Origin of the sequence: Marisediminitalea alba (assembly GCF_002993365.1) — a bacterium.
Classification (GTDB): Bacteria; Pseudomonadota; Gammaproteobacteria; order Enterobacterales; family Alteromonadaceae; genus Alteromonas; species Alteromonas alba.
On sequence record NZ_PVNP01000182.1, the window covers coordinates 1 to 57671 of the forward strand.

The 57671-nt window shown below is 47.8% G+C and carries 56 protein-coding genes (1 of these 56 running past the window's edge); 13 read left to right on the plus strand and 43 right to left on the minus strand.

What is annotated here, in order from left to right; all coding sequences use genetic code 11:
* Positions 1-380: GNAT family N-acetyltransferase (locus tag C6Y40_RS15870; protein ID WP_105934098.1), on the minus strand; the 380-nt coding region annotated here is incomplete at its 3' end.
* Positions 381-830: 450 nt separating this feature from the next.
* On the opposite strand from C6Y40_RS15870, the gene C6Y40_RS15875 reads away from it, so the two are divergent.
* Positions 831-3500, plus strand: a complete 2670-nt coding sequence (locus tag C6Y40_RS15875; protein WP_105935409.1) for a TonB-dependent receptor — start codon at positions 831-833, stop codon at positions 3498-3500.
* 214 nt (positions 3501-3714) lie between these two features.
* Positions 3715-5382: a methyl-accepting chemotaxis protein gene (locus C6Y40_RS15880; protein ID WP_105935410.1), complete on the plus strand. Its 1668-nt coding sequence runs from the start codon at positions 3715-3717 to the stop codon at positions 5380-5382.
* Here C6Y40_RS15880 and C6Y40_RS15885 read toward each other — a convergent pair.
* From C6Y40_RS15885 to C6Y40_RS15900, 4 genes are all read right to left on the minus strand, one after another.
* Entirely contained in the window at positions 5375-5953 is a 579-nt protein-coding gene (locus tag C6Y40_RS15885) for a YceB family lipoprotein (RefSeq protein WP_105935411.1), read from the minus strand. The two genes, C6Y40_RS15880 and C6Y40_RS15885, sit on opposite strands and share 8 nt — an antisense overlap.
* Before the next feature lie 123 nt (positions 5954-6076).
* Positions 6077-6487, minus strand: coding sequence for a phosphate ABC transporter substrate-binding protein (locus tag C6Y40_RS15890; protein WP_240621983.1), 411 nt, complete (start codon positions 6485-6487; stop codon positions 6077-6079).
* A gap of 12 nt (positions 6488-6499) precedes the next feature.
* On the minus strand, positions 6500-7621 hold the full coding sequence (locus tag C6Y40_RS15895) for a porin family protein (RefSeq protein WP_105935412.1): 1122 nt from the start codon (positions 7619-7621) through the stop codon (positions 6500-6502).
* A gap of 105 nt (positions 7622-7726) precedes the next feature.
* Positions 7727-9346, minus strand: a complete 1620-nt coding sequence (locus C6Y40_RS15900; protein WP_105935467.1) for a methyl-accepting chemotaxis protein — start codon at positions 9344-9346, stop codon at positions 7727-7729.
* Between the two features lie 181 nt (positions 9347-9527).
* Between C6Y40_RS15900 and C6Y40_RS15905 the strand changes: the two genes are divergently transcribed.
* On the plus strand, positions 9528-9995 hold the full coding sequence (locus C6Y40_RS15905; protein ID WP_105935413.1) for a nuclear transport factor 2 family protein: 468 nt from the start codon (positions 9528-9530) through the stop codon (positions 9993-9995).
* 38 nt (positions 9996-10033) lie between these two features.
* Here C6Y40_RS15905 and C6Y40_RS15910 read toward each other — a convergent pair whose 3' ends face one another.
* The 3 genes from C6Y40_RS15910 to C6Y40_RS15920 all read right to left on the minus strand — a co-directional run bounded on the left by C6Y40_RS15910 (position 10034) and on the right by C6Y40_RS15920 (position 12475).
* A complete protein-coding gene (locus tag C6Y40_RS15910; RefSeq protein ID WP_105935468.1) occupies positions 10034-10663 on the minus strand; it encodes a YiaD family glycine zipper/OmpA-like lipoprotein in 630 nt (209 codons plus the stop codon).
* Between the two features lie 233 nt (positions 10664-10896).
* Positions 10897-12075, minus strand: a complete 1179-nt coding sequence (locus tag C6Y40_RS15915; RefSeq protein ID WP_105935414.1) for a cyclic di-GMP phosphodiesterase — start codon at positions 12073-12075, stop codon at positions 10897-10899.
* A 25-nt stretch (positions 12076-12100) separates the two neighbouring features.
* Positions 12101-12475: an MGMT family protein gene (locus tag C6Y40_RS15920; RefSeq protein ID WP_105935415.1), complete on the minus strand. Its 375-nt coding sequence runs from the start codon at positions 12473-12475 to the stop codon at positions 12101-12103.
* Here C6Y40_RS15920 and C6Y40_RS15925 point away from each other — a divergent pair.
* The gene (locus C6Y40_RS15925) at positions 12474-13055 is read left to right on the plus strand and encodes a tRNA-uridine aminocarboxypropyltransferase (protein WP_105935416.1); all 582 of its coding nucleotides are present in this window, start codon (positions 12474-12476) and stop codon (positions 13053-13055) included. The genes C6Y40_RS15920 and C6Y40_RS15925 overlap by 2 nt on opposite strands.
* Before the next feature lie 10 nt (positions 13056-13065).
* Here C6Y40_RS15925 and C6Y40_RS15930 read toward each other — a convergent pair whose 3' ends face one another.
* The 26 genes from C6Y40_RS15930 to rpmH form a co-directional block, all read right to left on the minus strand.
* On the minus strand, positions 13066-13671 hold the full coding sequence (locus C6Y40_RS15930; RefSeq protein ID WP_105935417.1) for a glutathione S-transferase family protein: 606 nt from the start codon (positions 13669-13671) through the stop codon (positions 13066-13068).
* A gap of 13 nt (positions 13672-13684) precedes the next feature.
* The gene (locus tag C6Y40_RS15935) at positions 13685-14629 is read right to left on the minus strand and encodes a hypothetical protein (RefSeq protein ID WP_105935418.1); all 945 of its coding nucleotides are present in this window, start codon (positions 14627-14629) and stop codon (positions 13685-13687) included.
* Between the two features lie 96 nt (positions 14630-14725).
* Entirely contained in the window at positions 14726-15079 is a 354-nt protein-coding gene (locus tag C6Y40_RS15940) for a VOC family protein (RefSeq protein ID WP_105935419.1), read from the minus strand.
* Positions 15076-15498, minus strand: coding sequence for a GFA family protein (locus C6Y40_RS15945; protein ID WP_105935420.1), 423 nt, complete (start codon positions 15496-15498; stop codon positions 15076-15078). The genes C6Y40_RS15940 and C6Y40_RS15945 overlap by 4 nt, the downstream gene beginning before the upstream one ends.
* 216 nt (positions 15499-15714) lie before the next feature.
* The gene (locus C6Y40_RS15950) at positions 15715-16128 is read right to left on the minus strand and encodes a F0F1 ATP synthase subunit epsilon (protein ID WP_105935421.1); all 414 of its coding nucleotides are present in this window, start codon (positions 16126-16128) and stop codon (positions 15715-15717) included.
* Between the two features lie 79 nt (positions 16129-16207).
* Positions 16208-17590: a F0F1 ATP synthase subunit beta gene (atpD, locus tag C6Y40_RS15955; protein ID WP_105935422.1), complete on the minus strand. Its 1383-nt coding sequence runs from the start codon at positions 17588-17590 to the stop codon at positions 16208-16210.
* Between the two features lie 33 nt (positions 17591-17623).
* Complete coding sequence (gene atpG, locus C6Y40_RS15960) at positions 17624-18484, minus strand: F0F1 ATP synthase subunit gamma (RefSeq protein ID WP_105935423.1); 861 nt, start codon at positions 18482-18484, stop codon at positions 17624-17626.
* A 56-nt stretch (positions 18485-18540) separates the two neighbouring features.
* Positions 18541-20082, minus strand: coding sequence for a F0F1 ATP synthase subunit alpha (gene atpA / locus C6Y40_RS15965; protein ID WP_105935424.1), 1542 nt, complete (start codon positions 20080-20082; stop codon positions 18541-18543).
* A 13-nt stretch (positions 20083-20095) separates the two neighbouring features.
* Positions 20096-20629, minus strand: a complete 534-nt coding sequence (gene atpH, locus C6Y40_RS15970; RefSeq protein ID WP_105935425.1) for a F0F1 ATP synthase subunit delta — start codon at positions 20627-20629, stop codon at positions 20096-20098.
* A gap of 15 nt (positions 20630-20644) precedes the next feature.
* Positions 20645-21115, minus strand: coding sequence for a F0F1 ATP synthase subunit B (atpF, locus tag C6Y40_RS15975; RefSeq protein WP_105935426.1), 471 nt, complete (start codon positions 21113-21115; stop codon positions 20645-20647).
* 49 nt (positions 21116-21164) lie between these two features.
* On the minus strand, positions 21165-21386 hold the full coding sequence (gene atpE / locus C6Y40_RS15980) for a F0F1 ATP synthase subunit C (protein WP_070177268.1): 222 nt from the start codon (positions 21384-21386) through the stop codon (positions 21165-21167).
* Between the two features lie 109 nt (positions 21387-21495).
* Positions 21496-22329 (minus strand): F0F1 ATP synthase subunit A, encoded by an 834-nt coding sequence (gene atpB / locus C6Y40_RS15985; protein WP_105935427.1) that lies wholly within the window; start codon positions 22327-22329, stop codon positions 21496-21498.
* A 112-nt stretch (positions 22330-22441) separates the two neighbouring features.
* Complete coding sequence (locus C6Y40_RS15990; RefSeq protein WP_105935428.1) at positions 22442-22819, minus strand: ATP synthase subunit I; 378 nt, start codon at positions 22817-22819, stop codon at positions 22442-22444.
* Positions 22820-22979: 160 nt separating this feature from the next.
* Entirely contained in the window at positions 22980-23855 is an 876-nt protein-coding gene (locus C6Y40_RS15995; protein WP_105935429.1) for a ParB/RepB/Spo0J family partition protein, read from the minus strand.
* A 30-nt stretch (positions 23856-23885) separates the two neighbouring features.
* On the minus strand, positions 23886-24680 hold the full coding sequence (locus tag C6Y40_RS16000) for a ParA family protein (RefSeq protein WP_105935469.1): 795 nt from the start codon (positions 24678-24680) through the stop codon (positions 23886-23888).
* 12 nt (positions 24681-24692) lie between these two features.
* Positions 24693-25331: a 16S rRNA (guanine(527)-N(7))-methyltransferase RsmG gene (gene rsmG / locus C6Y40_RS16005; protein ID WP_105935430.1), complete on the minus strand. Its 639-nt coding sequence runs from the start codon at positions 25329-25331 to the stop codon at positions 24693-24695.
* On the minus strand, positions 25332-27233 hold the full coding sequence (gene mnmG, locus C6Y40_RS16010; RefSeq protein ID WP_105935431.1) for a tRNA uridine-5-carboxymethylaminomethyl(34) synthesis enzyme MnmG: 1902 nt from the start codon (positions 27231-27233) through the stop codon (positions 25332-25334).
* Between the two features lie 727 nt (positions 27234-27960).
* Entirely contained in the window at positions 27961-28782 is an 822-nt protein-coding gene (locus C6Y40_RS16015) for an ATP-binding protein (protein ID WP_105935432.1), read from the minus strand.
* Between the two features lie 2 nt (positions 28783-28784).
* Positions 28785-29444 carry a DnaT-like ssDNA-binding domain-containing protein gene (locus C6Y40_RS16020; RefSeq protein ID WP_240621984.1) on the minus strand — a complete coding sequence of 220 codons (660 nt, stop codon included), beginning with the start codon at positions 29442-29444 and terminating at the stop codon, positions 28785-28787.
* Complete coding sequence (gene mioC / locus C6Y40_RS16025) at positions 29445-29885, minus strand: FMN-binding protein MioC (protein WP_240621985.1); 441 nt, start codon at positions 29883-29885, stop codon at positions 29445-29447. It lies immediately after the preceding gene.
* 105 nt (positions 29886-29990) lie between these two features.
* Positions 29991-31373: a tRNA uridine-5-carboxymethylaminomethyl(34) synthesis GTPase MnmE gene (mnmE, locus tag C6Y40_RS16030; RefSeq protein WP_205664788.1), complete on the minus strand. Its 1383-nt coding sequence runs from the start codon at positions 31371-31373 to the stop codon at positions 29991-29993.
* 9 nt (positions 31374-31382) lie between these two features.
* Positions 31383-31865, minus strand: a complete 483-nt coding sequence (locus C6Y40_RS16035) for a YajQ family cyclic di-GMP-binding protein (RefSeq protein WP_105935433.1) — start codon at positions 31863-31865, stop codon at positions 31383-31385.
* A gap of 70 nt (positions 31866-31935) precedes the next feature.
* Positions 31936-33600 (minus strand): membrane protein insertase YidC, encoded by a 1665-nt coding sequence (yidC, locus tag C6Y40_RS16040; protein ID WP_105935434.1) that lies wholly within the window; start codon positions 33598-33600, stop codon positions 31936-31938.
* A gap of 11 nt (positions 33601-33611) precedes the next feature.
* Entirely contained in the window at positions 33612-33884 is a 273-nt protein-coding gene (gene yidD, locus C6Y40_RS16045) for a membrane protein insertion efficiency factor YidD (protein WP_170308518.1), read from the minus strand.
* The gene (rnpA, locus tag C6Y40_RS16050; RefSeq protein WP_105935435.1) at positions 33848-34207 is read right to left on the minus strand and encodes a ribonuclease P protein component; all 360 of its coding nucleotides are present in this window, start codon (positions 34205-34207) and stop codon (positions 33848-33850) included. Before rnpA ends, yidD begins: the two co-directional genes overlap by 37 nt.
* Positions 34208-34222: 15 nt before the next feature.
* Positions 34223-34357: a 50S ribosomal protein L34 gene (gene rpmH / locus C6Y40_RS16055; RefSeq protein ID WP_014290886.1), complete on the minus strand. Its 135-nt coding sequence runs from the start codon at positions 34355-34357 to the stop codon at positions 34223-34225.
* A gap of 570 nt (positions 34358-34927) precedes the next feature.
* Here rpmH and dnaA point away from each other — a divergent pair.
* From dnaA to C6Y40_RS16080, 5 genes are all read left to right on the plus strand, one after another.
* Positions 34928-36454 carry a chromosomal replication initiator protein DnaA gene (dnaA, locus tag C6Y40_RS16060; RefSeq protein ID WP_105935436.1) on the plus strand — a complete coding sequence of 509 codons (1527 nt, stop codon included), beginning with the start codon at positions 34928-34930 and terminating at the stop codon, positions 36452-36454.
* Between the two features lie 31 nt (positions 36455-36485).
* A complete protein-coding gene (gene dnaN, locus C6Y40_RS16065) occupies positions 36486-37589 on the plus strand; it encodes a DNA polymerase III subunit beta (RefSeq protein WP_105935437.1) in 1104 nt (367 codons plus the stop codon).
* Positions 37590-37703: 114 nt separating this feature from the next.
* Positions 37704-38795 (plus strand): DNA replication/repair protein RecF, encoded by a 1092-nt coding sequence (recF, locus tag C6Y40_RS16070; protein WP_105935438.1) that lies wholly within the window; start codon positions 37704-37706, stop codon positions 38793-38795.
* 6 nt (positions 38796-38801) lie between these two features.
* Positions 38802-41222 (plus strand): DNA topoisomerase (ATP-hydrolyzing) subunit B, encoded by a 2421-nt coding sequence (gyrB, locus tag C6Y40_RS16075; protein ID WP_105935439.1) that lies wholly within the window; start codon positions 38802-38804, stop codon positions 41220-41222.
* A gap of 166 nt (positions 41223-41388) precedes the next feature.
* Complete coding sequence (locus tag C6Y40_RS16080) at positions 41389-44067, plus strand: M14 family metallopeptidase (protein WP_105935440.1); 2679 nt, start codon at positions 41389-41391, stop codon at positions 44065-44067.
* Positions 44068-44145: 78 nt separating this feature from the next.
* On the opposite strand, the gene C6Y40_RS16085 is transcribed toward C6Y40_RS16080, so the two are convergent.
* The 3 genes from C6Y40_RS16085 to glyQ form a co-directional block, all read right to left on the minus strand.
* Entirely contained in the window at positions 44146-44583 is a 438-nt protein-coding gene (locus tag C6Y40_RS16085) for an early set domain-containing protein (RefSeq protein WP_105935441.1), read from the minus strand.
* Positions 44584-44647: 64 nt separating this feature from the next.
* On the minus strand, positions 44648-46717 hold the full coding sequence (gene glyS, locus C6Y40_RS16090; RefSeq protein ID WP_105935442.1) for a glycine--tRNA ligase subunit beta: 2070 nt from the start codon (positions 46715-46717) through the stop codon (positions 44648-44650).
* Between the two features lie 3 nt (positions 46718-46720).
* The gene (glyQ, locus tag C6Y40_RS16095) at positions 46721-47626 is read right to left on the minus strand and encodes a glycine--tRNA ligase subunit alpha (RefSeq protein ID WP_105935443.1); all 906 of its coding nucleotides are present in this window, start codon (positions 47624-47626) and stop codon (positions 46721-46723) included.
* Positions 47627-47810: 184 nt separating this feature from the next.
* Between glyQ and C6Y40_RS16100 the strand changes: the two genes are divergently transcribed.
* Entirely contained in the window at positions 47811-48398 is a 588-nt protein-coding gene (locus C6Y40_RS16100; RefSeq protein ID WP_105935444.1) for a DNA-3-methyladenine glycosylase I, read from the plus strand.
* On the opposite strand, the gene C6Y40_RS16105 is transcribed toward C6Y40_RS16100, so the two are convergent.
* From C6Y40_RS16105 to C6Y40_RS16120, 4 genes are all read right to left on the minus strand, one after another.
* Complete coding sequence (locus C6Y40_RS16105; protein WP_105935445.1) at positions 48362-48841, minus strand: DUF2489 domain-containing protein; 480 nt, start codon at positions 48839-48841, stop codon at positions 48362-48364. The genes C6Y40_RS16100 and C6Y40_RS16105 overlap by 37 nt on opposite strands.
* A gap of 2 nt (positions 48842-48843) precedes the next feature.
* On the minus strand, positions 48844-49332 hold the full coding sequence (gene yihI, locus C6Y40_RS16110) for a Der GTPase-activating protein YihI (RefSeq protein WP_105935446.1): 489 nt from the start codon (positions 49330-49332) through the stop codon (positions 48844-48846).
* Positions 49333-49394: 62 nt separating this feature from the next.
* Complete coding sequence (locus C6Y40_RS16115; protein WP_205664789.1) at positions 49395-50030, minus strand: class I SAM-dependent methyltransferase; 636 nt, start codon at positions 50028-50030, stop codon at positions 49395-49397.
* Between the two features lie 336 nt (positions 50031-50366).
* Positions 50367-50990 carry a c-type cytochrome gene (locus C6Y40_RS16120; RefSeq protein WP_105935448.1) on the minus strand — a complete coding sequence of 208 codons (624 nt, stop codon included), beginning with the start codon at positions 50988-50990 and terminating at the stop codon, positions 50367-50369.
* Between the two features lie 171 nt (positions 50991-51161).
* Between C6Y40_RS16120 and yihA the strand changes: the two genes are divergently transcribed.
* Entirely contained in the window at positions 51162-51794 is a 633-nt protein-coding gene (gene yihA / locus C6Y40_RS16125) for a ribosome biogenesis GTP-binding protein YihA/YsxC (RefSeq protein WP_105935449.1), read from the plus strand.
* A gap of 450 nt (positions 51795-52244) precedes the next feature.
* Here yihA and polA read toward each other — a convergent pair whose 3' ends face one another.
* Positions 52245-55016 (minus strand): DNA polymerase I, encoded by a 2772-nt coding sequence (polA, locus tag C6Y40_RS16130; protein WP_105935450.1) that lies wholly within the window; start codon positions 55014-55016, stop codon positions 52245-52247.
* 394 nt (positions 55017-55410) lie between these two features.
* Between polA and elbB the strand changes: the two genes are divergently transcribed.
* Positions 55411-56067, plus strand: a complete 657-nt coding sequence (gene elbB / locus C6Y40_RS16135; protein WP_105935451.1) for an isoprenoid biosynthesis glyoxalase ElbB — start codon at positions 55411-55413, stop codon at positions 56065-56067.
* A 90-nt stretch (positions 56068-56157) separates the two neighbouring features.
* The gene (locus C6Y40_RS16140) at positions 56158-57609 is read left to right on the plus strand and encodes a TrkH family potassium uptake protein (RefSeq protein WP_105935452.1); all 1452 of its coding nucleotides are present in this window, start codon (positions 56158-56160) and stop codon (positions 57607-57609) included.
* On the opposite strand, the gene C6Y40_RS16145 is transcribed toward C6Y40_RS16140, so the two are convergent.
* Positions 57606-57671: the 3' portion of a CsgG/HfaB family protein gene (locus C6Y40_RS16145; protein WP_205664790.1), read on the minus strand. It continues 1290 nt past the right edge of the window; 66 of the gene's 1356 nt are visible here — the last part of the coding sequence; its start codon lies off the right edge, out of view; the stop codon is at positions 57606-57608. The two genes, C6Y40_RS16140 and C6Y40_RS16145, sit on opposite strands and share 4 nt — an antisense overlap.

Genomic DNA, 57671 nt, shown 5'->3' on the forward strand with positions numbered 1-57671 from the left:
AACTGCTGATAAACCTTTTCAAGATAGACCTGTGCACCGATCTGAATGTCCGTATCCGGCCATAGCCGCTGACATTCTTCTAACGCTTTACCGATGAGTTGGTGCCCGTACTTTTTACCTCTGGTGTGCCCCGCGACAGCGACCCGGCCAATACTCACCTGCGGAAAGCTGACGCCGGGCGGTAATAGTCTGGCGTAAGCCACCAGCTCGCTATTACTGGTACCCAACAGGTGATAAACCCCATTGATACGGTCTTTGTCGTCGAGTTCCGGGTAGGGGCAGTTTTGTTCCACAACAAATACGTCGGTGCGTAATTTGAGTAATTCGTAGAGCTGGTCGGTAGTGAGCCCAGAGAAGGGTAACAAGCACCAGTTAAGCATAAAGACCTCCGCGATAATGCTGGCAGAGATGATTGCCGATCCCCCGGGTCATTGCAATGCGTTACGATGAATAAAGCGATTAATCCGCACTGTTTCAACAGGAAAAACCACACAATTATTTAACATTTAAACGGTAGGAAAACTAAACTTATTAATAATTCGTAATTTATTAATTAAGATCAATAAACAACCACCTAATCACAAGGTGCTGTTTTATATAAATTTATACTCTTTTTCGCCATTTAAAGCCAACCATACCCCGGGAATAATTCGTTAATGGTATGTTGACTGTAGTATTATCATACAATAGTATCAACACCCCAAGAATAACAATGATAAAGAATTTAGATTTCGACCTGATTGAAGTCGATACCTTACAACGCGCCAGGATTTTCACAATTGGACGACATACCTGTGAACTGCGCATTCACATATATTTGGAGATAATACATGTTTAAACGTGCTCAACTTGCCAGCGCCGTTTTATTCGCACTTTCCGCACAGCCTCTGTATGCCCAGGACACCGACAGCATGCCCAGCGAGGACGAGGTTGAAGTTATTGATGTACGTGGGGTAAAGGCCAGCCTTAATTCCGCGCAAAACATGAAAATGAACGCTTCGAACATTTCTGACCTTATTGTTGCTCAGGATATCGGTAAGTTACCGGATAACAGCGTAGCCGCAGCACTGCAACGGGTAACCGGTATTCAGGTAGCACGTACAAACGGCGAAGTTGCCCAGGTATTGATTCGTGGATTACCCGATGTCGTTACTACCATGAGCGGCCGTAATATCTTCACAACCACAGGTCGCTCTATTTCACTGGCCGATATTCCGGCTGACCTGGTTTACTCCGTTGATGTGAAAAAATCCATCAGCGCGGCAGATATCGAAGGCGGTATCGCCGGTAGTATCGACATTCAGTTACGTCGTCCGTTTGATTTCGACGATGGCTTTTCAGCCGCGGGTAACCTGCGCTATGAATACAGCGATGAAGCTGAATCATGGAACCCGGTAGGTAGTATTACCATTAATAATAACTGGGAAAACAGCAACGGCCGCTTTGGTGCTATGCTCAGCGTTTCTCACCAGGACCGCGACTTCCAGGACCAGGTAAACTTTGTTACTGCGCCGTTTATCCTGCCAGACAGCGTGGTGAACAACCCGAATTCTGCGCCGCTTAATGTAGCCGGCGCGCCGGCAATGGCGCCAAACGTGATTGGTGGCTACTTCCGCTACGGCGACCGTACGCGTGATTCATTCAATGCCAGCTTCCAGTGGGAGCCAAATAGCAACAGTTCATATTACCTGGACGTGTTCGGTGTTAATTACGAGCAAAACAGCCAGTTGAACTTCTGGGTACCGCTGCCAAGCTGGGGTGGCTGGGGCCAGGGCTACGTAGAGTCATATAAAGAAGGCTCTAACGTTGCGCAGTCCGTAGTTCGTCCGGATGCACCAGGCACTATCACCAGTAACCAGTCGTTCTTCAACGAATCTGACACCTACCAGTTTGCCCTGGGCGGTAAATGGTACTTCGATAATGTTACCGTTGAATCAGACCTGGCTTACACCGATACCGAAGCGAATAACCGTGGCTTTATTCTGGATTTAGCGTTCTTTGCTGACACTATTATCTATGACTTCGACAAGAACGGCGCAGGTATCTCCGACGTTCAGATCCTTAACAGCGACGGTCAGCCTTATGACATGACCGACCTTAGCCAATATTACCTGTGGACCAACTTCGATTCACGTGGTCACCAGGAAGGTGATGCTATCGACTGGACGCTCGATGCCAACATTGCGCTGGACTCCTGGATCCACTCTGTAGACGTAGGCGTGCGGGTTAATAACCGCTCTGCTTTCAACCAGGAAGCCGATACCGCGGGCCGTGGTAATATCTCTGGCCGCGATATTCCATTAACCGAATTCCCGGGCCTGGAGGACTACTCACCCAGCGGTTACATGAGTGACGTAACTAACCTCAACAATACCCAGTGGTTAACGCCAAATGCAGGCTACCTGTTGAGCAACCGTGCCGACATCCGTGAAGCCATGGGTTACTCGCGTGCCGAGCCAGACTTCCTGCCAGCACGTTATTACGATAACACCGAGAAAAACTACGCCATCTACGCGCAGGCTAACTTCAGCAATGAGTTTGGCGATATGCTGCTTGATGGCCAGGCGGGTTTCCGTGTAGTGCGTCTTGAATCTGAGCTGAACGGTAATAGCATTACCGACGGTGTAGTAGAGCCGATTACGGTTGATACGAGCGCTACCGAAGTACTGCCAGCGGTGAACCTGCGTTTACAGGTTACCGATGAAGTCTTCCTGCGTGCGGCTTATGGTAAAACCATTAAGCGCCCTAACTTTGCCGACCTGAATCCAAGCGCGTCTTACTTCCTGCCTACCGAAACCGGTTCAATTGGTTACGGTAACGGCGGTAACCCCGAGCTGAGCGCGGTTGAGTCACAAAACTACGATTTAGCAGCAGAATGGTACTTTGGAGAAGCCAGCTCGTTAACCGGTACCTTGTTCTACCGTGATATCGACGGTTATGTGAAGTACGTAGCCAACGAAGAAATCGTTGATGGCCGTGACTTCTCTATTACCCGCCCGGTTAACTCCGGCGCCGGTTCACTGGAAGGGGTTGAACTTGCCTATACTCAGTTCTTTGAAAACCTGCCAGCAGTACTGGACGGTTTGGGTGTTCAGTTAAATGCTACCTTCATGGACCACGAGGCAGAGAATGCGGAAGGTGTGATGGAACCATTACCAAACGTGTCTGATGAGTCTTACAACGCCATTTTGATGTATGAGCGTGAAGGTCTGAACGTTCGCTTAGCCTACAACTGGCGTAGTGAATGGTATGGTAGCTTTAACGAAGTAGGCGACCAGCCAGGTAGTTCAGTGGTTCACGATCCAATCAGCTCTCTGGACTTCTCAATTAACTACGACGTAAACGAGAACCTGACAGTCAGCTTCGACGGTACCAACCTTACTGACGATGTGGCAAACGACTATTTTGGTGGTGACTCATCTGAAGATGCCCGTTTGTACCCGCGTGATACCTATATCCGCGACCGTACATTTGCATTGGGTATTCGCTACAGAATGTAGTCAGTTCGCTTTGCAATCCCCCCTTTAAAACCCCGCTGACGCGGGGTTTTCTTTTTTAATAGCACGGAAAATTCCGCCTCTTCAATTCAAAAAACAGCGGCTTGGGCTGTCATAGTACGAAAGTATTGTGGCTCAGCGCTTAAAAATCCGGTTGACTGACACAAAATGGCGCACGTCCACAAGACCATTTAAAAAATAACAAGAAGTAGTTGCTATGCAGTTAACCATAAAAAATAAACTCCGCGCGTTAGCAATTCTACCGGTCCTGTTTCTTAGTATTTTTCTACTCTTTTTAAATAACTATGAAGCGGAATCACTGGTTGAATCGCAACTGCAAGAAACCCGCGAGCAACTACTGGAAGTTAAACACCAGGAACTCAGGCACTACATCGACCTGGCCCTCTCATCGGTAAGCGACCTAACGACAGATCCCGCCAACCGTGCAGAGGGGCTGGCTCGTTTGCGCCAACAGCAATTTGGCGACAACGGCTACTTTTTTGGCTACGACAGTCAGGGCATACGACACCTGCTGGGTAGCAGTGACAACGGCCTGGGAGAGAACTTCTGGGATCTTCAGGATAAAAAATCTCAGTACATTGTGCGCGACCTGGTCGCCACCGGTAAACAAACCAATGGTGGCTATTACGTTTATTATTTCCCGCGTCTGGGCGAGAGTACACCGCTGCCCAAACTGTCCTATGTTCGCTACATTCCGGCCTGGGATCTGGTCATTGGTGCCGGTTTTTACATTGATGATATCGATAATTACATCAGTACCTTAAGGGAAGAAGCCAGCGAAGCTCGTCAGGACACTTTCATTCTGACTCTGGTGATTACGGTAGTGATTTTACTGATTGCGGTTGGCACGTCGTTTTTAATTTCCCGAGGGATCCTGCAGCGTCTGCTATCGTTGAGTAATTCATTTCACGAACTCACGCAGGGCGATGGCGATCTGACTCAGCGTGTTAACGACGGTGGTAACGACGAAGTCAGCGGGCTGGCGCGTAACTTTAACGGCTTTGCTTCACGCATCCATCAGTTAATCAGCCAGGTAGCGTCACAGAGCGAATCCGCGTATCAGTCGACCACTGCCATCAGCAGCGATACCAAACACGCCGGTGCACAACTGCGTAAAGGCCAGCAAAGCAGCCACACGGTATCGGGCTTTGTTGGCGATTTGGTGGTCTCAGCCAGAGAAATTGCAACCAATGCTACGCAAACCGCTAATGCGGCGAGCCAGGTGAAAAGCCACTGTGATGAAGCCAATCGCTCTATCGATGAAACCGTACAGGTGATGAGTGGCCTTGAGTCTGAAATTTCCATATCTGCCGAGCAAATCGCCACGCTACAAAAAGACGTAGTGGAAATAGGTAAAGTACTGGCGGTGATTAATGGGATTGCCGACCAAACCAACCTGCTGGCCTTAAATGCGGCGATTGAAGCGGCCCGCGCCGGCGAACAGGGCAGGGGCTTTGCGGTGGTAGCCGACGAAGTACGCGAACTGGCACAACGCACCCAGGGCAGCACCGAAGTAATAAGTCACACCATCACTCGCCTTGAGCAATCGGCAGCTAATGCGGTAGAAACCATGACTGTAAGCAGCGCCAAAAGTGTTCAGGCCAGTCAGGTAACCCAACAATCACAACAAGCACTTAGCCAGGTGAATACCGCACTGGCAACCATTAACGCGATGAGTGATTCAACTGCAGCTGAAACAGAGAGTCAGGTAGCTTTGGGCGATCAGTTGCAACATCACGTTCGAGATCTGGTTACTACGCTTCAAGACATTGTAGAACGTTCTGAGGTGAGTCAGCAGACGGCTGATAAGCTGGCCGGCCAGATGCAGTCATTGCGCCACCTCATGGCACAGTTTGTTATTTAGTTGCTTGGTTAAATTGCGGCAAAAAGGTGATTTTGCCAGGCACGATCTCCATGTTTAACGGCACATTACCAAGCCATGCCAGACCACCTTTTGTCGTATCAATCTGATAAACCGGATGCGTAGCCAGGTAACTGTTAAATAACCCCATATAACGGTCTGCCAGCGGAGTCAGGTTACCCTTAAAACCCGCCGCATCTATCTCACTGCGGGTCAGTGTCAGCGAGCGCACATACAGGGCTTTTTCCTGCTGGTTGTAATACGGCTCACCTTCCAGCCCCAGTTTGACCTTAGCCGGGTAACGCAACCCAAACACTGACACACTGGCAATGGCGTCTGCCCGCAGCGCAACCACTGAACGATTATCCTGCCCTACTATCACCTCCAGCGATGACACACTAAGCATAACTGGTATGCCCGCTACTGAGGTTTTCTGGCTTAGCTGGTCGAGGTGCTCTAACAAACCTTGCTCAATGTCATGCTCAGTGACTGTATAGGAGGCAATGGAAGAAAGAGTGCTACAGGCGCAGATAAGGCCAAGCAGCATAGCAAGAATAAAGCTTCTTAATAACATGCAGGGTACCGGATGAGTTTCAACCCGGTTAATCCTACACCAAAACAACTAAACAAAGCGCTTTTTATGGTTTAAGGCCCACACGCTGGTGGGCCTTTTCCTTCTATATGTCAATTCACCGGACTACAGGGTAAATAACACCTTTACCGAATCATTAACCGCTGCCGCATCGACAAAACCAATGGCATCGGCTGAGCCACTCACCGTACTGAGTACCTCAGCATCGCTGCCCAGCTCTTTTGGCGGCCGGCCACCACCAGTAAATGCAAGTTTGGCCCAGTAAGCTTTATATTGCGACGCGTTTCGCGATAGCACTTTGTCTATAAACTCTTCCGCCACAGCCCCTTTTTGCATAAAAGGGGTGAGCGATTTGTCTTTACCCAGGAAAATCTGCGCCACTTTACTTTGGTCTGGCATCTCAGCGCTTGAGGAATTAACCACCACAGCAACATCAGCAACCACGCTGGTCGATATTGTCATCATGGCGGTTACCAGTACCAGTGTTAATTTATTAAGCATTAATCGTTGTTTCATCACCACGACTCCTTAAAAGACTGTGACTAAAGCAGTCTGGATTACACCCTGATTACCCGCACCTTCAAAATCCACATTGGTGTATTCAACTTTGAGAGCAACAGATGGATGAAAATCCCACCTTACGCCAACGGAATAAAAAGGCCGGGTGTAAGTATTGTTGTCGATTACAGTCTGAGTTGCACCTATCAGGGCATCGAGCTCGGCACTCGCGCCGAGAGGTACCTGCTTAAAGCTTTCGTCATAAGCTTCCACCTTATCCTCGCCAACGGTTGCGTGAATCTGTGCAGAACCAAACCGTTTACCCACTGAGACCATCCATGGCGTGTAATCGCCGATCAAACCGTTATCCAGTGATGACGGAATATACTCAGCCACAAAAAGCCAGTCCTGATTATCAAAAATCACGCCGACCTCAAGACCACTGTAATCATCCTCATTGACATCAAGATCACTACCTACCTGCGGGAAAGGGGTGGCGGACCAGGCATCAACCAGCGGTCCAAGGCCAAGTTCACCGGTGATCTCAAATTGGGTATAGCTGCTGCGAAATGTCCACCAGCCATAATTTACGCTCGCCACTGCACTGATAATGTTATTGATCTCATAGGAGTTAGCGCCGGCTTCAAAGTCCTCCTGACCGTAATACAACCGCAAGTCCAGATTCGCATCACCAACAGTGAAATTATGGATTGAGGCGATACCATCGATAGAGTCAAAAGGGGCTTTGTAGACTTCAGAAGGCGGTGAAATCCAGTGATAAGCATAAGACACATCCAGATAATCGGAGTACAGGTAGAGCGGAATACGCTGCCTTCCGGCCTGAATACGCCAATTCGAGTCAAGCTCATAAGACAGGTAAGCCCAGGTGAATTCAGGCTCCCAGTCATCACTTCCTCGCGCTCTGACCTGAACCGTTGCAGTTAATCCGTCAGTGAGATCCGAATAAGCCTGAAGGGCAAAAAATGAGCCTTGCTTAAATTCAATGTCGTCGGTGTAGCCACGAACTGTTACCTCATCGTCAGTCGCTATTCCGCCGACAACACTACCAAATCCACTGAAATTAATTTCGGCATTCGCGCTGTGCGTTACACCAAGAAGTGAAACGGCTACAGCTATCAGTTGTTTTTTCATAGTATTTTCCAGGTAAATGAATAACCAGCCATCTCACGATGGCAGACCAATTTATCAAGTCCCGTTATCCCCGGGCTTTTAAATCAAACTGTTACGTGATGAATGTCAGACCCTGAACTGGCGGGCGATATTTTCCAGATTCTTGGCCAGACCAGCCAGTTCGGTGCTTGCAGAAGCAAGTCGATCGGAATTCTGCGAGGTTTCATCCGTGCGGGCATATATCTCGTCCACAAACCCAACGATTTGCCGTGCAACCGCCTGCTGATCATCCGTCGAACTGGCAATCTGGCCATTCATGGCGCTGATTCGGTTGATCGTTTCGGCAATAACAACCAGGCTGTCACCGGCTTTATTAGCTTCCGCAACACTCCCCTCAGCCTGAGACGTACCGCTGGACATCACGGAAACAGCCTGATGGGCAGCGGTTTGTAAACGTTCGATAGTTTGTTGAATTTGTTCTGTTGATTGTTGAGTTCTTGAGGCCAGAGTGCGCACTTCATCGGCCACCACAGCAAAGCCGCGGCCCTGCTCACCGGCCCGGGCGGCTTCGATGGCTGCATTGAGTGCCAGTAAGTTGGTTTGCTCGGCAATGCCTTTGATAACATCGAGCACCACACCCACCTGATTAGAGTCATTTTCGAGCTTTCTGATTACTTCAGCTGTTTCTTCCACATTCTGAGCTAAAGCCTGAATATTGGTGACCGTACTGTTGACCACTTGTTGACCGTTGCTAGAGGCAGATGAAGCCTCATCTGCGGCCCTGGCAGCTTCTGCGGCACTCTCGGCCACCGCAATCACCGAGTGATTCATGTTATCAACAGCCTGCTTAGCATGGACGGCAGCGCCCTGTTGCTGACTAATATTCTGATTAGTTGTATCGGTTAGCTGATTCAGGTTTTGAGCAAGATCAGACAGGGGCAGGGTGGTATCAACAATGTCTTTTACCACGCGCTGGAGTTTTTCCATAAAGCGGTTGAAGTATTTCACCAAATCGCCCACTTCATCCTGCGCGTTAGTCTGAATACGAATGGTCAGATCGCCGTCTTCCTCAGCGATGTCACGCAAAGATTTAACCACCCGGGTTAAATTACCGGTAATGGTTTTGGTAACCGGGATGGCCGTACCAAATAATACCAGGGTGGTTAACACCCCCATCAGAAGCCCCAGCCAAAACAGGAAATCCTGAGCACTGTTGTATTGCTCAAAAGCCTTTTCAAAAGTTTGCTGCCGGCTACTTTTAAATCCATTGAGCTGATTTATCGCCTCGTCGTAGCGGCTATTCATGGTTTCGAGCTGGTCACCGAGGGTGGCAAAGTCCGCAGTGTTGTCCAGAATGGAACTGGTCAGCGATAAAGCCATGTCGCTGTAGGCATTAAAGGTATTAAGAATCGTATTAATGTCGCCGGATAATTCCGGTGCAATCCGGCTTATGGAGGTCAGATCGGCTCTCACCACGTCCGCTTTCTGCCTGGCTGTATCCACACCCTCTGTGTCACCAGTGGTCACCGATGAAGCAAGTATGTCGCGGACCTTTTCCATGTTAGTTAACGCTGAGGTACTTAATTGCAGCGCAGGAAAGTCAATGTTTTGGGCGGTCTCAAGCTCGCTGGCATTTTGTGCAGAAACAACACTGTTGATAATCACAAAAATTGCAAAACTGAGGGTACCAATGATCGGGATAAGGAGAATTTTTTGCCCGACAGTCAGCCTCAAAAGTAAGTTCATCAACGCCATAGCTCCAGAGAATTGAATACAACAAGACGGCCAAAATCGCCGCGCCTATATCATGAAAGTAGTCGACGCCCCCTTATTTGCAAGTAAACAGCACGACGTTTATATTGAAAACAGCGTCTTATGTGCTCAAAGAGGTCATCATCGGGAGCAAAACCACAACAAGGGAGACATTATGCGTTGGTTAATTTGTTTAATAGGGCTTCTATGCCATTCAGCTTTAGCCACAGAGAAAGAAGTTGTTGATAATGTAATCAGTAACTTACATAAGTTTGCTGCGCAAGCAAACTATGCCAGTTATTTTGCGCAGTATGATGAGGAAGCCATATTTATTGGTACCGATGCGTCTGAAACCTGGACGCTGGAAGAATTTAAGAACTATGCGAAACCGGTTTTTGATCGGGGGTCTGGCTGGACGTATAAATCCAGGGAGCGTCATATTTACTTTTCGCCCAACAAAGATGTCGCCTGGTTTGATGAACTGCTGGATAATGCTTCACTGGGATTGACCCGGGGGACTGGCGTACTGGTTAAAACCGAGGCAGGCTGGAAAGTTACTCAGTATCACTTAACCATCCCAATTCCCAATGACATTGCCGACAGCGTGGCCGATCAGATCAAAGCTTATAACGGGATGCACTAAGCAAGACCCGCTGGTAAGGCGGGTCAGATTATGCGTGTCTAGTTGGTAATAGGCTGGATAGACAGTTCAACACGGCGGTTCTGCTGACGATTCTCGGCAGAGGTATTTGGCACTTTAGGCTGATACTCGCCCATGCCCACGGTGGTGATCCGCTGGGCGTTTACACTGTATGACATCAGCAGATTTTTCACCGCGTTAGCACGGCGCTCAGAAAGCACCTGGTTATACTCTTCGGCACCGGTATCATCGGTATGCCCCTTGATCATCAGCACGGTTTTTTCGTATTCGTTCAGTACCAGGGCCACGTCTTCCAGCACCGGGTTGAAGTTTGGACTGATAGCCGATGAATTGGTCGCAAAAGTAATATCGCCGGGCATAATCAGATGTAAGGTATCACCTTCACGCACTACGTCCACACCGGTGTCTGCGAGTTCTTCGCGCAGCGCTTCTTCCTGTTTATCCATGTAGTTACCAATAGCACCGCCCGCAATGGCACCTACTACCGCGCCCCAGGCGTAACGGCTTTTATCGTTATCGCCGGTGGCTTTACCTAATAGTGCACCAGCCACCGCACCAATAGCGGCTCCTCGTTGGGTGTTGTTGCTGTTAGCACAACCGGTTAAAGAAATAGCAGCAGAAACGGCACACACTAAAAATAGCTTTTTCATAATTTCCTCAGATAACTTACGCATACAATGTGACGGGAGCAAATCCTGTTCCAACAATAGCTTTGGATTAATGAACGTCAGATGAATCCGCCGCTCAGGTATTGATATCAGGGAGTTGCAGAGGTTTAAAAACGAATGGAGAAGAGGTAATACGGCAGTCATTTCAGCGCCTGCTCAATGCAATAATTGCAATGTTTACACATTCGGCTGTTTCTAAATTGCAACACCGGTTTTTACACCATGATTGACTCTTTAAAGAAGCGATTAATATCAATATTGTATTGCGCCGGGGTGACAGCCTTTACAATATTGATTTGTAAATCTTTACTGAGATCGATGTCTTTGGGCGTTATGTAGTGCCCGCCGCTAATGGAATAGAAAGTTTTAACTACCGGTCGCAGAGGCTGCTGCTCATTTTGATGCATAACCATCGCCACCCGTTGATTGGATAACTCAACCAGTGACCCCAGTGGATAGATGCCCATGCATTTAATAAATTGCTGCAATAAGGTGGCATCCAACTTGGTTTCACTGTCTTTCATCAGGATCTGCAGGGCTTTCTGACTCGGCATTCCGGCTTTGTAACAGCGATCGGCCGTTAGTGCATCGTACATGTCTGTGATGGCCAGTATACGACCGTTGTAAGAAATATCCTCGCCACTCAGACGATTGGGGTATCCCTGGCCGTCGAGTCGCTCGTGGTGCTCACTGACCACTTTTATCAGGCCGGTATCTATTTTCATGGCAGACAAGAACTCAACCCCATACTCAACGTGTTTTTTCATCACGTCCATTTCATCTTCTGTTAACCGACCGGGTTTATGCAGAATTTCATCAGGGATTTTGATTTTGCCCAGATCGTGAAGCAGCCCGCTGTAGGCTGCCGCTTCGATCTCCGGCTGAGACATTCCCAGGGAACGGGCAAAATGAGCCGATAAAATGCCAACGTTCAGGGAGTGTTCGAGTAAGTAGGTGTCTTTCTCGCGGATCCGGGAAAGTAATAACAACGCATCCGGGTTTCTATCCAGCGAGCCCACCAGCGCCCGGGCAAATTCTGCCGGCACAAAGTCGTCAAAGGGGGTGCCTTCCTGGACGGCATCATACAGGCTCTTCTGCAGGACAATTCCCTGCTGATACAAGCTTTCCGCCTTAACCAGTTCCGCGGCAAGCGGCACTCGGGTATCCAGCTCAGGTTGCTTTTGTTCGCTTGCTTTTGGTTTTGCGGTGTGGGAGGACAGGTCGGTATCAATAATTAACCGCTTGATGCCTTTGCGTTTTAACTGGTCAATAATAGCCTGACTGGTTACCCGGCCGCGGGTTTTAATCTGCACCGTACCGGCTTTTTGTTCAGCAATCTGCAGCACGTACATGCCGACTTCCAGCTGTTCAATTCCAATTGTTAACGATGCCATAAAAACCTTGCTCAGAGAGAAGACATTAAAATGCTAATTGATGCAGTAGCACATCCAGCCCCGGCTCCCAGCCATACAGCTTGAGATTTACCCGATTATTCTGCACCAGAACCTGCTCCTCTGCCAATAGCTCACATTGAGTATCAGCTTGTGACGTACCTGCCCGAAAAGCAATCTGGCCATTACTGCGTAATACGCGGTGCCAGGGTAGTGTAAGTGAGGCGGGTACATTGCGCAAACAATACCCCACATAGCGGGCACGCCCTGGTAGTCCTGCCAAATCAGCTATTTTACCGTACGACGCCACACACCCCTCAGGAATAAGACCTACCGTGTGCCAAATTCGCTCCGCTGGGGTAAGCTTACCGTAATCTCTACCAGTCGACGCTTTTATAGTCATGCGCAAAAGATGCCCTAAATGTAGTTACCCGGTTCAAACCTGCCTTTGCCATGCAGTGCACCCAATTACCAATTATACCGAAGTAATCATCATGCAACATCCTAAAGAGTCAGTACACGCTAAGAATACGGTCAGACTGCTTAGCCTGGCACTGTCAAACATCACCGTTGTGACAGGCAAACTGGCGGGCGATTTTACTGAGCTTGAGCAGTACCTGGCGGCTAATCCGGCACCAACTGCGGTGTTTTATCCTGCTGAACATAGTACCGAGTTACTAACCGGAGCTGAAAATGCTTCTGCTCGTATCAAACGGGCGATCTTTATTGATGCCAGTTGGAAGCAGGCCTTCGGTATCTGGCAGAGCAATGCCTGGTTAAACCGCTATCCGTTTTATAAATTACCACTGCACCAGAGAGGTCAGTATTCAATTCGAAATTCAGACCTGGACTATAGCTTTTCGACGTTAGAGGCCGTGGCCTATACCCTGGAGTCTGTCGAACAGCTCGACCCGGCACCACTGCTAAGTTTGCTCAATACCTTTACCAGCCAATGGCAGCGTTTTCTCCCGCGGCGGTATTAATGCCGATCAATCAATCTTTCTTCTGCATTGGCATATAGCCGCGGTGTTCTTCCACCATCGACAACCAACGGCGGATAGCCGGATACTCGTTAAGCATGATACCGGCCTCATGAGACACATGGGTATAGGCGTACAGCGATATATCAGCCAGGGTCATTTCATCGCCAATCAGGAAAACCGTTTGCATTAGCTGCTGCTCCATTACCGCTAAGGCTCTATGGCCGGCCTGTTGCTTTAGCTCATATTCTTGCTGGCGCTCAGCAGGAAGACCAAGGTATATGTTTATAAAGCGCGCTACCGCAATGGCAGGCTCATGCGTATATTGTTCAAAGAACTGCCACTGTAGCATTTTAGCCAGTTCAAATTCGGTGGAGGGGATAAATGCGCTACCGGCGGCCAGATAATTCAGAATAGCATTTGACTCGCTCAGGCATCGGCCATCACTGAGTTCGAGTAATGGGATCTTGCCGACCGGATTAAGCTGTTTAAACGCATCGGTTTGCGTTTCACCGTTTAAGATATCTACTTCTTTCCATTCGCACTGCTTACCTAATAACCCTAACAGCAACTGGATTTTGTAACAGTTGCCCGAGCGGCTGTCACCGTACACTTTCATTTTACTAACTTCCCTAAATTAACCACCACATAAGCACCAAAAAACAGCAAGGTAGACCGGTCGACATAATAAATACTTTGGTATTTACGGGCCCATCTTTTGGCCAGCAACGATGTTGTCTTAAGGCTTCAAGTTGCTGATTAAGTTTATACAGCTTTTCTCCCGAAAACGCTCCGGGATTATCTTTGCCGTTCATAATCAGACTGGCAAGCTGCCCTTCTATTTGCTGAATACTCTGGTTGCGATGCCTACGCATCAGAAAAACTGTTTTGAATACTGGTAGAAACAGCAGAACGATCATAAATGCCGTCGTCGCTGACAGAATTAAACCATCTATGAGCGGCACCGATTTACCAATCCAGAATACAGGTATCAACAGCAACATAAACAGCGAAAATATCACATTGCTGACACCCAGGTCACAAATGGGCTTGCAGTAGCAAAAGTGCTGGTGGATATTCGTCAGCACCAAGCGCTTATAAAGATAATGCGTGAATGACGCTGATTGGATAAGGAACAAAAACAGGAAAAACCAGAAAGGCACGGCGATAACATTAAGCAGCAGTACTGAGAATGGCTGATTAAAGGCCAGAAGATCTTCGCTGATCAGATACACCAGGGTAATTGCGATAGACAGCGTTGCAGCTAGAATAACATGGCGTATCAGCTTTTTTTCCAACGTTTTCATGTGCTGGCGGTATTGCGACAGTTGATTGGTCTGAACCAGAAAATCGGCAATCCGTTTACCGGACCGTCGGTGCAATATCCGTAATGCCAGCCATAAATAACCGATGATCAGCGGCATACCCAGCGCCGCGTTGAAATCACGCTGGGAGCGTTCGTCTGTTATGCTGCGGTAATCCAACGACCCGGTCAGGTAACATAAAGTAAAACAGGCTAAGACAAACAGAAGCGGCAACATCCAGACATGCAGCACTGCGTTTTTGTTATTTTTCATCTGCCTTCTAACTAAATAATGTATTGCGTTGCAAAGTCAATGCGACGCAATACATTACCTTATGCAGCACTGTGATGGTAGCTTTTATGAAAGCGTTTACTTATCGCTCCACACTGCAAACTCGTTACCGCTCGGCTCGGTAAAATGAAAGCGTCTGCCACCGGGAAAATCGAATATCGGTTTTATAATAGTGCCGCCATTAGCCTCTATACGCTGCTGAGTTGTGGCTAAGTCCGGGCTGTAAAATACCAGTAATGCCGCACCATTAGCAGTGACGGAAGCAAGTTCCGACTGATACAACCCGCCTACGATGCCTTTGTCATGAAACTCCACATAAGCCGGGCCGTAATCAGTGAAGGTCCAGTTAAATACCGCCGCAAAGAATGCTTTAGTAGCGGGCAAATCCCGGCAGGGCAGTTCCACGTAATTAATCAGGGTGTCTTTGCTCATGGTTTCTCTCCGGTAGCCGCTGCAAAGACTTCTGCGCCAGTCATATTGGTGGTTTGCTCGGCAAAGTGATAATAGTGCGGTTTACTGTCGATAAAAATCTGATGAGACAGCACCATGTCCTGCTGCTGGGCAAACAACCCAACGGGCACATAGTGGGCGTGACCGTCTTTTAGTTTATAAAAGAGGTGAGTGCCGCATTGCTGGCAGAAAACCCGCTCAGCCCACTCTGAGGAATCGTAATGGCCAACATTGTTGCCAGTTAGGCTAACCTGCTCAGACTCGATGGCTAAAAAAGGGCCTCCCGACCACTTTCGGCAGGTATTACAATGACAAGCGCCTATTTCCATAGACTTAGGTACAACGGTTAAGCTGGTGTCGCCGCACAGGCAACGGGTGGTTAATGGCTCGGGGTTACTCATTTAATCATCTCCTTGTTGAATGAGTTTTACTCTCGGTACGTTATTCAACACCACTCAACACCTGGCTTTTGCCATGATGACAACCTTTGAATAATCTTAAAATACACTGCCAACTGTATACTTATACAGTTATTATTTCAATTCAGGTTTTACATTTATTCCAGGTATAAAAAAACCCGGACAATGCCCGGGCTTTTAGATAATGCTTATAACGATTTACTTGCGCAGTTTTTGAATCAATCGTAACTGGGCAATTGCTTCGGCTAGCTCTAATGCAGCTTCGGCGTAATCAAAATCAGCACCTGGATTGGCGATGTGCTCTTCGGCACGTCGTTTAGCTTCTTCAGCAGCTTGTTCATCCAAGTCTTCTGCTCTTACTGCCGTATCGGCCAGAACAGTTACACTGCCAGGTTGTACTTCAAGTACACCACCAGCAACATAAATAACTTCTTCTTCACCGTGCTGTTTAACCAAACGCACCATGCCAGGCTTAATTGCAGTGATCAGAGGCGCGTGGCCAGGGTAGATACCCAGTTCACCTTCGCTTCCTGTCACCTGCATTGTTTCAACGAGACCAGAAAAGATAGACTTCTCTGCGCTTACTACATCCAGATGAACTGTCATTGCCATAATAACCTCCTGATAGGTACGTAAAGCCTTGCCTGAATAAGACCGGCTGCTTAGCAGAGCCGGTCGGTTTCAAACAGGCTTATTTTTTGGCTTTTTCCAGCGCTTCGTCGATAGAACCAACCATGTAGAAGGCTTGCTCTGGCAGATCATCATAATCACCGGCCAGGATGCCTTTAAATCCACTGATGGTATCTTTCAGAGAAACGTATTTACCTGGAGAACCAGTGAATACTTCTGCTACGAAGAATGGCTGAGACAGGAAACGCTGAATTTTACGAGCGCGTGTTACAACCAGTTTGTCTTCGTCAGACAGTTCGTCCATACCCAGAATCGCAATGATGTCTTTCAGCTCTTTATAACGCTGCAGAACGGTTTGAACGCCACGAGCTACTTCGTAGTGTTCCTGACCGATTACCAGTGGATCCAGCTGACGTGAAGTTGAATCCAGTGGGTCTACCGCAGGGTAGATACCTAAAGACGCGATATCACGCGACAGTACTACCGTTGCATCCAAGTGAGCAAAGGTGGTAGCTGGTGACGGGTCAGTCAAGTCATCGGCTGGTACGTATACCGCCTGGATAGACGTGATTGAACCAGTCTTGGTAGAGGCGATACGCTCCTGCAGAACACCCATCTCTTCAGCCAGTGTAGGCTGATAACCTACCGCTGAAGGCATACGGCCTAACAGTGCTGATACCTCGGTACCGGCCAGTGTATAACGGTAGATGTTATCTACGAAGAACAGTACGTCGCGACCTTCGTCACGGAACTTCTCTGCCATCGTCAGACCCGTCAGAGCAACACGTAAACGGTTACCTGGTGGTTCATTCATCTGACCGTATACCAGTGATACTTTGTCCAGAACGTTTGAATCGTTCATTTCGTGATAGAAGTCGTTACCCTCACGAGTACGCTCACCAACACCGGCGAATACTGAGTAGCCGCTGTGCTCGATAGCGATGTTACGGATAAGTTCCATCATGTTTACGGTTTTACCTACACCCGCACCACCGAACAGACCAACTTTACCACCCTTAGCGAATGGGCAAACCAGGTCGATTACCTTGATACCGGTTTCAAGCAGTTCAACCGCGCTTGATTGTTCTTCGTAGCTAGGCGCTGCACGGTGAATAGACATACGCTCTTCTTCACCAATTGGGCCTGCTTCGTCGATTGGGTTACCCAGTACGTCCATGATACGACCCAGCGTTTTAACACCTACTGGTACGTTAATTGGCGCACCAGAGTTTTCAACTACCAGACCACGACGCAGACCGTCAGTAGAACCCAGAGCGATACCACGAACGACACCGCCACCTAATTGTTGTTGCACTTCCAGGGTTAACCCAGACAAGTCACCTTCGGTAACTTTAAGCGCGTCATATACCTTTGGAACCGCATCCTGTGGAAACTCAATGTCCACAACGGCGCCAATGACTTGGACGACCTTACCTTGACTCATAATTTGTCCTCATTAACTTTTATAAACCTTTGCCTACACCGCTGCGGCACCGCCAACAATCTCACTGATTTCTTGTGTGATTGCGGCCTGACGCGCTTTGTTGTATACCAATTGAAGATCATCGATCAGGTTGCCTGCGTTATCGGTTGCGGCTTTCATTGCAACCATTCTGGCAGCTTGCTCCGACGCGGCATTTTCAACTACGCCCTGATATACCTGAGATTCAATGTAACGAACCATTAATGCTTCCAAAATAGGTTTTGGATCCGGCTCGTAAATGTAATCCCAGCGATGTTTTAACGTTTCGTCTTCTGACTTTGGCAAAGGCAGTAACTGATTGCTCACAGGCTGCTGTGTCATTGTGTTCACGAAGTCATTGTAAACCAGGAATACTTTATCCAGCTTACCTTCGTCGAATGCTTTAAGCATTACGCGAACAACACCCACAATATCGCTTACCGTAGGCGCATCCCCTAAACCAGACTCTGCAGCAAGTACGTTGCCGCCGGACCGGTTGAAGAATGCACAGGCTTTTGAACCCAGCGCAGCAAAATCGACCTCTACGTCCTTAGCACGCCACTCTTTAACCTGTTGCGATACTAATTTGAACTCGTTGGTGTTCAAGCCACCACACAAGCCACGATCCGTAGAAATAACGATATAACCAACGCGCTTGACTTCACGCTCTTCCAGATAAGGATGACGATATTCAAGGTTACCGTTAGCAATGTGACCAATCACTTTAAGCATGCTTTGTGCGTATGGACGTCCATGAGACATACGTTCCTGCGCCTTTTTCATTTTAGACGCAGCCACCATTTCCATCGCACTGGTAATCTTCTGAGTATTCTTGATACTCCCAATCTTACCTTTTATCTCTTTACCGCTGGCCATGACTATCTCTCCGATTACTCAACGTTGTGCTGGTGGTTTGCACCACCAGCCATTGATTACCAAGTTTGTGTCGCTTTAAATTTAGTTAAAGCGTCATTCAACTGAGACTCAATGTCATCGTTGTAGTTACCTGTTTCATTGATAGTCTTCATCAGATCAGCGTATTCGCTGTTCATGAATGAATGTAAGGCCGCTTCGAAATCGAGGATCTTGTTCAGTTCCACGTCTTTCAGATAACCTTTTTCTACCGCAAACAGGGAAACACCAGTATCCGCCACTGACAGTGGAGTGTACTGTTTCTGTTTCATTAGTTCGGTAACGCGCTCACCGTGCTCAAGCTGGGCACGAGTCGCTTCGTCAAGGTCAGATGCAAACTGCGAGAATGCCGCCAGTTCGCGATACTGAGCCAGGGCTAAACGGATACCACCGCCCAGCTTCTTAACGATTTTAGTCTGCGCAGCACCACCAACACGAGATACCGAGATACCAGCGTTAACCGCCGGACGGATACCTGCGTTGAACAGGTCAGTTTCTAAGAAGATCTGACCGTCAGTAATCGAGATTACGTTAGTTGGTACGAATGCAGATACGTCACCCGCTTGCGTTTCGATAATTGGCAGTGCCGTTAATGAACCAGTCTGGCCTTTAACTTCGCCGTTAGTGAAACGCTCAACATACTGCTCGTTAACACGTGCAGCACGCTCAAGTAAGCGTGAGTGAAGATAGAATACGTCACCTGGGTATGCTTCACGACCAGGAGGACGTTTCAGCAGCAGTGAAATTTGACGGTAAGCAACAGCTTGCTTAGACAAATCATCATATACGATAAGGGCGTCTTCACCGCGGTCACGGAAGTATTCACCCATAGTACAACCAGAGTATGGCGCCAGGTATTGCAGGGCAGCAGACTCAGAAGCAGACGCGGCAACAACGATGGTGTGAGCCAGTGCGCCGTGTTCTTCCAGTTTACGTACCACGTTAGCGATAGTAGAGGCTTTCTGACCAACCGCTACGTATACACATTTAACGCCAGTACCTTTCTGGTTGATGATGGCATCGATTGCCATCGCTGTTTTACCAGTCTGACGGTCACCGATGATTAACTCACGCTGACCACGACCGATTGGAATCATAGAGTCAACAGACTTGTAACCAGTTTGTACTGGTTGATCAACTGACTGACGCTCGATTACGCCCGGTGCGATTTTTTCAACTGGCTCGAAAGTATCAGTTTCGATAGCACCTTTACCGTCGATTGCTTCACCCAGGGTGTTTACAACACGACCTAACAGTGAACGACCAACCGGTACTTCAAGGATACGACCAGTAGACTGGACTTTTTGTCCTTCTTGCAGGTCCGAGTAAGGACCCATAACAACTGCACCAACTGAATCTCGTTCAAGGTTTAGTGCAATCGCGTAACGACCACCAGGAAGCTCAATCATTTCACCCTGCATAACATCGGCCAGGCCGTGAATGCGGATGATACCGTCGGTTACTGCGACGATAGTACCTTCATTGCGTGCTTCACTGGTTACATCAAACTGTTCAATTCTTTTCTTGATCAGTTCGGCAATTTCAGTGGAATTAAGTTGCATGCTCTTATCCCCGTTATGCTTGCAACGCGTCTGCGAGACGGTTCAATTTAGATTTCACGGAACCATCGATGACTGTATCACCAGCTTTAACAACTAAGCCGGCTAGCAGGGCAGGATCCACGTTACAAATAAGCTTCACTTTACGTGCCAAACGTTTTTCTAACGATGTGCTGAGTTCAGATTGCTGTGCTTCGGTAAGCTCAGCTGCAGAGGTAACAGATACTTCTACTTCTTTTTCATAATCTGCTTTAAGTAAATCAAACAAAGCAGAAATCTCAGGCAACGCAGTTAAACGTTTATTCTCAGCCAGTACTTTTACTAAGTTCTGACCATGTTCATCGAGCGAGTCACCACAGACATTAATGTACAGGTCTGCCAGTTTGTCTGCCGCCATCGCACCAGTCGATAACTGATGAATCGTTTCGTTTTTCGAAACCTCAGCGGCAAAACTCAGCATTTCCTGCCATTTGGCAATGGCACTTTGCTCAACAGCAAAATCGAAAGCGGCTTTCGCATAGGGACGAGCTACGGTTGTCAATTCAGACATGGCTCATCTCCTATCTCAAAGCTCGGCGACAAGTTTTTCAACAATGTCGCTTTGCGCGCTGGCGTCGATTTCACGTTCAAGGATCTGCTGTGCGCCGGCAATAGCTAATGCTGCTACCTGCTTACGCAGTTCCTCTTTGGCACGATTGCGTTCAGCTTCAATTTCGGCATAACCTTGCGAGATAATTTTTTCACGCTCAGCATGGCCGCGCTGCGTTTCTTCATCAACAAGTTGATTTCCACGCTTCTTAGCCTGCTCGATAATTTCAGCTGCTTGTGCTTTCGCTTCTTTAAGTTGCTCAGAGACTTTCGCCTGAGCAAGCTCCAGGTCTTTCTCAGCGCGATCAGAAGCCGCTAAGCCATCGGCTATCTTCTTCTGACGCTCTTCAATCGCAGCCATTAATGGTGGCCATACGTAGCTTTTGCAGAACCACACAAAAACGACGAATGCGATTAATTGACCAATTAGAGTGGCGTTAATATTCACAACCGCTCCTCCTCATAAATGTTCGCTAATAGACTTGAGTTAATAAAAATTAAGCACCAACAGCGAACAAGAGGTATAAAGCGATACCAACACCGATCATTGCGATCGCATCGATAAGGCCCGCTACAACAAACATCTTAACTTGCAGTTGAGGTGCCAGCTCTGGTTGGCGTGCAGCAGATTCAAGGAATTTACCACCCAGCAGACCAAAACCAATAGCAGTCCCAAGGGCACCCATACCGATCAGTAGTGCAACAGCGATGTATAACATGTACGTCTCCGATTATATTTAAAGTTAAAGTTAAAAGTTAAAGTTAAAACACGTTTCAATGTGGTTGCCGCGAACTTCCAGGTTACTCGCGACAACCGCTTGTTAGTTTCTAGTGATCTTCGCTCGCCAGACTCAGGTAAACGATGGTCAGCATCATGAAAATGAAGGCTTGCAGAGGCAGAACCAGGATGTGGAACACGGCCCAGGCAAAGTGCAACGGCAGCTGGAAGTAGCCGATAGTTGCGATCAGGATGAAGATAAGCTCACTGGCGTACAGGTTACCGAACAAACGTAGCGCAAGTGACAGCGGACGTGCCAGCAGGGTAACGGTTTCCAGAATAAAGTTAACTGGAATAGACGCCGGGTGATTAAATGGCTGCATGGTCAGTTCCTTGATGAAACCGCCTACACCTTTAATTTTAATCGAGTAGAAGATAATCAGTACAAACACACCCAGGGCTAACGCGAAGGTCAGGTTAAGGTCTGTGGTAGGTACTGCTTTGTTGTATACGTGATGGGCATCCACACCAAAGAAGGTTTCGCCAATCAGGCCGGAAATCATTGGAATGACGTCTACCGGTACTAAATCCATCAGGTTCATCAGCAACACCCATACGAAGATGGTCAGTGCTAACGGCGCAATCAGATCACTCTTACCGTGGAAAGTACTCTTTACGTTGTCATCGACGAACTCGATAACTAATTCCACGAATGCCTGCCATTTGGTAGGAACGCCTGTGGTTGCTTTTTTGGCCGCCGAGCGGAATAAAAACAAAAACAGTAAACCTAAACCAATAGACCATGCCAGCGTATCGATATGCCAGGTCCAAAATCCAGCATCGGCACATTGCGCGTTAAACGCGATGCCGTTTTCGGTGCTGCACATGGAGGCATTGGTCAAGTGGTGCTTGATATATTCTGAGGTAGTGTATTCAGATGCCATTGTTCAACCTAAAAAAATTAAAGTTTAAAATGCTTTACTGGTTTCGTCTCTACGACCTTCGCCTTAGTTTATTTACGACTAAGGGCGATACGTTTATTTTTTATTGTTAGTACTATCGTTGACGAAACAACGCCAGCCAGTAGCTGACCGTTGCTATTGCAAATCCGGCAAATACCGGCAGCGGTTCTAACTTTAAACCTGCAAACGCAATAGCAAACAAAATTACTGTTGCAGCCAGTTTTAACTTTGAGCCCTGGCTGAAACTTTTCGTGACCAGTCTTAACTGACTCGCCCCGGCATATCTGAACGCAAACAATGCGAAAATCTGATTGGGTAAGATACTGATGATAGTCCCCGCTGCAAAAGCTAAGGCTTTATCAACGGTACTCAACAACCCTGTTATGAGAATGAAAATCAGCGCACATATAGTCTGAAAAAGCGCCGCTTTTTTGGCCACTGATTTTCCTTTGTCGGCCAAGTTTTTTGTCACATGTATTCTCTGGTTGTGAAACCCAACAAAAAGCGACAGAAGTATACTGTTTTAGCGGTAGAATTCAACCGTTATGGATTTTTTGTATGTTATTGTGAAAATTTTCTGAGTCTATAACAGAAGGTCAGACGAGTTAGCCGCAAAAATCGCCTTAAAAAGGCTATTTTATCCGCGACAAAATACCGTCGAGCTGGTCTAAATCATTAAAGTTTATCACCAGCTTACCTTTCCCTTTCGCGTTATGGTCAATCGACACTTTAGCACCCAGGTTATCCGACAACTTATTCACCAGACTTTTCACATCCGGGTCGATTTCTTTGGGGGGTTTGGGTTCTGCAGGTTCAAGAATTTTACGCACCAGTTTTTCGGTATCACGAACGGTGAGCGCCTTGCCAGAAACAATTTGCGCGGCATCAGACTGAGATTCACCTTCCAGCGCCAGTAAAGCACGGGCGTGACCCATTTCTATATCACCGTGTTCAACCAGTAACTTTACATCGTCGTTAAGATTATTGAGGCGTAACAGATTGGTAATGGTCGTACGTGACTTACCTACCGCCTCGGCCACTTCCTGGTGAGTTAATTCAAACTCGTTCATTAAGCGGTCCAGTGCCTGGGCTTCTTCCATGGCATTGAGGTCTTCACGCTGAATGTTTTCGATCAGCGCAATGGCCACGGCGGCTTCGTCGGGAACGTCCTTAATCAGGCAGGGAACTACATCCAGTTGCGCCAGCTGCGCGGCACGCCACCGGCGTTCACCGGCAATAATTTCATATTTGTCAGTACTTACTAACCGCACAACGATTGGCTGGATAACACCTTGCGATCGGATAGAGGAGGCCAGTTCTTCCAGCGCCTCCAGCGACATATCTTTACGGGGTTGATATTTGCCAGGCTGCAAAAATTCGATAGGCAGTTTTCTCAATTCACTGTTTTGTGAAGTTACGGCTTCGCCATCTTCGCTGCGTGAGGCTGACTGACTGGTAGCTAGCAATGCATCCAGCCCGCGTCCTAATCCTCTTCTTTTTGCTGACATAATATCCTCAATGCCTGAATGTTCTTTTTCTTAACTAGCCTTGGCAGGCATTTCTGACGTTTTATCCCGGCGTCGCAAAATTTCTCCGGCCAGCGCCAGGTAGGCTTTGGCGCCAGTCGATGATTTATCGTAATACATGGCTGGCGCGCCAAAACTTGGGGCTTCAGCAAGACGTACATTGCGAGGGATCACGGTACGGTATACCTGCTCGCCAAAATGCCGTTTGAGTTGTTCAGACACATCATTGGCCAGGCGATTACGCGGATCATACATGGTCCGCAGCACACCTTCTATTTTTAATTCCGGATTAACCACCGAAGCCAGTTTCTGAATCGTGTCCATCAACGCCGTGAGTCCCTCCAGTGCATAATATTCGCACTGCATGGGCACTAAAATTGAATCAGCGGCTGCCAGCGCGTTAACCGTAAGCAGGTTCAGCGACGGCGGGCAGTCGATAAAAATGAAATCGTAGTAATCGCGAACCGACTGCAGGGCATTGCGCAAACGCACTTCGCGGGCAAACTGTTCCATGAGTTTAATTTCGGCCGCGGTAACGTCGCCATTGGCGGCAATTAAATCGTATTTACCCGAGGTACTTTTAACGATGACTTCGTCAACCGGCTTGTCTTCAATCAGCATTTCGTAGCTGGTTGCATCAACCTCGTACTTATCCACGCCGCTCCCCATGGTAGCGTTACCCTGTGGATCCAGGTCAATCAGTAACACTTTGCGTTTTGTGGCAGCCATTGACGCAGATACGTTTACTGCCGTAGTGGTTTTACCCACACCGCCCTTTTGATTTGCGATTGCAATTACTTTAGCCACGTTTGATCCCAACTATGATTTTTGAACCGTCAGCAGGTGACGTTCGCCTTCCAGCCCCGGTACGAATAGCTCTACAGATGATTCCAGAGTACAGGTAGCCGGAATGGCAGCGATTTCGTCGGTCGGATACTGGCCTTTCAGTGCCAGAAACTTCCCTTGAGTATCTACCAGATGCTCACACCAGTGCAACATATCTTTCAGCGAGGCAAATGCCCGACTGAGTACTGCATCATAGTACTGCGCGGGCACGTGTTCCTCAACCCGGCTTTGGATGGGCTCGATATTGACCAATTTCATCTCGAATGCACATTGCTTCATAAAGCGCACCCGCTTACCCAGGCTATCGAGTAACGTGAAGTGCTTATCCGGGCAGGCAATGGCCAGTGGAATACCTGGTAAACCGGGGCCGGTACCCACATCGATGTAGCGCTGGTCGGTTAAAAACGGCGCCACAGCCAGTGAATCCAGGATGTGCTTTACCATCATCTGTTCGGGCTCACGAACCGATGTCAGGTTAAACGCCTTGTTCCACTTGTGGATACGTTCAACATAGTCGAGCAACAAACTTTGCTGTTCTTCAGACAGCACCAATGACATCGCATCGATGCCGTCGCGTAAAATGATACTTAGTTTTTGTCGGTCAAAACTCATTTAGGCAGACTGCTTCTCGTGTTTACGTAACATGCCGTGTTTTTTCAGGTAAACCAACAGCAGCGAAATGGCGGCCGGCGTAATTCCTGAAATCCGTGCTGCTTTGCCAATAGTTTCCGGGCGGGCATCGGTAAGCTTAGCCACTACCTCATTGGACAGCCCGGATATTTTACTGTAATCAAAGTCTGCTGGTAACAGGGTATTTTCATGGCGCTGGGTTTTCGCGATCTCGTCGAGCTGACGAGCGATGTAACCGGCGTACTTGATCTGGATCTCCACCTGCTCGGCAGCAATGGGATCGGCAAGGCCCGGCCCCAGTGATTCAATACTCATCAATGACGAATAGGTCATTTCCGGACGACGGATTAGCTCTTCCAGTGAATGTTCGCGGCTCACCGGGTTTTTAAGCAACGTGTTTAACTCAGCAACCGCGGCGTGTTCAGGATGGATCCACTGACCACGCAAACGCTGTTGTTCCTGTTCAACCGCTTCCATTTTGGCATTAAAGGCCTGCCAGCGCTCATCATCCACCAGCCCGATATCGCGGCCTGCAGCAGTAAGACGCATATCGGCGTTATCTTCGCGCAGCAGCAGGCGGTATTCAGCCCGGCTGGTAAACATGCGGTACGGTTCTTTAGTCCCCATCGTTGCCAGATCGTCAATCAGTACGCCCATGTAGGCCTGATCGCGACGCAGGATCAGCGGATCTTTTTGCTGTACCTGTAAGGCCGCGTTGGCACCGGCAATAAGACCCTGAGCACCGGCTTCTTCGTAGCCGGTAGTACCGTTAATCTGGCCGGCAAAGAACAGACCATCAATGTACTTGGTTTCCAGGGTTTGTTTGAGGTCGCGGGGATCAAAGAAGTCATACTCAATGGCATAACCCGGACGAATGATATGCGCGTTTTCAAAGCCTTTGATGGAATGGATCAGCGCCTGCTGAATATCAAAGGGCAGGCTGGTTGAGATCCCGTTTGGATACACCTCAACGCTGTTCAGCCCCTCAGGCTCAACAAAGATCTGATGTGAGTTCTTATCGGCAAAACGGGTAATTTTATCTTCGATGCTGGGGCAATAACGCGGTCCAACGCCTTCAATCACACCGGTAAACATCGGTGAACGATCCAGTCCGCCACGAATAATCTCGTGGGTTTGCTCGTTAGTATGGGTGATGTAGCACGGGATCTGCTGCGGATGCATTTCACGGTTACCCATAAACGAGAACACCGGTGCCGGCGTGTCGCCAGGCTGTGCCTGCATTACATCAAAATTCAGACTACGGATATCCAGTCGTGCCGGGGTACCGGTTTTAAGACGATCGACTCTGAACGGCAGCGCTCGTAACCGTTCGGCCAGGGCAATTGACGGTGGATCGCCGGCACGCCCGCCACGATAATTCTCCAGACCAATGTGAATGGTACCGCCCAGGAATGTACCAACGGTTAACACCACGGTTTTCGCCCGGAACTTCAGGCCCATCTGGGTTACCACACCACAGACGCGATCGTTTTCGACGATCAGATCATCACAGCTTTGTTGGAACAGCGTGAGGTTTGGCTGGTTTTCCACGATGTTGCGGATCGCCTGACGATATAAGCTTCGGTCAGCCTGGGCGCGGGTTGCACGCACAGCAGGGCCTTTGCTGGAGTTAAGCGTTCTGAACTGGATCCCGCCCTGATCGATAGCCAGTGCCATTGCACCACCTAAGGCATCGATTTCTTTTACCAGATGGCCTTTACCAATACCACCGATCGCAGGGTTACACGACATCTGGCCGATGGTTTCGACATTATGGGTAAGTAATAGGGTACGCACGCCCATACGGGCAGCAGCAAGTGCAGCTTCGGTACCGGCGTGACCGCCGCCAACTACGATGACATCGTAATCCTGCTGATAAAACATAGTTACCTCACTAATTACCTAACTGGACGAAGTATTAGCCAGTGGAGAAAAAAGGGCGCGTATTTTAGCTGAGTTCTTGGCTAATGAAAATGGTTAAATTTTCTACATTTTGCTGGTAAAGCTGAAAAGCGGATCGTGTTATTAAAGTATAGGATCTATTTAGATCTTTTATATTTATTCTTATTAGGGATCGCCAGATCTGTGTGTAAGTCATTTTTCCTTATTTAAAACATGATATTACGCGATCAATAAGATCTGGAATACCCCGATCACAACTCTACTGGGATCCTGTGTATAAGGCACTGTTTTATCCACATGCCAGCACCGACCGGATCTTATCACAATTCAGATCAAAGCTTGTACACAGCTACTTCTCAGAGGTTATTCACAGCAGTGATCTAGCTTTGATCTAACTGGGGATAACTTGTTTAATAGATCCAGGATCCGATCGGCCTGCAACCCGTATTATACGGCTTATAGCGGCGTTTTACTGTGGAAAAGAGTTATTCAGATCTTAATGGTTTTGGATCCGTGGATCACGTTTTCGATCCGATCATGGTGTGCCGCGATGTTGATAAAAATAATGTGAAGCGGGCTATTGAGGATGTTTTTTTATTGTTCGAGGGGAGTTTATAGCTATCGAATGGATGCTTTTATACGTGAATCGTCGAAATAAGCGATAAAAAAACGCCGTATAAACGGCGCTTCTCATTGATTTGTGTGGGCGTTAGCGGACCTGATTAGGCTGATAGCGAGGTGCTGAGGTGACCTGATCTTCTTCGTCGAGAGTGAGGCCTTTACGTCGGCTCGGGCCGGAAAACCTGACCTTGTAGGTATCGTACTCTTTGAGCGATTCAAAGCAGTAGCGGCCCAGAGCCTGTTCCAGATCGCCGAGGTTGTGGTTGGTGATCAGAATACAGTTTTTCTTGTTTACCAGGCGCTGACGCAGCAGATTACCCAGCCAGCTTTGCGAGTTTTTCTTTAATACGGTTTCGTTAACGCAAACTTCGTCGAGGATCAGCATGTCCACATCGAGTAGTTCCTGATGGGCGGCACGGAATTTTTGCCCGGCGTTGTCCTGAGAGCCAAAGTCATAGGCAGAATGACGCATTTCCAGCAGCGTGGAGAGCTGGCGGTACAACACGGTGACTTCATACTGGTCGATAAGTTGATGTGCAATAGCGCCGGCTATGTGCGATTTACCGCGCCCATAGTCTCCGTAGAATATCATCATGTGTGAGCCCGCCTCTCGCCAGGCTTTGTCTTCGTGGGCGGCAATAAAAGACTGGGCAATGCTGACCGCTTCAACCACGTCATCACTGTCTTCAATTAAATTGGCGAAGGTCCAGCGAGGATTAAGGTCTGAGCGACCATGCAGCATTTCGATGCGCTGCTTTTTGGATTGTTGCTGGAGCTGGGCGATTTCCTGATTGGCCTGAGCTTCGTATTGCTTTCGCAGCGTCTTGTAATCGATATATTCAGATTCATTTGGCACCGCTTTACCCAGCGTTCTGGCCAGTGAGTTAAGTTTATCTTTAAATGAATCCATGATTAATTTTTACCTGATTTATTGGCGTATTTAGCAACAAGCTGTCTGGCATTATCATCTGCTTCGATGCCCGGTTCAACGGTGACAACCTGATTACCCACTTTTTTTGTGGCCTGATAGCCTTTGGCGGTGCGGCGGTTCTTCAACGCGTAGGTGAACTTCTGTGTCCATTGATAGCTGCTGAATACCGCTTCCGGACGGCCCAACCAATAGGCCACAAACTCACCAATGTCCTGTTCATCAAAACTTTTATCAATTAATCCAATCAGCGCTGCGATATCATCAAACACCTTTTGTTCTGGTTGCCAGTCGCGATGCATGGCGTAGTGTTGCTGATGAAAGGGCTGATAGCCCTGGGTATTGCTGATAAGGGGTAACAGAACGCGTTTGCCATTAAGCGACATATCCAGGCTCAGTGATTCAGGTAATGACACCAGTCCGGCCTGAGTGAGTTCTTCCAGCAAGGTATTAATCTCACGGCCGCGAGTCACCGGCTCCCGTTGCGGGTCGCTGTTCATCAAAGCCAGTAGCTCTTTGTACTGCAGCGGGTTAGATAACAATGTGTCCTGATTGGCTTTGGGACGTAGTGCCAGACAATATAGTACCCTTGCCGCATTGCTCAGCGGTGAGGTAAGGGCATTTAATTCGGCCTGGGTAAACATTTAGTCCAGCGTGTCGAGAATGGGTTCCAGCCACTCTACGGCGCGATCTTCCGGAATGGGGTGGTGCAGCACGTCAATGTGTAACGGATCGGCCATGAGCTTGGCACCGCCTTTATTCATTAGCGTTTCCATGGCAATGGCGCCGTGGCAATAGGTATCGTAGCTACTGTCACCCAGACCCACCACAAAGTACTCAACATCGCTGAGATCTTCGTTTTCTAGTTGGGCTGCAAAAGACTGAATATTGTCGGGTAAATCGCCGGCACCATGGGTTGATGTACAGATAAACCAGGTGGAATCTGCTTCGATATCGTCCATATCGGGCTGAGTGAGTATAGTAACTTTATATCCACGGGCACGAAGGGCCTCAGCAATGGCATCAGCAACATATTCGCTGGCCCCCAGTACAGAACCTACTAGCAGTGTAAAGTGACGATCCATATTACTCCGGATAAACCTTGTGGCAGTTATGCTTAAAGTGGCGGCATTATACCAATAATAACCGCCAGGGAATATGTTTAGTCGGGGTAGGTTGCCGGCAGCTGGTTACTTACCGATACAGAAGGAGGAAAAGATACGACCGAGTAGATCGTCGGAAGTAAATTCGCCAGTGATTTCGGTGAGCGCCTGATGGGCCAGGCGCAATTCTTCAGCCAGTAATTCGCCAGCCAGATTATCGTTAAGTTGCTGCTCGCCCGTTTCCAGATGCGCCAGCGCGGTATCAATGGCATCCATGTGACGGCGGCGGGCGATAAACTGACCTTCGGTGGTGGTGTCCAGGCCGATACTGGCTGCCAGATGATCTTTTAACACCTCTACTCCGTCACCGGTACTGGCCGACAGCGCGATGGTGGTAAATGCGCCATGAGCTGAATCGATCTGATGCAGGCGGATTTCATCGCCGGTTTTATCAACCTTATTGCGAATAACCGTTACTGGCATGCCAGCAGGCAGCTGTTGCATAAATTCGGGCCAGATGAGGTACGGGTCGATGCTATCGGATTCGGTGCTGTCGACCACAAACAATACCCGGTCGGCCTGATTAATTGCTTCCCAGGCGCGGGCAATACCTATTTGTTCCACTTTATCCGGGCTTTCGCGCAGACCGGCGGTATCAATAATATGCAGTGGCATGCCATTAATGTGGATGTGTTCTTTCAGTATATCCCGAGTGGTACCGGCGATATCGGTTACGATGGCGCTTTCACGGCCGGCCAGCGCATTAAGCAGGCTCGATTTACCGGCATTGGGTTTGCCGGCAATAACTACCTGCATACCTTCCCGTAGCAGCGTACCTTGTTTTGCCTGGCTGCGAACCTTGCCAACTTGTTCGAGAATAGTGGTGAGGTCATTACTGACCTTGCCGTCGGATAGAAAGTCGATCTCTTCATCCGGGAAGTCGATAGCGGCTTCTACATACATACGCAAATGAATAATGGCTTCGCTGAGGGTATTGATTTGTTCTGAGAACTCACCCTGTAACGAGCGTAACGCACTTTTCGCGGCCTGTTGGGAGCTGGCATCAATCAGGTCGGCAATGGCTTCAGCCTGGGCCAAATCCAATTTGTCGTTTAAGAAAGCCTGTTCGCTAAATTCCCCTGGCCGCGCCAGTCTGACATTGGGCACTGCTAAAATGGCTTCCAGTAGCATATCAATAATGACCGGCCCGCCATGACCCTGAAACTCCACCACGTCTTCACCGGTAAAGGAGTGCGGGTTTTTGAAATAAATAGCGATGCCCTGATCGATGATTTCACCCATGGCATTGTAAAAATCAGTGTAAGTAGCCTGACGGGGTGATAATGGGGTGCGTAATATGTGTTCAGCCACTTTTAACGCCTGCGGGCCGGATACCCGCACTATGCCAACACCACCTCGCCCGGGCGGGGTAGCTTGTGCAACAATGGTGTCGGAGTGGCTGATAGTCATAATTAAGCTCTAGTCGCGGAAATTATTAAATTGAAATGGCTGGCCCAGCTCTGCCTGTTTAACCAGTTGCATAACCTGTTGCAGGTCGTCTCGCTTTTTACCGGTAACCCGCAACTGTTCGCCCTGGATAGCCGTTTGTACTTTAATTTTGGCATCTTTGACCAGTTTAACAATCTTCTTAGCGACGGCCTGCTCAATGCCTTCTTTAAACGCTATTGTCTGACGATAATTTTTGCCGGTGACAGTATGCGGTTTGCAGTCGATGGCTGAGGTATCAAGATTACGTTTGGCACAGGCATTTCGGAACATGGATTCCATTTGTTGGAGCTGGAACTCGGCCTGGGCGGCCATTACTACGGTTTTGTCTTTGTATTCGAAGCTGGCTTCTACGCCACGAAAATCAAAGCGAGTCGACAATTCTCGGTTAGCGTTTTCCGTGGCATTGCGGACTTCTTCCATGTTTATTTCTGACACAATATCAAATGAAGGCATGGTGACTGCTCTCCTGTTAACAAAAGCCCGCATGAATGCGGGCTTTAAGTAGTTTATTGGGATTAATTATTTACTTAATGCCACGTTTTTCCATAGAGGCGTATATCATTTTTGCCTGGATTAGGGTAATCACGTTACTGATAAACCAGTAGAGTACCAGACCGGCCGGGAACCAGATAAAGAACACACTCATGGCAACCGGCATCCACTGCATGATTTTTTGTTGCATCGGATCGGTCATGGTGGTGGGTTGCAGCTTCTGCAGCATCCACATGCTGGCACCGGTTAATATAGGCAGTACAAAGTAGGGGTCCATTACCGATAAATCGGTGATCCACAGAATAAAATCGGCATGACGTAATTCCACACTTTCCAGCAGTACCCAGTAGAGCGCCAGGAAGATAGGCATTTGCAGCAACAGTGGGAAGCAGCCGCCCATAGGGTTAACTTTTTCCTTCTTGTAGAGCTCCATCATGGCCTGAGACATCTTTTGACGGTCGTCGCCGTAACGGTCTTTCAGTTGCTGCATCTTAGGCGCCAGATTACGCATCTTAGCCATTGATTCGTATTGTTTCTTGGTCAGCCAGTACATGGCACCTTTAACAATAATGGTAATCAGGATAATGGCCAAACCCCAGTTACCTACCAGGCTATGCAGGAATTTAAGCAGGGTAAATAGTGGCTGCGAAATCCACCATAAAATACCGTAGTCTACGGTCAGGTCTAAGCCATTTGCCAGCATAGCCAGTTTTTCCTGATCCTTGGGACCAAGATAAAGTGTGCTGTTTAATTCAATTACCTGTCCGCTCTCTACTGATGTGGGTTCGCCAGTGTAGCCAACAATCGCGTACTGATTAGCCACCATACGGCTGTAAAGCGAGTTTGTTTCGGTTTGAGATGGTACCCAGGCTGAAATAAAGTAGTGCTCCAGCATACTCACCCAACCACCTGTGGTGGTGATTCGCAGTGGGTCATCTTCGATATCGCCAAATGTGTACTTATTATAACGATCGTCTGCTGTGCCGTAAGCTGCGCCGCGATAGGTTGGCATAAACATGTTACCGCCTTCTTGTTCAGCGGTGGTTTGCTTAAGCTGGGCATATTGTTGAAATTGAGCAGTCTGACCAGAATTATTGGTAATTGCATAGCTCACATCCACATCGTTGTGTCCACGGGTGAATGTAAAGGTTTTAGTAATGCTAATCCCATCATTGCTTGACCAGGTTAACGGTACACTCAGTGTGTCACCGTTTAACTCATATGAATCCGCCTGTGCCTGATATAAAGGTCTGCCTTGTGAGCTGCCATCGGGGCCATTTGCACCTACCAGCCCGCTTTGTGCAACATACAATCCGTTACCAGCGCGCAGTAAGCTGTAGGGTTCGTCTGAGCCCTGCGTAACCGGAAACTTAACCAGGTCGGCGTGAATAACGTCACCACCTACCAAACTAATCGTCAGATTCAGTGTATCGGTAACTACTGAAATCGTTTGCTTAGTACTGTTGCTGGCTGTTGCCTGCGGCAAAGCTTCACTCGCTGCAACAGGCACATCTTCGTCAGTGCCATTGCTGGCAGGGACTGATGAAGCTGAGGGTACACCGGCCGGTACACTGTCTGCCGCTTGCTGGGTTACTGGTTGAACTGGCTGCGGTCCGTAGGCCTCATGCCACTTTTGCCAGAGTAAAAAGCTGATAAATGCGATGGCAATAATCAGAATACTTCGTTGCGATTCCATACTGGTCTCTTTTAATTTGAGTGTTTATTGTCTTGTTTGTTTTCGGGTACCGGATCGTATCCGCCAGAGTGCAAAGGGTGGCATTTTAATATGCGTTTGATAGATAACCAACCGCCAATTAACAATCCGTGCGATTTAAATGCATTTAAGGCATAAACTGAGCAGCTTGGGTGAAAGCGACAACGCTGTCCAAGCACCGGCGAAATAAATAACCGGTAAAAGTAAATGAGTCCCAGCGGCAGCGCAATTAGCCCGTAGTGCAGCGCTTTTCGAGCTTTTTCCATAACTTTTCCAACGTGACAAAGACTTCTTCATTCGACAATGCATCGGCGCCGGTCTTGCCGACCACAATAATATCGATACCGGGGAGTTGCTGCGCGCGATGACGAAAGCTCTCGCGAATTAAACGTTTAATGCGATTGCGCTGATTAGCTTTGCGAATACGTTTTTTGGCTAAGGTGATGCCAATACGGGGATGAGTTAACTGATTATGTCTGGCTAGAACCGTAAAGCACGGTGATACTGCTGGAATTGCTTTATCGAAAACATAAGTAAAGTGGGAGGGAGTAAGAAGCCTTAACTCCCGGGAAAACTGGTTTTCGCCCACTTTTGGTAAATACCATTAAGCAGAAAGGCGAGCACGACCCTTTGCACGGCGAGCGGCTAGTACTTTACGACCGTTTTTAGTCGCCATACGAGCACGGAAACCGTGAGAGCGTTTACGCTTTAGGTTACTCGGTTGAAACGTTCTTTTCATGACCAAAGTCTCACTTTTACGTGGTTAAACATACTTATTGTAACTGCCCAAATAATAGGCGTGCTACAAAAGGACGCTGAATTCTAGAGATCTCCGGGGCTATTGTCAATGGAAAAGCCCGTTAAACCACTTAATAATCCTAATTTTGTTGCCCTATCTCGAATAGAAATTACGCGGACTGTGAATAATTATTTTTGTCAATACAATTTATCCACAGTTTTAGTGGCGATCCACCAAATTCAGGTCTTGTCAAGCACACGATCGGCTACTGATCGCCTATACAGGATCATCGATCAGGCCTGTGCGATCTGATCGTGATTTAAAGATTTTTCTTTAATAAACATAAATTTAAACTTTTCTCGGCGGGGTTTTTTGCTGATCCGGATTTACTTTGGATCGAATAAGTAAGATAATCCACAAGCTAGTTAATCGATCAGCGTGACATCATCAGTTTACTCACAATTCACCTGTTTGTTAGTCGATGCGACCCGCAGCATTTATACACAACATTAAACATCGATAATAACAATAAAAATAAGGCCTAGAGCCAGAACGGAGCATAATAATAATATGTCTTTATGGAATCAGTGCCTGGAGCGTTTGCGTCAGGAACTCCCTACACAGCAGTTTGTTATGTGGATAAGACCACTAACTTCAGAACAAAATCAGGATGCTGTAACGCTTTATGCTCCGAATCGGTTTATTCTGGACTGGGTTCGCGAAAAATACCGCGACAAGATTAATCAGTTATTTGTTGAGTTCAGCGGCGGCCAACAGGCGCCACAGCTGCGTTTCGAGGTGGTTCAACGTCGTGCTGCGCCGGCTGCGTCTAATCCGGCGCCAAGTGCCACCGACAGCGATCCGATCCGCGGATCGGCAAGGGGATCGTCGTTTTCTGCATCTGTTGATAATTACAGTCAGCCGCCTCAACAAACAAACGCTTTCACTAATGGCAACAATGCATCAATGCAAAGTCCGCCAGTTGCACCGGCGCCGGTAAGTGCCAGGGTTAATCCACCAGTATCGGCAGGGCAGACGGTAAATAAGGTCATCCCTATACCGGAAGGCGTGAGTCACAAGAGCAATATCAATCCCACTTATCAGTTTGATAACTTTGTTGAGGGTAAGTCTAACCAGTTAGCCAGAGCTGCGGCGAGCCAGGTAGCCAACAATCCAGGCGGCTCATATAACCCGCTGTTTATATATGGCGGCACTGGTTTAGGTAAAACTCACTTATTACATGCAGTAGGTAACGGCATCCTCAATACTAAGCAGGATGCTAAAATCATTTACATGCACTCCGAGCGTTTTGTGCAGGATATGGTTAAAGCGCTGCAAAATAATGCCATCGAAGACTTCAAGCGGTTTTATCGTTCGGTGGATGCGTTACTTATTGATGACATTCAATTCTTTGCCAATAAAGAACGTTCCCAGGAAGAGTTTTTCCATACCTTTAATGCGTTGCTGGAAGGTAATCAGCAAATCATTCTTACCTCCGACCGTTACCCCAAGGAGATTGACGGGGTAGAGGACCGGCTTAAATCGCGGTTTGGCTGGGGACTAACCATCGCAATTGAGCCACCAGAACTTGAAACCCGGGTGGCGATTCTGATGCGTAAAGCGTCTGAGAATAATATTCAGCTGCCTAACGAGGTTGCTTTCTTTATTGCCAAACGTTTGCGCTCGAATGTTCGGGAACTGGAAGGCGCATTAAACCGCGTTATTGCCAACGCAAATTTTACCGGCAGACCAATCACCATTGATTTTGTGCGTGAGGCATTGAGAGATTTACTCGCGTTACAAGAAAAGCTGGTTACGGTGGATAATATTCAAAAAACGGTCGCAGATTACTATAAAATAAAGGTATCTGATATTCTGTCAAAACGTCGCAGCCGCAGTGTTGCCAGGCCAAGACAAGTCGCCATGGCGTTATCTAAGGAATTGACGAATCATAGCTTGCCCGAGTTGGGTAATCTGTTTGGTGGCAGAGACCACACTACGGTGTTGCATGCCTGCCGCAAAATAGAGCAGCTAAAAGAAGAAAGTCATGATATAAAAGAAGACTATAAGAATTTGATAAGAACACTGTCTTCTTAACAGAAACCAACACAGGTGAGAAAAGAATTCGATGAACTTTACCATCAGCCGGGAAAACTTTTTACAACCATTACAACTAGTATCCGGGGCAGTAGAGAGACGCCATACTCTGCCGATTCTATCTAACGTTTTAATAAAAGTTAGTGAAGGCGCACTTTGGTTAACGGGTACAGATTTAGAGGTGGAGTTAATTTCCAGTACACAACTGGAAGGAGACTTTGCCGAAGGTGAGATCACCGTACCTGCCAAGAAGCTTTTTGATATTTGTCGTGGCTTGTCTGATGGTACAGAAATCAATTTTTCACTTGATGGCAATAAAGCCGTTATTCGTGCTGGTCGCGGTCGTTATACTCTCTCAACGTTATCAGCCAGCGATTACCCGAATCTCGAAGACTGGGAAGGCGAAGTTGAGTTTGAAGTATCAGGTGCAAATCTTAAACGCCTAATCGACAGCGTTCATTTTTCCATGGCACAGCAGGACGTACGTTACTACCTCAATGGTATGTCTCTTGAAACCGAAGAAAACCTGGTAAGAACCGTTGCTACCGATGGCCACCGTTTAGCACTTTGTCGACTTGATTATACTGCCGCTACCTTGCCAGCACGTCAGGTTATCATTCCACGTAAAGGTGTGCTGGAAATTTCCCGTCTGATTGAAGACGACGACAAGCTGTTAAAAATTCAGATTGGCGCGAACCATATTCGCATGTTTTCTACTGAGTTCATTTTTACCAGTAAGTTGGTTGACGGTCGCTTCCCGGATTATCGTCGTGTACTACCTAAAGACGGCGACAAGGTTATCCTGGCCAGTAAAGATGTATTAAAAGATGCGTTCTCTCGTGCTGCTATTTTATCGAATGAAAAGTTCCGCGGTGTTCGTTTAAACATCTCTTCAGGTGAATTAAAGATTACGGCTAATAACCCAGAACAGGAAGAAGCCGAGGAAATCGTCGATATTGATTATCAGGGCGATTCTCTTGAGATAGGTTTTAACGTTGCTTACTTAATTGATGTATTGAATTCTATTAATTCAAACAACGTTAAGATCAATCTTATGGATGCCAATTCCAGTGCGCTTATCGAAGACGCTGATGATGGTGCAGCCCTGTACGTTATAATGCCCATGCGCCTGTAGGTGTAGTGGGCCCATCATTTTTATAACTTTTGAATACATTGCCGAATCTCGATATTCGGCTTTGTTGTATTTAATCCCCGGTTTTTATTTCACCCAGAGCGTAAGTATTGTTTTATGATTTTGGATAAGGTGCAGCTCACAAAGTTTAGAAACTTCGAGTCTGTACAATTCAGTCCGTCGCCATCACTAAGTATCATTACCGGTAAAAACGGTAGTGGAAAATCTTCGCTTTTGGAAGCGCTTCATTACCTGGGATATGGCCGTTCATTCAGAACCTCCAAACACCAATCGGTTATTAAGCACGATAACGATGCGTTCACGATTTTCGCCAGCTGCCAGAATGACGACGGTAAACAATTCAAGATTGGTTTGTCCCGGGGAAATTCAGAACAGTTCAAATGTAGTGTTAATGGCGAACATTTTAAGCGTCTTAGTGATCTGGTGAGTTTACTGCCTATTCAATTGTTCACCCCTCAAAGTACCGATTTGGTGATTGGATCACCTTCAGAAAGAAGACGATTCTGCGACTGGGGATTGTTCCACGTGGAACAATCCTATTCAGAACTGATAAAAAACTATGGAAAGGTACTTAAGCATCGCAATGCGCTGTTAAAGGACTATAATGGACAATCCGCCCAAAATGACACGGGATATTGGGATCAGCAGATTATCGTGCTAGGGGAGCGTATAGATGCATTACGCGGCGAATACGTCAACCGATTAATTCCTGTATTCGAAAGCACATGTAGGCAATTTCTACCTGAGTTTTCTGTCGAAATTTCGTATTATAGGGGCTGGGAAAAAGATAGCGATTTATCGCAGGCTTTAAATAAAAAGCTGCCTTACGATAGAAAGGTGGGATACACCTCTGTTGGTCCTCATAAAGCAGATTTACGCTTTAGGGTAAACAAAACCCAGGCCCAGGAAGTGCTATCACGCGGACAGTTAAGAATGGCAGTTGCTGCATTACAATTAGCCCAGACAAAGCTATTTACGCTGGAAACCAGTAGGCACAGTATCTTTTTGCTCGACGATATTGGTGCCGAATTGGATGCAGAAAAAAGAGAACGGTTCATCGATGGGTTGTTAGAAACTCAGACCCAGGTTTTTGTTACTGCCATAGAACAAGAACAACTTGAATTTGTGAATAAATATAAAGACAAAAAATTGTTTCACGTGGAACATTGCAACGTGAACGAGGAGTAAAACTGAATGTCAGAACAGCACAATTATGATTCTTCCAGTATTAAAGTTCTGAAAGGATTGGACGCAGTACGGAAGCGTCCCGGCATGTACATAGGTGATACCGATGATGGAACAGGTCTACATCACATGGTGTTCGAGGTTGTAGATAACTCCATTGACGAAGCGTTAGCAGGACACTGTTCTGAAATCAAAGTACAAATTCATACTGATGGCTCTGTATCCGTGTCTGATAACGGCCGTGGTATTCCTACCGAACTACACCCGGAAGAGGGTGTGTCTGCTGCTGAAGTTATTATGACTGTACTTCACGCTGGCGGTAAATTTGATGATAACTCCTATAAGGTATCAGGTGGTTTGCACGGCGTTGGTGTATCGGTAGTAAATGCACTCTCCAGCAAACTAAAACTAACAATCCGTCGTGGAGGAAAAACCCACGAGCAGGAATATCAGCACGGTGTACCACAACAGCCACTGGCCGTGATTGGTGATACTGAAAGTTCTGGTACTGCAGTACGTTTTTGGCCAAGTACTGATACTTTCTCGGATGTTGAATTCCACTATGAAATTCTGGCCAAACGTTTACGCGAACTGTCATTCCTGAACTCAGGTGTATCAATTAAACTGAAAGACGAGCGCGACGGAAAAGAAGATCACTTCCATTATGAAGGCGGTATTCAGGCGTTTGTTGAATACCTTAACCGCAACAAAACACCTATTCACCAAAAGGTATTTCACTTCTCCAGCGAACGAGAAGATGGCATTTCTGTTGAGATATCTATGCAATGGAACGATGGCTTCCAGGAAAATATTTACTGCTTTACCAATAACATTCCACAGCGTGACGGTGGTACTCACTTAGCGGGTTTCCGTGGGGCACTAACTCGTACCCTGAATAACTACATGGAAAAGGAAGGGCTGAACAAAAAAGCCAAGACTTCTACCAGTGGTGATGATGCCCGTGAAGGGTTAACCGCAGTTGTGTCAGTAAAAGTACCTGATCCGAAATTCTCGTCACAAACTAAAGACAAACTGGTTTCTTCTGAAGTGCGTCCGGCTGTAGAGTCTGCCATGAACGAAAAACTGGCTGACTACTTACTGGAAAACCCAACAGAAAGTAAAATCATTGCCAGCAAGATTATTGATGCAGCACGCGCTCGTGAAGCAGCGCGTAAAGCCCGCGAAATGACACGTCGTAAAGGTGCATTAGACCTTGCCGGCTTACCAGGAAAACTGGCTGACTGTCAGGAAAAAGATCCGGCCCTTAGCGAACTGTATATAGTGGAGGGTGACTCTGCAGGTGGTTCAGCCAAGCAGGGTCGTAACCGTAAAAACCAGGCTATCCTGCCATTGAAAGGTAAGATCCTTAACGTTGAGAAAGCACGCTTCGATAAGATGCTGTCTTCTCAGGAAGTCGCTACCTTAATTACAGCACTGGGCTGTGGTATTGGTCGTGACGAATATGACCCGGAAAAACTGCGCTATCACAGTATCATCATCATGACCGATGCGGACGTGGATGGCTCGCATATCCGTACCTTGCTGCTGACGTTCTTCTACCGCCAAATGCCAGAAATTATCGAACGCGGCTATGTGTATATTGCCCAACCTCCACTGTATAAAGTGAAAAAAGGTAAGCAGGAACAGTATCTCAAAGACGATGATTCACTGACCAAACATCTGACTTCTATCGCGATGGATGGTGCTGAGTTATATACCAGCGAAGATGCGTTGCCTATCAAAGGTGTGGCGCTGGAAAATCTGGTACAGCAATACCAGGGCGTAGAAAAGATGATTGCGCGCATGTACCGGGTAATGCCAGTGAGCCTGTGGTACAAACTTATTTATACCAAAACACTGTCTACTGACGATCTGACTGATAAAGATGCTTTAGCTGCATTTGCCTCCGAGTTTACCAGCGCGCTGGAAACACAGGAAACCGATGGCGCGTTATACAAATACGAAATTAAACATGACGCTGAGCGTAGCGAATTCTACATTGCTATTATCATGCGTATGCACGGTATCGACTACGAATATAACCTTGGCAGAGACTTTATAGAGTCTGCTGAATATCAGCGCATTAAAGGCCTTAACGAAGCCATTAATGGCATGATGGAAGAGGGTGCCTATGTTAAGCGTAATGAGCGAAAAGAGCCGGTAACCTATTTTGTAGACGCACTGGAATGGCTCATGGGTGAAGCGAAGCGCGGTCAGTATATCCAGCGCTATAAAGGTCTGGGTGAAATGAACCCTGAACAGCTTTGGGAAACCACCATGGATCCGGAAAGCCGTCGTATGCTACAGGTCACCATCGAAGATGCCATTGCCTGTGACCAGTTGTTCACAACGCTAATGGGCGACCAGGTTGAACCGCGACGTGCCTTTATTGAAGCCAACGCCCTGAACGTAGAAAACCTCGACGTGTAGGCTGTTATTGCTAATTCTATAAACTAAAAGCCCGGCAAGACCTGCCGGGTTTTTTTATGGCTTTTCGATAACAGGCAGCTATGCATGACTGATGATCATGACAGCCGATACAAACACAGCTACATTGAACATCTAACAATACAGCCCGACTGCGGAATTGATAATAATGAAAAAACGACTACTACTTGCAGCAGCTATTACTGCATCACTGGGTTTTACCTCGCCGGTTTTAGCCGAGCAAGACACCTTTGAAATGTGGCCAGCTGCCCAATACAACGCCAGCATTCCTACCAGCCAGGATGTGCTCGGTTATGAACTGGGTGAGCGGATTACCAGCCATGCTGATACCTTAAAATACTATTATGCATTACAGGCTGCTGCGCCTGACAATATCAGAGTAGTGGAGTTCGGCGAAACCTGGGAAGGGCGCAAGCTCATCTACGCGGTAATCGGCTCTATAGAAAATCTCGCCAACCTTGAGCAATTTGCTAAAAACATGAACCGTCTGGCTGACCCAAGAACCACCTCTGCCAGTGAAGCCAACAAACTAATTACTTCTTTGCCCTCATCAGTTTGGCTGGAGCACGGTGTCCACGGCAACGAAATTTCCAGTACGGATGCATCAATGGTAACGGCTTACCATTTACTGGCCGCTACTAATCAACCCATGGTAAAGAAGATCCTTGATAACACCCTGGTGTTTATCGACCCGATGCAAAATCCTGATGGCCGTATGCGCTTTATCAATCAGTATTATGCAACAGTGGGGATGGAGCACAGTACCGACCGCCTGAGCGCTGAGCACAACGAGCCCTGGCCGCGTGGACGTTCCAACCATTATCTATTCGATATGAACCGTGACTGGCTGGCTATCACCCAGCCTGAAACCAAAGCTCGCATTCGTGTAATTAACAAATACAAACCCACTGTGGTCATCGATCTGCATGAAATGGGTGGCGACTCGAGCTACTTCTTTGTGCCTGCTGCGCAGCCTATCAACCCTCATATGCAGAAAGAGCAGCTGGAAAATAACGTTACCATCGGTAAGAATAACGCAAAATACTTCGATCAATTTGGCTTCAGCTACTACACCCGGGAAGTGTTTGATGCCTTTTATCCTGGCTACGGTGACAGCTGGCCAACTTTCTATGGTGCTTCCGCGGCAACTTATGAGGTTGCGTCTGCCCGGGGTGAGCAATTTGAAAAGCTGGACGGCAGTATTTTGCAATACCGCGATACAGTGCAGCGCCATTTCGTAGCGTCGATGGCAACGGCCGAAACTACCGCAGAACATCGTGAAAAAATCCTCAGCGACTTTTATCTTTATCAACAAAAAGCGATTGATGCGGGCAAAGATGATGACGAGCGTACCTTTATTCTGCCAAACGTCAGAGACAGGGCTGCAACGCATCGATTAGCCACATTAATGGCTGAGCATGGTGTCGAGGTTAAACAGGCATCAGAGAGCTTTAGAGCGTGCGGTGAGCGCTATAAGGCTGGCGCATTTATTATTGATACCGCCCAGCCACGAGGACTGTTTGCCAAGACCACCTTTACCCAGCAGGTGGATATGGATAAAACCTTTGTAGCTGAACAGGAGCGCCGCCGGGCCAATAAACTTCGCGATCAGATTTATGATGTCACCGGCTGGTCTCTGCCTTTAATGTTTAATGTTGATACCGAAAGCTGTGACGATGCAGTAAAAGTAGAAGGCAAGATGATCACCGCTGATATGCCGCTGCAATCCGAACTGGTTAATGCCGATGCCAAGGTGGCCTACCTTGTGCCGTGGGGCGATATGTCAGCAGGGCGGTTCTTAACGGCGGCACTGCGTGCAGGTATCCGGGTTAAGAGTGCAGACCAGGCCTTTAAGATGGAATCGGGTAGCTATCCTGCCGGTACCCTGATTGTAGAAGTTGCGCAAAACGGTAAAAACCTGGCAGAGCAAATCAGTCAGATTGCCACGGAGACTGGCGCCAGAGTAGTGGGGGTGGATACCAGCTGGGTGGTTGAAGGGCCAAGCTTTGGCAGTGAAAACACGGCAGGCATGAGCGCACCGAAAATCGCCATGGCATGGGATGAACCTACCAGCTCACTAAGTGCAGGCAGTCTGCGTTTTGTCATTGAGCGGCAGTTTAATTATCCGGTCACGGCTATCCGCGCCGGTAATATGAGTTGGGCTAACCTCAGTGATTATCAGGTTATCATTCTGCCTTCCGGTAACTACGCCAGACATCTGGGGGCAGGCGGTGCAGAAAACCTCAAAGACTGGGTAAGCAAAGGCGGTGTATTAATTACCATAGCCAATGCGACTCAGTGGGCAGCCAGCGAGAATGTTGGACTGTTGGATGTAAAGCGCGAGTATGCCTTAAAAGACGAAGACGTAACCGCACAGGGTGATGGTGACGTGGTCGAGGGTACCACCATCGAAAACCGACAAGGTTTCCTTAACGCCATAGAAAACGAGCAGGAACTACCAGACTATGTGGCGGGTATTCTGACCCGGGTTGAAGTTGACCAGGAGCACTGGCTTACCGCAGGGGTGAATCCCGAAGTGGTGGCTATGGTCACCGGAAACGATATTTACAGCCCAATCAAACTGGAGTCCGGTAAAAACGTGGCCTGGTTTAAGGGCCAGGAGGAAGTGGTAGCCAGTGGTTATATCTGGGATGAGTTTAAAACGCAGAGCGCTTATAAGCCGTTTCTGATCCACCAGCCTATGGGACGGGGGATGGTGATCGCTTATACCCAGGAGCCAACAGTCAGAGCTTATCTTGACGGCTTAAATGTGATGTTTATGAACAGCATATTTCGCGCCTCAGCTCATGCCTATCCGCTACGATAACGTTAGTCATCAATAGCCTTAAAGCAAAAACGGCGACATCAATTGAATATTGAGTCGCCGTTTTTATTTGCTTCCCGCTTAAAGGGCAGTGATATTCAGCATCAAACTGGTATTCGGGCTGCCTTTCACCGTGAATCTGTAGGTTGCAGTGCGAGGTGGCGTAAAGCGCATGTTAGCGGCTTCTGCGCCGCAGGTTAGCGACATGGATTGTTTAAGTGCAATGGCCAGGCCTTTATAACTGGCGCCACAGGTTTGACCGGTAGTCCAGTTGGCATTGGAAAACTTAAAGTCGTAGGGCTGCTCATCAGCAATCAATTCAACATCCACGTACCAGCCATTACTACCGCGCTGTAATTGATAAGCCGGTTTGGCTTCCCACCAGTTAAATACACCACGCAGGTACCAGTCTGAAAATACAATTTCTGGCTGTTTTTCCTGAAAGACGGGGTACTGACCGGTCTGCGTACAGGCTGTCATCAACAGGGATAACGGCAGAGCTAGCCAACGTTTTTGCATGATTGACTCCAAACTAAAGAAAATAAAAAAGGGCACGCCTGGTGCCCTTTAATGTACTTTATTGTTATTTGGCTAATAACGAAATGTCTGCGGTAGTGATAAACAGACTACGCAGTAATAACAGCAACGCCAGGCGGTTTGTTTTTACTGCCGGGTCGTCGGCCATCACCATTACGTTATCAAAGAAAGCATCGATACTAGGGCGTAACGTTGCCAGCTGAGCCAGTACTTCAGTGTATTCACGGTTAGCCGCATGGCTGTGAATACCGTCCTGAATCGCTTTAATATCGTTATACAAAGCGACTTCTGCATCTTCTGAGAGCAGTGACTCATCAACTTTCTGATCACCCTCAACGTTATTCTTGGCAAGAATATTCGCTACCCGCTTGTTGGCAGCGGCCAGCGCCTCAGCGGCTTCATTTTGCTTAAAGCCGGCAACAGCATTAATGCGCGCTAAGAAATCGGTGGGCTGTGTAGGGCGACGGGCAGAAACGGCCTGAATAACATCGGTTTCCACATCCTGGTCGTGTAGTAGGGCATTAAAGCGGCCTAATACGAAATCGACCACCTGTTCGATGACGTCCTGATTGGTAAGTTTATCACCGTAGATCTCAGCGGCCTTAGCAACCACATCCTCAAGGTCAATCAGTAATGATTTTTCGGTGATAATCCGCAATACACCAATGGCGGCACGACGCAGCGCAAACGGGTCTTTATCGCCTTTAGGTAACTGCCCTATACCAAAAATACCTACCAGCGTATCGAACTTATCGGCAAGTGCCACTGCAGCACTTTCCGGCGCTTCAGGTAATTGGTCGCCGGCAAAGCGTGGTAAATACTGCTCGTATAACGCATTGGCAACCGGCGCTGGCTCACCATCGTGCAGAGCATAGTATTTACCCATAACGCCCTGAACATCCGGAAACTCCATGACCATGTCAGTCATCAGATCGGTTTTGGATAACAGACCTGCACGTTGCGCGTGGGCATTATCTGCACCAATGATATCGGCAATGTAACCCGATAACGCCGCAATGCGATCCGACTTTTCTTTTAAAGTCCCTAACTGCTTCTGAAACAGCACTGACTCAAGAGAAGCTAAACGTGACTCGAGAGTTTGCTTTTTGTCGGTATTAAAGAAAAACTCGGCATCTGCAAGGCGCGGGCGGATGACCTTTTCGTTACCGTGAATAATCTGAATCGGATCGTGACTCTCGATATTGGTAACAAACAAGAATTTATTGGATAAAGAGCCATCTTTATTCAGCAAAGGCACGTATTTCTGATCGCCTTTCATGGTGTAAATCAGGGCTTCTTTTGGCACTTCCAGGAAAGCTTCGTCGAAACCAGCCTGCAACACCACCGGCCACTCAACCAATGCTGCGATTTCGTTTAACAGGCTTTCATCGTAATCGGCAATCAGGCCCAGTTCGTCGGCTTTAGCATTCAGTGATTCAGCAATGCTGGTTGCGCGGCTGGCGAAATCGGCTACAACATAATGGGCTTTCAACGCACTCTGGTAATTGTCAGCGTGATCCAGTTCAAAGGTTTTCTCACCGTGAAAACGGTGGCCCTGAATTGTTCTGGCACTGCTTAATCCAAGCGTTGCAATATCAATCAGTTCATCACCATAAAGCGCACACAGCGTGTGTACCGGGCGAATAAACTGGGTGTTGTAGTCACCCCATTTCATTGGTTTAGGGATTGGTAGTTTAGCAATCGCCTGACTGACAATGTCTTCCAGCAGCTCACTGATCTTCTGGCCTTTTACTTCGGCCTTGTACATCAGCCATTCACCTTTATCGGTAACCAGACGGTCAGCATCTTCAACACTGATACCATTACCGCGGGCCCAGCCCATGGCGGCTTTGGTTGGATTTCCATCCGCATCGAAGGCAGCAGAGACGGCAGGGCCGCGTTTTTCTACTACTTTATCCTGCTGTGATTCGGCCAGGGTAGTAACGTACACGGCCAAACGACGCGGCGCGGCAAACCACTGTACATTGCTGTAACCCAGCTCTGCTGCGCTTAACGCATCTTTGATGTTATCGGCAAAGCTTGAGCCCAGTTGGATAAGGGCTTTCGGGGGTAGCTCTTCGGTACCCAGTTCAACTAATAAATTTTCGGTGCGCACCTTTTACTGCTCCTTCTTACACAGCGGGAAACCAAGCTCTTCACGGGCATTGTAATAAGCTTGTGCAACGGCTTTGGCAAGGGTTCTAACGCGTAAGATGTAACGTTGTCTCTCCGTAACAGATATCGCGTGGCGGGCATCCAGCAGGTTAAATGCATGGGATGCTTTCATTACCTGCTCATAAGCCGGTAACGGCAGATTCTTTTCAATCAGCATTTGACAAGCCGTTTCGCACTCATCAAACGTTCTGAACATGACGTCAACGTTGGCATATTCAAAGTTATAGGTGGATTGCTCCACTTCGTTCTGGTGGAACACATCGCCGTAGGTCACTTTACCCATTGGGCCGTCAGTCCAGACCAGATCGTAAATGCTGTCGACGCCCTGGATATACATGGCCAGACGCTCAAGACCGTAAGTGATCTCACCGGTAACAGGTTTACACTCAAGGCCACCCACTTGCTGGAAGTAGGTAAATTGGGTCACTTCCATACCATTCAGCCAGATTTCCCAGCCCAGACCCCATGCACCCAGGGTAGGTGATTCCCAGTTATCTTCTACAAAGCGAATGTCGTGCACCAGTGGGTCGAAGCCAAGCTCTTTTAACGAGCCTAAATAAAGCTCCTGGAAGTTATCCGGAGAAGGCTTGAGCATGACCTGAAACTGATAGTAATGCTGCAGACGGTTAGGGTTTTCACCATAGCGACCGTCAGTAGGGCGTCGGCTTGGTTGCACGTAAGCACTGCTAATAGGCTCCGGGCCCAACGAACGCAGGAACGTCATAGGGTGAAAGGTACCTGCTCCAACTTCCATATCCAGTGGTTGAATAATCACACAACCTTGTCTGGCCCAGTAATCCTGTAAGGCAAGGATCAAGCCCTGAAATGTTTTAATATCGTACTTGTGCATACATTAACGAATATAACTGACTGATGACTTAAAGAGGTGGGTTAGTATACATTTTGTCAGGCCATGAATGTAGGCCTAGGGTGGCTTAATTACCCGCTTGTTGACTAAAAAGTCCGGTTTATTCCAACAAAACCGGCGTTGTACAGCGAAGAGTATTACGGTTGTCCTATCACAGGAGAGAAAAATGAGTGAAAGTGTTATTCGGTGTGGCTGGGTGTCGGACGATCCGATTTATCAGCAATACCATGATGAAGTATGGGGGCGGCCTGAATATGACTCCCAACAGCTGTTTGCAAAACTGTGTCTGGATGGGCAGCAGGCTGGCCTGAGCTGGATAACGATTTTAAAAAAACAGGCGGGGTTTGAAGCGGCCTTTCATCAATTCGACCCGGTCAAAATTGCCGCCATGAACGACCAGGACGTTGAGCGACTGCTACAAAACCCACAGATTATTCGTAGCCGGGCAAAAATTAATGCCATTATTACTAACGCCAGAGCCTATCTGACACTTACCGAAAATAGGGAATTCAGTGATTTTATCTGGCAGTTCACCAACCATAAAACCGTGGTAAATCAGTGGCAGGACTACCGGGATGCGCCTACCAGTACCGAAGAGTCTAAGGCGATGGCAAAGGCACTCAAAAAAGCGGGTTTTAAATTTGTTGGCGAGACGATTTGCTATGCCTTTATGCAGGCTGTGGGCATGGTCAACGACCACACCACAGACTGTCATTGTTACGAAAGTGTGCGGGAATTGGCTAACTGCGGATAGCGCTCTTCACAGTAGGCGATAATAGCCGGCAGCTCTTTTAAAACCGGCGTTTCGTGTTGCTCTTCGATAGCTTCGCGGGCTTTGTCTTCATTGAAGCGCTGCTGTTTGGATAATGCCTTACGGTCTTCTAAAATGGCGAAGCCGCTGACTTCAGTAAACAGCGTGTGAATAGCCGGATATTCACCAGCATAGTCGCGGGCTTCTTCCGGCAGTGCTCTGAGTAGCCGGCAGATACGTATAGTACCTTCTGATACATTACACTGTTGCTGCTGCATCGCTCTGGCAATGGTGTGAATACTTTCAAACATCACTACCAGGCGCTTTTCACGGGCATCCTTTTGGCGAGCGTTTTGCTGCTGTAACTGAAAAACCAGTTTGCCGGCGTAAACACCCAGCCCGGCGATGATCAGCAGACCAATGCTAACCAGAATTATCCAAAGCATAGTTATTTCTCGTAGTCGTCCAGTTTCAATGCATCGAGTGCATCTAAATCGTCGATTTCGTCTTCCTCATCTTCTTCATCACTGATACCCATCAGGTCACACAACACTTTATGGCGAGCCATAGTGGTATCCACGTAGTGCTGCTGCTCTTTGGTTATCTTCTCACCGTCATCGAGTTTATCCAGTAAGCTGGCCAGACGATCATCAGCCTCAATGGCCGCTAACTCTTCAGCCGGGGTAGCAAACTTGCGCTTTTCAATCTTAGCCGGTACTGATTTGATCAGTGGCACCGGTTTCTTACTGCCTAAGCGCGGGTCTTTGTTGGTATTGGAAGTGGCTTTATCAGCTTTCTTCTGTTCAACATTATGTCGGCTACCCGGGGCTTTGCCTTTATGCTTTTTAGGCCGTTCAGAAGACTTGGTATTAACATGATCCGGGTTCTTACGAACGCCAATCAAACCTACCTTTCTGGATTTTTTCTTTTTTGCCATAGTATTTTGTCGAGCTCCTGCGCTCTGGTGCAGTGTTTAATAGCTACCATTATAACGTGTTATTACGCGAGCTTCTGCATCAATACAATATCGCGGTCGGGAAAGATCACATTTAACTGATACTCCCGAGCCAGCCAGGTAAAGGTTTCAACAGAAAAAAAGCTGACGTGCGTGGGGTCATTTTTATAATGCCAGTTGGCAAATTTTTCGGCACTTAGTACCCGCTTGGTCATGATGGCCAGCCAGCCCTCGGGCGCGAGTAGCGCCATCCAGCGCCGCCATTCTGTTGCCGGTGTGTGGAAATGTTCAATAGATTCTGTCGCCGTGATCAAATCATAGCTGGTGCCGGGAATTTCGTGCGGGCCGAAAAAGGGGTCGAAACAATCGGTATTAAAGCCCGCTTTGTTAAGTAAGTGCGCCAATGCCGGGCAGGGGCCTGAGCCGTAATCCAACACTTTAGCATCCGTATTCAGATGCGGCGTAACACAGTCTACTAAACGATTTAGGTAGCGTAGGTAGCCTTCGTCTTCGAGGCTGTTCTGATGCAGGCGGTACTCAGCCAGTTCCTGTTTCGGCTCTGGTAAGCATTGCGGATCGACAAACACCAACAGACACTGATTGCAGCGAAAGTAGGTACGTTTTTTATCCTGATGAAACTGAACGTATTGTTTAGACTGGCAAAGTGGGCAATTAAACATGATTTACCGCAATAAAAAAGGTGATGGTATCACACCATCACCTTGTTAATTGAGTGTCAGATGACACCTCTCCCGTTAGTGCACTTCTCTGTGCGGCTGGCTTTCCTGCAGTGCTCCCCTTATTGTTCTTTTTCACAGAGCATTTTTTGTTCTGGGTCTTCCTGACACTTTATAAATTCATCCGTGGACTGACTTTTTATTTTTGTTGTTATTGTCGGGCTGTTTCACAACAGGTTTCACGACGCAAACTAGCTTACACTAACTGTAATAAATTACAACACTGCGTGTTACATTTTATTAACAATGGCGTGTAAGCATTAGTCAGCACGGTAAATTTTAGTGTAAACCCGCGATATAATTCGCCAGGATTTCGATGTCTTCGTCAGTCAGTTTAGAGGCTACGTCGCGCATCATACCGTTCATGTCGTTGTGACGTTCGCCGGCGCGGAAGGCTTTTAACTGAGCAGTAGTATAGGCTGCATGCTGACCACTGATATCCGGGAAACCTGCTAATTGCATGCCGTTACCACTTGGGCCGTGACACGCAATACAAGCTGTTACGCCACGTTCTGCATCACCACCGCGGTACAGAGCTTCTCCCGGCTCAACAAAGTTTTCCGGAGTAGAGCCCGGCGTTGCTTCCTGGCTTGAGAAGTAAGCCGCCAAATCGGCAATATCCTGATCGCTCAGCGGGGCAGCCATACCGTTCATCACGGCATTATTACGACCTTCTTCGCCACCGGTAGAAGAGGCTAAGCGGAATTCGGTTAATTGTTTTACCAGATAGTTCTGGTGCTGACCGGCAATCTTGGGATTGATATCGATCATACTGTTTCCATCAGGTCCGTGACAGGCAGCACAGACAGCTGATTTTGCTTTACCAGCTTCAGGGTCTCCTTCGGCAGTAACAGAAGTGGTAAACCCAAGGGTTAAACAAACCAACAAACACAGTTTTTTCATAATTTTTCTCTTACAAGGATCCAACGGCTGATGTGATATACGTGATATCATGCGTATTTTACACATTTAACGCGTCAGAAAAACCTATTCCATGCTAAAACTATGGAATAACATCGGTTTAATATTGAACTACGACTAATGTAGCAGACGTTCTGACATTATGAGTACCCCATGAGTTATTACAGCAAAGCAAAATTTTTTACCAGTGCCCCCGACATTAAGCACCTTAAAGATGATAGCGGTATTGAGGTCGCCTTCGCCGGACGGTCAAATGCCGGTAAGTCCAGCGCTTTAAACACATTAACCCGGCAGAAAAATCTGGCCAGAACCAGTAAAACCCCAGGCCGCACTCAGCTTATTAACGTGTTTGAGCTGGAAGCCGATAAGCGCTTGGTGGATTTGCCCGGATACGGTTATGCCAAAGTACCGCTGGCCATGAAGCAAAAATGGCAGCGTTCCCTTGGTGAGTACTTACAACAGCGCAAAAGCCTGAAGGGCCTGGTTGTACTGATGGATATTCGTCATCCTTATAAAGACATCGACCAGGATCTTATCCATTGGGCAGTGGAGGCCGGGATCCCGGTTCTGGCGTTATTAACCAAAGCCGACAAATTAAAATCAGGTAAACGCAAAGCGCAATTACTGATGGCCAGGGAAGCCGCGCTGGCATTTTGCGGTGACGTCACTGTGCAGACTTTTTCAGCTTTAAATAAACACGGTTTACCTGAATTTGAAGCAGTGCTGAACCAATGGTTTGGTCTGATCAAAGATGAGCCGGCGGATGAGGAAGGTAGCGCTGATTAGCAGCGCCCAAAAAATAACCCCATTCATGGAATGGGGTTAAGGACTGAGAGAAAACACATAAAAAAACCGATTATAAGAGTACGTAATCACCCCGAAAGTTCAGAAATAATTCATTTATTTTTAAATTAATTTTATTCTTTTTATTTATCAGTATTTTAAGCGTGAAAAAATCGTTGTTCAGGCGTGTTGAGGAAGGTAGAAATACTTTACGGGCAGCTTGAACGGGCCCGCCTGCAGTTTTATTCCAGACATAAAAAAAGCTCCGGTAAACACCGGAGCTCAAATCAAAGGTTTGAAAAATGATTTCTCACCTCTGTACCCTACAGTGGTAAGACTACCTAAGCTAAACGAAAACGGCAAGTCAAAAATGTAATTTTATTACTTATGTAACCGGTGACTTGCCGTAATATTCAGCAATTGTTACGTTTTTTCTGAAAGCTAATTACCTTTTTAGTGTGCTTCTTCCCAGTTTTCGCCATTTCCGGCTTCTACTTTCAGTGGTACCGACAGTGTTGCCGCTTGTTCCATTAGTTCCACTATGGTTGCTACATTGGTATCCAGGGTGTCCTGCTTGATTTCAAATACCAATTCATCGTGCACCTGCATGATCATCACTACGTCATCGTTGTCGGTGCTACGGTTCCAATCATCCACCTGAATCATAGCCATTTTTATTACGTCGGCAGCCGTGCCCTGCATGGGTGCATTGATGGCCGCCCGTTCGGCACCTTTGCGACGCGCACCGTTGCTCGATTTAATTTCAGGCAGATACAGCCGGCGGCCAAATACGGTTTCGACATAACCATGTTCTTTGGCAAATTCACGGGTACGATCCATATACTCGAGTACGCCGGGGTAACGTTTGAAATACAGATCCATATATTCCTGGGCTTCCTGGCGGCTAACATGTAACTGTTTGGCCAGACCAAATGCAGACATCCCGTAAATCAGGCCAAAGTTAATGGCTTTGGCGCTGCGGCGCTGGTTATCGGTGACGTCATCTTCAGCAACATTAAATACTTCCGAGGCCGTTGCCCGGTGAATATCCTTGCCATGGGCAAAGGCGTCGAGCAGTCCCTTATCGCCGGACAAGTGAGCCATAATCCGCAACTCGATTTGTGAGTAGTCGGCCGCCACAATCTTGTATCCCTCGCGGGCGATAAAGGCTTTACGCACCCGGCGGCCTTCTTCGTTGCGAATAGGGATATTCTGTAAGTTAGGATCCGTTGACGATAGCCGGCCGGTGGCGGTCACTGCCTGATGATAAGAGGTATGAACACGACCGGTGCGATGATTAATCATCTTCGGCAGTTTATCCGTGTAGGTATTCTTAAGCTTGGTCAGACCGCGGTATTCCATAATCAGCGCCGGCAGAGGGTAGTCCAGTGCCAGTTCCTGCAACACTTCTTCAGAGGTTGAAGGTGCGCCTTTAGGGGTCTTTTTAACCACCGGCAGCTCCATCTTCTCAAACAGAATGTGCTGCAGTTGTTTGGTGGAGCCCAAATTAAATGCTTCCCCGGCCATCTCATGCACTTCTTTTTCAAGCTCCATGATGCGGGTAGCCAGTTGCTGACTTTGCTGACTTAATTGCTGACTGTCTATCAGTACACCCTGTTGTTCCATGCGGGCCAGAATAGAGGCCAGTGGTACTTCAATTTCCTGCAGAATTTTCTTCAGGGTGTCTTCGGCCGCTACCTTTGGCCACAGCACTTCGTGTAAACGCAGGGTGATGTCGGCATCTTCTGCCGCATAAAAGGCGGCTTGTTCCAGCTCGATCTGATTAAAGGTGAGCTGTTTAGCCCCTTTACCCGCGATCTCTTCATAATGAACGGTACGATGGTTCAGATAGTTTTGTGCCAGGGTATCCATATCGTGTCGACTACCGGTACTGTTTAATACATAAGACTCGAGCATGGTATCGAAACCAATGCCATCGAGTGTAATGTCGTAATTAGCGAGTACATTTTTGTCGTACTTAAGATGCTGGCCTACCTTGATCCGGGAAGCATCCTCCAGCCAGGGTTTTAACTGCTGAAGTAACCAGTCTCTGGATAGCTGTTCCGGTGCATCCGGGTAGTCATGTGCAACCGGCAGGTACGCGGCAACACCAGGCTCCATACAAAAAGACATACCAACCAGCTCCGCTTCCATATAGTCCAGGCTGGTGGTTTCGGTATCAAAAGCAACAATATCGGCCAGTTGGATTCTTTCAAACCACTGCTTGAATGTGGCTTCGTCGAGGATCGTTGTGTAGTCAGTCTCGATATCAGCAGCGGCGGAATCTTCTTCATCGGTCTCTTTACTTTGACTGTCTGAATCTGTTGCGGCCGGTGTGGCCTGACTGCTGGTGACTTCGGTGTACCAGCGCTTAAATTCGTATTCGCTGTACAGATCAGCCAGTTTGTCGTTATCGGCTTGTTCCGGGGTAAGGGTTTGTGGCGAATAGTCGAGGTTAAGGTCTACATCAATGGTTGCCAGCTTATAAGATAAACGGGCTTGCTCTTCATACTCGGCCATTTTCTTGCCCAGTGTTTTGGCACCGCGAAAATCCAGTTCGGCAATTTTATCCAGGTTTTGATAGATGGCTTCGATGCCACCAATACCATTTAATAGTCCCTGGGCGCTCTTATCCCCAACACCCGGTACACCAGGAATATTATCGACTTTATCCCCTTTGAGTGCGAGGAAGTCGATGACCAGTTCTGGCGGGATCCCAAACTTATCCTGCACACCCTGAACGTCCATCAACTGGTTGTTCATGGTATTGATTAATGTTACGTGCTCATTGACTAACTGAGCCATGTCCTTATCGCCGGTGCTGATCAGGGTGTCTATGCCCTGTTCACCGGCCTGGCGGGCGAGGGTACCGATTACGTCGTCAGCTTCTACCCCGTCTTCGATAATCAGCGGTAAGCCCATGGCTTTAATAATATCGTGCAGCGGTGCTATTTGCGAGCGCAGCTCATCGGGCATGGGAGGGCGGTTAGCCTTGTATTCCGGATAGATATCATCCCGAAAGGTCTTTCCCTTGGCATCGAATACCACGCCAATATGCGTTGGGTTGTACTGTTTAATCAAGCTTTTGAGCATATTGATCACGCCATAGATCGCGCCTGTATCCTGACCCTTGGTATTGGTCAGCGGTGGTAATCCATGAAAAGCTCTGAACAGGTATGACGACCCATCGACGAGGATAAACGGGGGCTTTGAAGGGGATGACATGATTAAAATCTTCTTTTGCTATGGTCTGTGGCGAAGCATGCCATACACCTTTAGTGATGGCTACTATTGCGATCCCAGTGGTTGTGGATAACTTTGTGATCTAATGTGATCAACGTAAATTTTTCGCGATCAGATCGCTACGATATTGGTAGCAGATCTTTATGAAAAGTAAGGGAAAAATAAAATTTTTGCGGACTATATCCTGCTTTATTATTTCCATATATTATTGTGGATAACCAAGCTGTCTATTATTTAGGCAGGCGCTGGTACAGAGGATAATTTAGCATATACCAGTAGAAATCCTAGTTTTGGTTGATAAAATTTTAATTGGTTAAAGGCAATTCATAAAATGAAATTGCATAAGCCAGAAAAGACACAGTATGGAGACAAGATCATGAAAAAAGTAGCTGTAATTCTGAGTGGGTGTGGCGTTTACGACGGCGCCGAAATTCATGAGTCCGTGCTAACGCTGCAAAGTATTCTGAAACACGGTGGCAGTTACCAGTGTTTTGCTCCGGACAAGCCGCAGTTGCACGTGATTAATCACCTGACAGGGGAAGTGGCAGAAGGTGAATCGCGTAATGTACTGGTGGAGTCAGCGCGTATCACCCGCGGCAAGGTTCAGGCCATAACTGAGTGTAACGTTGACGACTTTGATTTGTTAATTTTACCGGGTGGTTTTGGCGCAGCTAAAAACCTGTGCACCTTCGCGGTCGATGGCGCCGAATGTGAATTTGACGCCGATGTACTCTCAGTTTGTAAAGCTTTTGCCGACGCTGGTAAACCGGCTGCTTATGCCTGTATTGCACCGGCGCTGGCCGCAAAGGTGTATGGCAACAGCGTAAACCTGACCATTGGTAACGACGCCGGAACTGCAGAAGCGCTGGAGCAATTTGGCATCAAACATCAAAACTGTGCTGTGACCGAGGTTATTATTGATAGCGAAGCTAAACTGGTTACAACACCTGCCTACATGCTTGGCCAGAACCTGCTGGAAGTAGGGGAAGGGCTCGATAAGATGGTGCAGGCAGTGTTTGCTATGCAGACGTAATACTGAAGAGTCTCTTGGTTGTATGTAGCTTTCGCTATATAGTGAGAGCTGCATCAATTCAATAACATAAAAAATAGCCAACATACTATAATGCATTATCGCGCTATCATTCGTATTTTAGGGTTACTGGTTGCACTATTCTCAGTCACCATGATCCCACCAGCGATCGTTTCTCTGATTTACGAAGACGGTAGTGGTTTGCCATTCTTCCTGGCTTTTATTCTATGTATACTGACCGGTTGCGCGTTTTGGTATCCCAATCGCAGCCATCGCCAGGACCTGAGAGCCCGCGAAGGCTTTTTGATTGTGGTGTTATTCTGGTCGGTACTGGCCAGTTTCGGTGCTATTCCGTTTATTCTTCTCGAACAACCTTCTATGACCGTAACCGATGCGTTTTTTGAATCGTTTTCGGGCTTAACCACCACCGGGGCAACGGTAATTGAAGGGATTGATTTTCTGCCCCATTCCGTACAGTTTTACCGGCAGCAACTGCAATGGCTGGGCGGTATGGGGATCATCGTGCTGGCGGTGGCTATTCTGCCAATTCTGGGCGTAGGGGGAATGCAGCTGTACCGGGCCGAAACACCCGGGCCGGTGAAAGACTCTAAAATGACCCCGCGTATAGCCGATACTGCCAAGCATCTCTGGTATATCTATTTATCGCTGACCACTGCGTGCACGCTGGCTTACTGGTTTGCCGGGATGAACTGGTTCGACGCCATATGTCATTCCTTTTCGACCATCGCCATTGGCGGGTTTTCTACCCACGATGCCAGCCTGGGTTATTTTGACAGTCCGGTGGTTAACGCCATTTGTGCCCTGTTTTTGATTATCGCCGCCTTTAACTTTTCGCTGCATTACGCTGCAGCCAGTGGCCGGTCATTAAAAGGGTACTGGCAGGACCCTGAATTAAAGGCCTTTCTATTTATTCAGGCGGCACTGATTAGCGTATGTTTTATGGTGCTGGTTTTCCACAATCATTTCAGCGACGCTGAGGAAGCTCTGGATCAGGCCGTTATCCAGGCCGTATCGATCAGTACTACTGCCGGATTCGCTACCACCGATTTTGCAAACTGGCCGTCATTTCTGCCTATATTGCTGATTTTTTCCAGCTTCATTGGTGGCTGCGCCGGCTCTACTGGTGGCGGGTTAAAAGTGATCCGGGTTTATCTGTTGTTTCTGCAAGGCAAACGGGAAATCGACCGGCTGATCCATCCTAAAGCCGTTTACTCCGTTAAGCTCGGAGAACGTGCGATGCCAGACAGGGTAGTAGAAGCGGTATGGGGCTTCTTCTCTGCTTACGCAATTGTGTTTGTGGTGATCATGATAGGCCTGATTGCTACCGGACTGGATAATATCACTGCCTTCACTGCAACAGCAGCTACCTTAAACAACCTTGGCCCTGGGCTGGGTTCGGTTGCGGGCACCTTTGCCGATGTCAGCGATGGCGGTAAGTGGTTACTGGTTACCGCCATGCTGTTTGGTCGACTGGAAGTCTTTTCCTTACTGGTATTGTTCTCGCCAACGTTCTGGCGGGGCTAAATACCTTCAGGAAATAAGTTATCCTTGGTAACAAGCTGGATATCAGAAATCATATAGCGAAC

Coding starts and splice junctions, on each gene's coding strand:
- yihI (WP_105935446.1), bottom strand. CDS start 49,332: ATGGCAAAAAAGAAAAAATCCAGAAAGGTAGGTTTGATTGGCGTTCGT.
- C6Y40_RS15950 (WP_105935421.1), bottom strand. CDS start 16,128: ATGGCAATGACAGTTCATCTGGATGTAGTAAGCGCAGAGAAGTCTATC.
- C6Y40_RS16015 (WP_105935432.1), bottom strand. CDS start 28,782: ATGGATTCATTTAAAGATAAACTTAACTCACTGGCCAGAACGCTGGGT.
- atpD (WP_105935422.1), bottom strand. CDS start 17,590: ATGAGTCAAGGTAAGGTCGTCCAAGTCATTGGCGCCGTTGTGGACATT.
- C6Y40_RS15940 (WP_105935419.1), bottom strand. CDS start 15,079: ATGAGCAAAGACACCCTGATTAATTACGTGGAACTGCCCTGCCGGGAT.
- C6Y40_RS15905 (WP_105935413.1), top strand. CDS start 9,528: ATGCGTTGGTTAATTTGTTTAATAGGGCTTCTATGCCATTCAGCTTTA.
- C6Y40_RS16120 (WP_105935448.1), bottom strand. CDS start 50,990: ATGAAAAAACTGTGTTTGTTGGTTTGTTTAACCCTTGGGTTTACCACT.
- C6Y40_RS16140 (WP_105935452.1), top strand. CDS start 56,158: ATGCATTATCGCGCTATCATTCGTATTTTAGGGTTACTGGTTGCACTA.
- dnaN (WP_105935437.1), top strand. CDS start 36,486: ATGAACTTTACCATCAGCCGGGAAAACTTTTTACAACCATTACAACTA.
- glyQ (WP_105935443.1), bottom strand. CDS start 47,626: ATGCACAAGTACGATATTAAAACATTTCAGGGCTTGATCCTTGCCTTA.
- recF (WP_105935438.1), top strand. CDS start 37,704: ATGATTTTGGATAAGGTGCAGCTCACAAAGTTTAGAAACTTCGAGTCT.
- C6Y40_RS15935 (WP_105935418.1), bottom strand. CDS start 14,629: ATGAAAAATAACAAAAACGCAGTGCTGCATGTCTGGATGTTGCCGCTT.
- C6Y40_RS16115 (WP_205664789.1), bottom strand. CDS start 50,030: ATGTTTAATTGCCCACTTTGCCAGTCTAAACAATACGTTCAGTTTCAT.
- C6Y40_RS16035 (WP_105935433.1), bottom strand. CDS start 31,865: ATGCCTTCATTTGATATTGTGTCAGAAATAAACATGGAAGAAGTCCGC.
- elbB (WP_105935451.1), top strand. CDS start 55,411: ATGAAAAAAGTAGCTGTAATTCTGAGTGGGTGTGGCGTTTACGACGGC.
- C6Y40_RS16105 (WP_105935445.1), bottom strand. CDS start 48,841: ATGCTTTGGATAATTCTGGTTAGCATTGGTCTGCTGATCATCGCCGGG.
- C6Y40_RS16085 (WP_105935441.1), bottom strand. CDS start 44,583: ATGCAAAAACGTTGGCTAGCTCTGCCGTTATCCCTGTTGATGACAGCC.
- C6Y40_RS16020 (WP_240621984.1), bottom strand. CDS start 29,444: ATGTTTACCCAGGCCGAATTAAATGCCCTTACCTCACCGCTGAGCAAT.
- gyrB (WP_105935439.1), top strand. CDS start 38,802: ATGTCAGAACAGCACAATTATGATTCTTCCAGTATTAAAGTTCTGAAA.
- C6Y40_RS15875 (WP_105935409.1), top strand. CDS start 831: ATGTTTAAACGTGCTCAACTTGCCAGCGCCGTTTTATTCGCACTTTCC.
- C6Y40_RS15910 (WP_105935468.1), bottom strand. CDS start 10,663: ATGAAAAAGCTATTTTTAGTGTGTGCCGTTTCTGCTGCTATTTCTTTA.
- rpmH (WP_014290886.1), bottom strand. CDS start 34,357: ATGAAAAGAACGTTTCAACCGAGTAACCTAAAGCGTAAACGCTCTCAC.
- atpA (WP_105935424.1), bottom strand. CDS start 20,082: ATGCAACTTAATTCCACTGAAATTGCCGAACTGATCAAGAAAAGAATT.
- yidC (WP_105935434.1), bottom strand. CDS start 33,600: ATGGAATCGCAACGAAGTATTCTGATTATTGCCATCGCATTTATCAGC.
- mnmG (WP_105935431.1), bottom strand. CDS start 27,233: ATGTTTTATCAGCAGGATTACGATGTCATCGTAGTTGGCGGCGGTCAC.
- yihA (WP_105935449.1), top strand. CDS start 51,162: ATGAGTTATTACAGCAAAGCAAAATTTTTTACCAGTGCCCCCGACATT.
- rsmG (WP_105935430.1), bottom strand. CDS start 25,331: ATGAGTTTTGACCGACAAAAACTAAGTATCATTTTACGCGACGGCATC.
- dnaA (WP_105935436.1), top strand. CDS start 34,928: ATGTCTTTATGGAATCAGTGCCTGGAGCGTTTGCGTCAGGAACTCCCT.
- C6Y40_RS16100 (WP_105935444.1), top strand. CDS start 47,811: ATGAGTGAAAGTGTTATTCGGTGTGGCTGGGTGTCGGACGATCCGATT.
- C6Y40_RS15895 (WP_105935412.1), bottom strand. CDS start 7,621: ATGAAAAAACAACTGATAGCTGTAGCCGTTTCACTTCTTGGTGTAACG.
- mioC (WP_240621985.1), bottom strand. CDS start 29,885: ATGGATCGTCACTTTACACTGCTAGTAGGTTCTGTACTGGGGGCCAGC.
- C6Y40_RS15930 (WP_105935417.1), bottom strand. CDS start 13,671: ATGAAAGTGTACGGTGACAGCCGCTCGGGCAACTGTTACAAAATCCAG.
- C6Y40_RS15995 (WP_105935429.1), bottom strand. CDS start 23,855: ATGTCAGCAAAAAGAAGAGGATTAGGACGCGGGCTGGATGCATTGCTA.
- C6Y40_RS15900 (WP_105935467.1), bottom strand. CDS start 9,346: ATGAACTTACTTTTGAGGCTGACTGTCGGGCAAAAAATTCTCCTTATC.
- atpB (WP_105935427.1), bottom strand. CDS start 22,329: ATGGCATCTGAATACACTACCTCAGAATATATCAAGCACCACTTGACC.
- yidD (WP_170308518.1), bottom strand. CDS start 33,884: ATGGAAAAAGCTCGAAAAGCGCTGCACTACGGGCTAATTGCGCTGCCG.
- atpH (WP_105935425.1), bottom strand. CDS start 20,629: ATGTCTGAATTGACAACCGTAGCTCGTCCCTATGCGAAAGCCGCTTTC.
- C6Y40_RS15880 (WP_105935410.1), top strand. CDS start 3,715: ATGCAGTTAACCATAAAAAATAAACTCCGCGCGTTAGCAATTCTACCG.
- C6Y40_RS15915 (WP_105935414.1), bottom strand. CDS start 12,075: ATGGCATCGTTAACAATTGGAATTGAACAGCTGGAAGTCGGCATGTAC.
- C6Y40_RS15920 (WP_105935415.1), bottom strand. CDS start 12,475: ATGACTATAAAAGCGTCGACTGGTAGAGATTACGGTAAGCTTACCCCA.
- C6Y40_RS16080 (WP_105935440.1), top strand. CDS start 41,389: ATGAAAAAACGACTACTACTTGCAGCAGCTATTACTGCATCACTGGGT.
- C6Y40_RS15945 (WP_105935420.1), bottom strand. CDS start 15,498: ATGAGTAACCCCGAGCCATTAACCACCCGTTGCCTGTGCGGCGACACC.
- atpE (WP_070177268.1), bottom strand. CDS start 21,386: ATGTTATACATCGCTGTTGCACTACTGATCGGTATGGGTGCCCTTGGG.
- mnmE (WP_205664788.1), bottom strand. CDS start 31,373: ATGACTATCAGCCACTCCGACACCATTGTTGCACAAGCTACCCCGCCC.
- C6Y40_RS15890 (WP_240621983.1), bottom strand. CDS start 6,487: ATGAAACAACGATTAATGCTTAATAAATTAACACTGGTACTGGTAACC.
- polA (WP_105935450.1), bottom strand. CDS start 55,016: ATGTCATCCCCTTCAAAGCCCCCGTTTATCCTCGTCGATGGGTCGTCA.
- atpG (WP_105935423.1), bottom strand. CDS start 18,484: ATGGCCAGCGGTAAAGAGATAAAAGGTAAGATTGGGAGTATCAAGAAT.
- C6Y40_RS15925 (WP_105935416.1), top strand. CDS start 12,474: ATGCGCAAAAGATGCCCTAAATGTAGTTACCCGGTTCAAACCTGCCTT.
- C6Y40_RS15885 (WP_105935411.1), bottom strand. CDS start 5,953: ATGTTATTAAGAAGCTTTATTCTTGCTATGCTGCTTGGCCTTATCTGC.